The sequence below is a fragment of the Maribacter chungangensis genome (assembly GCF_042676845.1).
In the GTDB taxonomy this organism is placed as follows: Bacteria; Bacteroidota; Bacteroidia; order Flavobacteriales; family Flavobacteriaceae; genus Maribacter; species Maribacter chungangensis.
This window is the reverse complement of the sequence record NZ_JBHTHY010000004.1, coordinates 173,015-230,685: the sequence shown is the minus strand read 5'-3', so window position 1 is coordinate 230,685 and position 57,671 is coordinate 173,015. Positions and strand designations below refer to the sequence as shown.

At 37.5% G+C, this 57,671-nt stretch carries 49 protein-coding genes (2 of these 49 running past the window's edge); 22 read left to right on the top strand and 27 right to left on the bottom strand.

The features are described from left to right. From ACFQZJ_RS07195 to ACFQZJ_RS07185, 3 genes are all read right to left on the bottom strand, one after another. Positions 1–1,660, bottom strand: partial view of a fumarate reductase/succinate dehydrogenase flavoprotein subunit gene (locus ACFQZJ_RS07195; RefSeq protein ID WP_379933427.1) — the 5' portion only. It extends 344 nt beyond the left edge of the window; only the first 1,660 of its 2,004 coding nucleotides appear in the window; it begins with the start codon at positions 1,658–1,660; its stop codon lies beyond the left edge, outside the window. A gap of 12 nt (positions 1,661–1,672) precedes the next feature. Continuing rightward, positions 1,673–3,307 carry a phosphoenolpyruvate carboxykinase (ATP) gene (pckA, locus tag ACFQZJ_RS07190; protein ID WP_379933425.1) on the bottom strand — a complete coding sequence of 545 codons (1,635 nt, stop codon included), beginning with the start codon at positions 3,305–3,307 and terminating at the stop codon, positions 1,673–1,675. Positions 3,308–3,481: 174 nt separating this feature from the next. Further along, positions 3,482–4,276 (bottom strand): universal stress protein, encoded by a 795-nt coding sequence (locus ACFQZJ_RS07185; protein ID WP_379933424.1) that lies wholly within the window; start codon positions 4,274–4,276, stop codon positions 3,482–3,484. 383 nt (positions 4,277–4,659) lie between these two features. On the opposite strand from ACFQZJ_RS07185, the gene ACFQZJ_RS07180 reads away from it, so the two are divergent. From ACFQZJ_RS07180 to ACFQZJ_RS07130, 11 genes are all read left to right on the top strand, one after another. Beyond that, positions 4,660–6,174 (top strand): sensor histidine kinase, encoded by a 1,515-nt coding sequence (locus ACFQZJ_RS07180; RefSeq protein ID WP_379933422.1) that lies wholly within the window; start codon positions 4,660–4,662, stop codon positions 6,172–6,174. 4 nt (positions 6,175–6,178) lie between these two features. Then, entirely contained in the window at positions 6,179–7,231 is a 1,053-nt protein-coding gene (locus ACFQZJ_RS07175; RefSeq protein ID WP_379933420.1) for a response regulator, read from the top strand. A 97-nt stretch (positions 7,232–7,328) separates the two neighbouring features. Beyond that, positions 7,329–8,165: a universal stress protein gene (locus tag ACFQZJ_RS07170; protein WP_379933418.1), complete on the top strand. Its 837-nt coding sequence runs from the start codon at positions 7,329–7,331 to the stop codon at positions 8,163–8,165. 245 nt (positions 8,166–8,410) lie between these two features. After that, positions 8,411–9,262, top strand: coding sequence for a universal stress protein (locus ACFQZJ_RS07165; protein ID WP_379933416.1), 852 nt, complete (start codon positions 8,411–8,413; stop codon positions 9,260–9,262). A 102-nt stretch (positions 9,263–9,364) separates the two neighbouring features. Continuing rightward, positions 9,365–10,213, top strand: a complete 849-nt coding sequence (locus ACFQZJ_RS07160; RefSeq protein ID WP_379933414.1) for a universal stress protein — start codon at positions 9,365–9,367, stop codon at positions 10,211–10,213. Positions 10,214–10,227: 14 nt separating this feature from the next. Continuing rightward, entirely contained in the window at positions 10,228–11,070 is an 843-nt protein-coding gene (locus tag ACFQZJ_RS07155) for a universal stress protein (protein WP_379933412.1), read from the top strand. A 236-nt stretch (positions 11,071–11,306) separates the two neighbouring features. Continuing rightward, the gene (locus ACFQZJ_RS07150; protein WP_379933410.1) at positions 11,307–12,278 is read left to right on the top strand and encodes an ROK family protein; all 972 of its coding nucleotides are present in this window, start codon (positions 11,307–11,309) and stop codon (positions 12,276–12,278) included. Positions 12,279–12,337: 59 nt separating this feature from the next. Continuing rightward, positions 12,338–13,177, top strand: coding sequence for a universal stress protein (locus ACFQZJ_RS07145; RefSeq protein ID WP_379933408.1), 840 nt, complete (start codon positions 12,338–12,340; stop codon positions 13,175–13,177). A 397-nt stretch (positions 13,178–13,574) separates the two neighbouring features. Further along, positions 13,575–14,414: a universal stress protein gene (locus ACFQZJ_RS07140; protein ID WP_379933406.1), complete on the top strand. Its 840-nt coding sequence runs from the start codon at positions 13,575–13,577 to the stop codon at positions 14,412–14,414. Positions 14,415–14,974: 560 nt separating this feature from the next. Further along, on the top strand, positions 14,975–15,817 hold the full coding sequence (locus ACFQZJ_RS07135) for an ATP cone domain-containing protein (RefSeq protein ID WP_379933404.1): 843 nt from the start codon (positions 14,975–14,977) through the stop codon (positions 15,815–15,817). Between the two features lie 3 nt (positions 15,818–15,820). Beyond that, positions 15,821–17,191, top strand: coding sequence for an MBL fold metallo-hydrolase RNA specificity domain-containing protein (locus tag ACFQZJ_RS07130; protein ID WP_379933402.1), 1,371 nt, complete (start codon positions 15,821–15,823; stop codon positions 17,189–17,191). Positions 17,192–17,657: 466 nt separating this feature from the next. Here ACFQZJ_RS07130 and ACFQZJ_RS07125 read toward each other — a convergent pair whose 3' ends face one another. Then, the gene (locus tag ACFQZJ_RS07125; RefSeq protein ID WP_379933400.1) at positions 17,658–18,743 is read right to left on the bottom strand and encodes an adenylate/guanylate cyclase domain-containing protein; all 1,086 of its coding nucleotides are present in this window, start codon (positions 18,741–18,743) and stop codon (positions 17,658–17,660) included. 260 nt (positions 18,744–19,003) lie between these two features. Between ACFQZJ_RS07125 and ACFQZJ_RS07120 the strand changes: the two genes are divergently transcribed. Genes ACFQZJ_RS07120 through ACFQZJ_RS07110 form a run of 3 tightly spaced genes read left to right on the top strand, consistent with a single transcriptional unit; the run spans position 19,004 to position 20,356 of the window. Continuing rightward, positions 19,004–19,228 carry an RNA polymerase sigma factor gene (locus ACFQZJ_RS07120; protein WP_379933398.1) on the top strand — a complete coding sequence of 75 codons (225 nt, stop codon included), beginning with the start codon at positions 19,004–19,006 and terminating at the stop codon, positions 19,226–19,228. 5 nt (positions 19,229–19,233) lie between these two features. After that, positions 19,234–19,893 (top strand): hypothetical protein, encoded by a 660-nt coding sequence (locus tag ACFQZJ_RS07115; RefSeq protein WP_379933396.1) that lies wholly within the window; start codon positions 19,234–19,236, stop codon positions 19,891–19,893. A gap of 25 nt (positions 19,894–19,918) precedes the next feature. After that, complete coding sequence (locus ACFQZJ_RS07110) at positions 19,919–20,356, top strand: hypothetical protein (RefSeq protein ID WP_379933394.1); 438 nt, start codon at positions 19,919–19,921, stop codon at positions 20,354–20,356. On the opposite strand, the gene ACFQZJ_RS07105 is transcribed toward ACFQZJ_RS07110, so the two are convergent. The 10 genes from ACFQZJ_RS07105 to ACFQZJ_RS07060 all read right to left on the bottom strand — a co-directional run bounded on the left by ACFQZJ_RS07105 (position 20,353) and on the right by ACFQZJ_RS07060 (position 29,147). Then, positions 20,353–21,138, bottom strand: coding sequence for an NAD(P)-dependent oxidoreductase (locus ACFQZJ_RS07105; protein ID WP_379933392.1), 786 nt, complete (start codon positions 21,136–21,138; stop codon positions 20,353–20,355). The genes ACFQZJ_RS07110 and ACFQZJ_RS07105 overlap by 4 nt on opposite strands. A gap of 49 nt (positions 21,139–21,187) precedes the next feature. Further along, positions 21,188–21,868: a DUF6624 domain-containing protein gene (locus tag ACFQZJ_RS07100; protein WP_379933390.1), complete on the bottom strand. Its 681-nt coding sequence runs from the start codon at positions 21,866–21,868 to the stop codon at positions 21,188–21,190. A gap of 31 nt (positions 21,869–21,899) precedes the next feature. After that, complete coding sequence (locus ACFQZJ_RS07095; protein ID WP_379933388.1) at positions 21,900–22,805, bottom strand: hypothetical protein; 906 nt, start codon at positions 22,803–22,805, stop codon at positions 21,900–21,902. Positions 22,806–22,903: 98 nt separating this feature from the next. After that, positions 22,904–24,217, bottom strand: coding sequence for an amidohydrolase family protein (locus ACFQZJ_RS07090; RefSeq protein WP_379933386.1), 1,314 nt, complete (start codon positions 24,215–24,217; stop codon positions 22,904–22,906). Between the two features lie 84 nt (positions 24,218–24,301). After that, entirely contained in the window at positions 24,302–25,336 is a 1,035-nt protein-coding gene (locus ACFQZJ_RS07085) for a serine hydrolase domain-containing protein (RefSeq protein ID WP_379933384.1), read from the bottom strand. Between the two features lie 10 nt (positions 25,337–25,346). Continuing rightward, positions 25,347–26,279, bottom strand: coding sequence for an NAD(P)-dependent alcohol dehydrogenase (locus tag ACFQZJ_RS07080; RefSeq protein ID WP_379933383.1), 933 nt, complete (start codon positions 26,277–26,279; stop codon positions 25,347–25,349). Positions 26,280–26,348: 69 nt separating this feature from the next. Further along, on the bottom strand, positions 26,349–27,446 hold the full coding sequence (locus ACFQZJ_RS07075; RefSeq protein ID WP_379933381.1) for an acyltransferase family protein: 1,098 nt from the start codon (positions 27,444–27,446) through the stop codon (positions 26,349–26,351). A 22-nt stretch (positions 27,447–27,468) separates the two neighbouring features. Next, the gene (locus tag ACFQZJ_RS07070) at positions 27,469–28,071 is read right to left on the bottom strand and encodes an ankyrin repeat domain-containing protein (RefSeq protein ID WP_379933379.1); all 603 of its coding nucleotides are present in this window, start codon (positions 28,069–28,071) and stop codon (positions 27,469–27,471) included. 184 nt (positions 28,072–28,255) lie between these two features. Then, entirely contained in the window at positions 28,256–28,912 is a 657-nt protein-coding gene (locus ACFQZJ_RS07065) for a hypothetical protein (RefSeq protein ID WP_379933377.1), read from the bottom strand. A 97-nt stretch (positions 28,913–29,009) separates the two neighbouring features. Continuing rightward, positions 29,010–29,147: a hypothetical protein gene (locus ACFQZJ_RS07060; RefSeq protein WP_379933375.1), complete on the bottom strand. Its 138-nt coding sequence runs from the start codon at positions 29,145–29,147 to the stop codon at positions 29,010–29,012. A 545-nt stretch (positions 29,148–29,692) separates the two neighbouring features. Here ACFQZJ_RS07060 and ACFQZJ_RS07055 point away from each other — a divergent pair. Further along, on the top strand, positions 29,693–31,756 hold the full coding sequence (locus ACFQZJ_RS07055) for a helix-turn-helix domain-containing protein (protein ID WP_379933373.1): 2,064 nt from the start codon (positions 29,693–29,695) through the stop codon (positions 31,754–31,756). A gap of 846 nt (positions 31,757–32,602) precedes the next feature. On the opposite strand, the gene ACFQZJ_RS07050 is transcribed toward ACFQZJ_RS07055, so the two are convergent. The 13 genes from ACFQZJ_RS07050 to ACFQZJ_RS06990 form a co-directional block, all read right to left on the bottom strand. Continuing rightward, positions 32,603–34,360 (bottom strand): hypothetical protein, encoded by a 1,758-nt coding sequence (locus ACFQZJ_RS07050; RefSeq protein WP_379933372.1) that lies wholly within the window; start codon positions 34,358–34,360, stop codon positions 32,603–32,605. 132 nt (positions 34,361–34,492) lie between these two features. Then, positions 34,493–36,928, bottom strand: a complete 2,436-nt coding sequence (locus tag ACFQZJ_RS07045; protein ID WP_379933370.1) for a hypothetical protein — start codon at positions 36,926–36,928, stop codon at positions 34,493–34,495. Between the two features lie 90 nt (positions 36,929–37,018). Further along, entirely contained in the window at positions 37,019–40,471 is a 3,453-nt protein-coding gene (locus ACFQZJ_RS07040; RefSeq protein WP_379933368.1) for a DEAD/DEAH box helicase family protein, read from the bottom strand. Between the two features lie 61 nt (positions 40,472–40,532). Beyond that, positions 40,533–41,051, bottom strand: coding sequence for a hypothetical protein (locus ACFQZJ_RS07035; protein ID WP_379933366.1), 519 nt, complete (start codon positions 41,049–41,051; stop codon positions 40,533–40,535). Positions 41,052–41,067: 16 nt separating this feature from the next. After that, the gene (locus ACFQZJ_RS07030; RefSeq protein ID WP_379933364.1) at positions 41,068–41,694 is read right to left on the bottom strand and encodes a hypothetical protein; all 627 of its coding nucleotides are present in this window, start codon (positions 41,692–41,694) and stop codon (positions 41,068–41,070) included. Between the two features lie 86 nt (positions 41,695–41,780). Then, positions 41,781–42,428: an 8-oxoguanine DNA glycosylase OGG fold protein gene (locus tag ACFQZJ_RS07025; RefSeq protein WP_379933363.1), complete on the bottom strand. Its 648-nt coding sequence runs from the start codon at positions 42,426–42,428 to the stop codon at positions 41,781–41,783. Next, on the bottom strand, positions 42,425–43,597 hold the full coding sequence (locus ACFQZJ_RS07020) for a restriction endonuclease subunit S (protein ID WP_379933361.1): 1,173 nt from the start codon (positions 43,595–43,597) through the stop codon (positions 42,425–42,427). The genes ACFQZJ_RS07025 and ACFQZJ_RS07020 overlap by 4 nt, the downstream gene beginning before the upstream one ends. Continuing rightward, the gene (locus ACFQZJ_RS07015) at positions 43,587–45,074 is read right to left on the bottom strand and encodes a type I restriction-modification system subunit M (RefSeq protein ID WP_379933359.1); all 1,488 of its coding nucleotides are present in this window, start codon (positions 45,072–45,074) and stop codon (positions 43,587–43,589) included. The genes ACFQZJ_RS07020 and ACFQZJ_RS07015 overlap by 11 nt, the downstream gene beginning before the upstream one ends. Positions 45,075–45,081: 7 nt before the next feature. Beyond that, positions 45,082–46,143: a hypothetical protein gene (locus ACFQZJ_RS07010; RefSeq protein ID WP_379933358.1), complete on the bottom strand. Its 1,062-nt coding sequence runs from the start codon at positions 46,141–46,143 to the stop codon at positions 45,082–45,084. Positions 46,144–46,187: 44 nt separating this feature from the next. After that, entirely contained in the window at positions 46,188–47,102 is a 915-nt protein-coding gene (locus ACFQZJ_RS07005; RefSeq protein WP_379933356.1) for a hypothetical protein, read from the bottom strand. Further along, positions 47,099–49,741: an N-6 DNA methylase gene (locus ACFQZJ_RS07000; RefSeq protein ID WP_379933354.1), complete on the bottom strand. Its 2,643-nt coding sequence runs from the start codon at positions 49,739–49,741 to the stop codon at positions 47,099–47,101. Before ACFQZJ_RS07000 ends, ACFQZJ_RS07005 begins: the two co-directional genes overlap by 4 nt. 4 nt (positions 49,742–49,745) lie before the next feature. Beyond that, a complete protein-coding gene (locus tag ACFQZJ_RS06995) occupies positions 49,746–50,978 on the bottom strand; it encodes a DUF2130 domain-containing protein (RefSeq protein WP_379933353.1) in 1,233 nt (410 codons plus the stop codon). A 63-nt stretch (positions 50,979–51,041) separates the two neighbouring features. After that, the gene (locus ACFQZJ_RS06990; RefSeq protein ID WP_379933352.1) at positions 51,042–52,037 is read right to left on the bottom strand and encodes a helix-turn-helix transcriptional regulator; all 996 of its coding nucleotides are present in this window, start codon (positions 52,035–52,037) and stop codon (positions 51,042–51,044) included. A gap of 751 nt (positions 52,038–52,788) precedes the next feature. Here ACFQZJ_RS06990 and ACFQZJ_RS06985 point away from each other — a divergent pair. The 7 genes from ACFQZJ_RS06985 to ACFQZJ_RS06955 form a co-directional block, all read left to right on the top strand. After that, positions 52,789–53,148: a single-stranded DNA-binding protein gene (locus ACFQZJ_RS06985; protein ID WP_379933350.1), complete on the top strand. Its 360-nt coding sequence runs from the start codon at positions 52,789–52,791 to the stop codon at positions 53,146–53,148. 62 nt (positions 53,149–53,210) lie between these two features. Further along, positions 53,211–53,597 carry a DUF6876 family protein gene (locus ACFQZJ_RS06980; RefSeq protein ID WP_379933348.1) on the top strand — a complete coding sequence of 129 codons (387 nt, stop codon included), beginning with the start codon at positions 53,211–53,213 and terminating at the stop codon, positions 53,595–53,597. Positions 53,598–53,666: 69 nt separating this feature from the next. After that, on the top strand, positions 53,667–54,122 hold the full coding sequence (locus ACFQZJ_RS06975; protein ID WP_379933347.1) for a JAB domain-containing protein: 456 nt from the start codon (positions 53,667–53,669) through the stop codon (positions 54,120–54,122). Positions 54,123–54,128: 6 nt separating this feature from the next. Next, positions 54,129–54,347, top strand: a complete 219-nt coding sequence (locus tag ACFQZJ_RS06970) for a hypothetical protein (protein WP_379933346.1) — start codon at positions 54,129–54,131, stop codon at positions 54,345–54,347. 377 nt (positions 54,348–54,724) lie between these two features. Further along, positions 54,725–55,291, top strand: coding sequence for a BfmA/BtgA family mobilization protein (locus ACFQZJ_RS06965; RefSeq protein WP_379933344.1), 567 nt, complete (start codon positions 54,725–54,727; stop codon positions 55,289–55,291). 3 nt (positions 55,292–55,294) lie between these two features. Beyond that, complete coding sequence (mobB, locus tag ACFQZJ_RS06960; protein ID WP_379933342.1) at positions 55,295–56,320, top strand: MobB family relaxase; 1,026 nt, start codon at positions 55,295–55,297, stop codon at positions 56,318–56,320. Between the two features lie 191 nt (positions 56,321–56,511). Then, positions 56,512–57,671, top strand: partial view of a type IV secretory system conjugative DNA transfer family protein gene (locus tag ACFQZJ_RS06955; protein WP_449288671.1) — the 5' portion only. 235 nt of this gene lie beyond the right edge of the window; the window shows 1,160 of its 1,395 coding nt (coding positions 1–1,160); the start codon lies at positions 56,512–56,514; its stop codon lies beyond the right edge, outside the window.

Sequence of the window (57,671 nt, the reverse complement as noted above, 5' to 3'; positions counted from 1 at the left end):
TTTCCAGACCCTCCTTGTAGCGGTTAATACCACAATAGCGCCACATGATGGCACCCAACTTTTTATGGAAATAATCTACCGGGTGTTTGCCCTTATTATCAATTAATTTAAGGATACCCTTTTTTACTTGGGATTCGGCCTTCTCAAATTCAATGGATTCCGTGGACACTTTTCCGGCACCAATTTCGGCCGAAAGATAATCTGCGATCGTATAGGGAAGAATAAAATAACCATCTGCCAAGCCTTGCATTAATGCCGATGCCCCCAACCTATTGGCCCCATGGTCGGAAAAATTGGCCTCCCCTATAGCAAACAGTCCGGGAACGGTGGTCATCAGATTATAATCCACCCAAAGTCCGCCCATGGTATAATGCGTGGTGGGGTATATTTTCATAGGGGTTTCATACGGATTTTGATCTGTTATTTTTTGGTACATCTGAAACAGGTTACCGTATTTCCGTTTCATTATTTCCTTGCCCAAACCCTGTATGGTTGCCGCTTGGGGATGCTGCCATCCTCTAATGTGTGCCTGTTCCCTTCCAAACCGCTCAATGGCCGAGGTAAAATCCAAAAAGACGGCCTGCCCGGTTATGTTTACCCCATATCCTGCTTCACAACGTTCTTTTGCAGCACGCGAGGCTACATCCCTAGGTACGAGATTACCGAATGCAGGATACTGTCTTTCCAAATAGTAATCCCTATCCTCTTCTAAAAGATCTTCGGGTTTTTTACTTCCTTCCCTAATTTCTTTCGCATCTTCCAAACTTTTGGGTACCCAAATTCGACCATCGTTACGTAATGATTCTGACATTAGGGTAAGTTTGGATTGGTTGGGGCCTCCCACAGGAATTGCCGTAGGGTGTATTTGATTGAAACAGGGATTAGCCAAAAAAGCTCCTTTACGATGTGCCTTCCATGCTGCGGACGCATTACTGCCCATGGCATAAGTAGAGAGGTAAAAAAGATTTCCGTAACCTCCCGAGGCAATAATAACGGCATGGGCCGCATGGCGGTCTATTGCCCCGGTAACCAAATTTCTGGAAATAATACCTTGTGCCTTGCCGTTCACCAAAACAACATCCATCATTTCATGCCTATTGAACATTTGAATTTTACCGCGGGCAATTTGTCGATTCATGGCCGAATATACCCCTAACAGTAGCTGTTGCCCCGTTTGTCCCTTGGCATACAATGTACGTGAAACCTTAACGCCGCCAAAAGAACGATTGTCCAAAAGTCCGGCGTATTCCCTGGCAAAAGGAACACCTTGTGCAACACACTGATCTATAATATTGGAAGAAACCTCGGCCAAGCGATAAACGTTCGCCTCCCGCGACCGGTAATCCCCACCTTTGATCGTATCGTAAAACAAACGATAAACAGAATCCCCATCGCCTTGGTAATTTTTTGCGGCATTAATACCACCTTGCGCGGCAACCGAGTGTGCCCTGCGCGGCGAATCCTGGAAGCAGAACGCTTTTACGTTATACCCCAACTCTGCCAAAGTGGCCGCGGCCGATCCACCGGCAAGCCCGGTACCGACCACAATAACGTCCAATTTTCGCTTGTTGGCCGGACTTATCAAATTCAGACGGTTTTTATGGTCTCTCCACTTTTGGGGCAATGGTCCTTCCGGTATTTTAGCATCCAATCGGCTCATTCCACTTTTAGTTTACAGGTTATGGTCCATAATCTGATGCGCATCGATCAACGGACCACCGTGCATCATTTCTTCCGAAGCCTGATTAATGAATTTATCGAAATTAAGGTGAAACGAATGCGCCAATTGTATCGCCTTGCTCACATAGGCTCCCTTTTGCAGCCAAGTGTTCATCGGGTCCAACATTTCGGTAGGTACATTATGACAATACCTAGGCATGTGCAAGCCAAAAATAGGATGCTGCTCGTAATCCACTTTTTCCAACTCCCCTTCCAAGATATAAGAAATCATGGCACGGGTATATTTGAGCTTAATTCGAGAACCAACCCCGTACGGACCTCCACTCCACCCTGTATTGATGAGCCAAACATTAACGCCTGCCTCCGTCATTTTCTTACTTAACATCTCCGCATATACGGTTGGATGCAAGGGCATAAAAGGATCACCAAAACACGCGGAGAAGGAAGGTACCGGCTCGTTGATCCCGGCCTCGGTACCGGCAACCTTTGCCGTATAACCAGATATAAAATGGTACGCGGCCTGGCCAGGGGTTAGTTTGGATACCGGGGGCAGTACGCCGAAAGCATCACAAGTAAGAAAGAACACGTTCTTTGGATTTTTCGCAAAAGAGGGTAGGACAATATTGTCTATATGCTTTATAGGATAACTTACCCTCGTATTCTGTGTTATGGAACTATCGAAAAAATCCACTTCTTTGGTGCCTTCTTTAAAAACGATATTCTCCAAAAGTGCACCTGGCCGAATAGCGCGATAAATATCAGGTTCCTTTTCTTCGGTGAGATCAATGACCTTGGCATAGCAACCGCCCTCAAAGTTGAAGATGACGTTATCAGCGGTCCAACCATGTTCGTCGTCGCCGATCAATTTTCGTTCCGGATCGGCAGAAAGTGTCGTTTTTCCAGTGCCTGAAAGCCCAAAAAATATAGCTGTATCTCCATCTGCTCCCACATTGGCGGAACAGTGCATGGGCAGTACATTTTTTTCCACGGGAAGTATCAGGTTCAAGGCCGAAAAGATGCCTTTCTTCATTTCTCCGGTGTAGGCAGAACCGGCGACCAATGCCACCTTTCGTGTAAAATCGAGAATGGAAAAATTACCACTTCTTAACCCGAATTCTTCTGGGTTTTTAGCTTCGTAACCCGGGGCACATAAGACCAGCCACTCTTCTTCAAAATCCTCGATTTCATGATCTTCCAAGCCAATGAACATATTTTTGATAAAAAAATTGGACCAAGGATATTCGGTAATCGTACGTACGTTCATTCGATATTCCGGATACGCGCACACGTAAGCGTCTCGCACGTACACCTCTTTACCGGAAAGGTAGGTTGTAACCTCATCATAAAGTCTAGCAAAGTTATCGGGTTCCAGTGGCTTATTGATACGCCCCCACCAAATTTTGTCCGTTGTGTATTCGTCCTTTACCAAGAATCGGTCCTTTGGTGATCTTCCGGTAAATTTACCGGTGTTGACGCAAAGAGTACCGTTGTAGGTCTCGGTACCCATCCCCTTTTCTACTGTAATTTCTTGTAAGGTTTCTCCGTCCAAATTCCAAAGGGCGGTAACATTTTCTAATCCATACCTAGTTAGATTATTGTTTTTAGGTGTTTTCGATTCAATTTCCATACGATAAAAATTTAGCGTTGCTGTTATCAAAAAAAGGCGATAAAAACGGTATTAAATACCTGTCAAATTTACAAGTGGCAACTGGTAATATGGGGTAGACCAGATGTAGTAAAAACTGGATGCGTATACTTAAATCCACCACAATAGGCACAATGATCAAAAACCTGTTATAAATCAAATTCTCTTGTCAATTGCCAAAACAGGTATCTTGGAATGTAAGGTCAACTTTTGGGTGAGCTGACCTTCGGAGGGTTGCCCGTTTGAAATATGGTTTCTTGGAAGAATCGCAATCATATCAATATTCTTTTCCTTGGTATAGGTCAAGATTCCTTCCAAAATATCAGGGTTTTTGATAAAAATATGCTGGGCATAAAAATTTTCAAGATAGTACTGCAGGGCATTCTCGTTCTTTTCATCGATTTGGGAATAGCCGTAGGTTTCCGGTTTATTTTCTACGGTTATAACATGTACCTTGGCATTGAATTTGCGCGCTACGTTCAGCAGGGTATCCAGAACTTTGGTGTTCTCTATTTCCTCTTTGCCCAATACCAGGGCGATATTCTTTAACCTGAATTTCTCTAAATCATAAGGAACGACCAATACGGGACATGCTGCTTCTAAAACTACTTTTGCAGTATTGCTTAGTTCATCGTCCCAAACTCCCAAAGTACTGAAAGTACCCATTACGATCAGGTCTATTTCTTTAGTTTTTTGAATGCTTATAAGTGTCTCTGTCAATGGTCCACTTTTAGATACCCATTCTACAGGATGCTTAAGCAATGCCCGGTATTGCTCCTCAACGAACTTAAAATCTTCCCTTAGCTTTTCTAAATTTTGATCATCGGAGATATAAGCCAGAACAATTTGTAGGTTTTCGTCCTTGCCCACATAATCAACGGCATAATCCAGTGCACGTTTTGCGGCTCTAGAAAAGTTAAATGGAATTAATATTTTACGGATTTCCTTCATAACTGCTCATTAGTTTTATGGATACAGATGTAAAAGTAACCGCAAGGCGGCAAGTAAAAAATGACCGTCGTCATATCCAAATAAATACGTACCAACTTCATCTATATCAATAGGTATTACTATTGCGACCACCGTTCATCAATTACATAATACTTAAAGAACAAGGTTCGGTAGCCTAAGGCGCAAAGTAAGCGCACAAGCGTATTTAGGGTGCGATTACATTTTCGTTGATTTCAACAATCGCTATTACTTCTACAGGATAGTAGTCTAAATTTTACGTGTTTCCTTGACCAACAATGTGTCGTTTTGCGTAGTTCAGGAATTAGGATATACAAGCCTTGTTTAGATGGTAGAAATCATTATGAAAAGTTTATATTTGAGTTATGCGAGTATTTGAGAAAAACAGCAATATTTTCAATCTCCTTTCGGAAGGGGTTTCCGAAGGTATTATAGTGGTAAATACCTCGCAGACCATTGTAGCCTCCAATAGTGTTGCCGAGGGGATGTTCGGGTTTAAAAAACATGAACTTATCGGGGAATCCTTGGATATCCTCATCCCAAAAAAGCACCACAGTACCCACAGATCGCACGTAAAAGGATTTATACAAAAGAACAAAAAACGTCAAATAAAACACGACAGCCATCTTTTTGGTGTACGTAAAGACGGACAACAGTTTCCGGTAGAAATAGGTCTAAATCCTTTTCACATTTACGGTGCTACTTATGTAATGGCTTTGATCATAGATATTACGGAACGTAAACGTAAAGAAGGTGAACTTGGCCTTTGGACCCGTATTTTTGATGAATCGCTGAATGAAATGTATATTTTCGATGCAGAAACGTTCAAGTTTAAAAATGCAAATAAAGAAGCGCTGCGCAACATTGGTTATACGCTTAACGAGTTGCGAACTATGACGCCCGTAGCTATTAAACCGGAACTAAATAAGCTTGCATTCCGCAAATTAATACAACCCTTGGTAAAGGACGAAATGGGCAAGGTTGATTTTGAAACCACCCATAAGAGAAAAGATGGTTCTTCCTACCCGGTAGAAGTACATCTACAACTTTCCAAAATAGGAGAGCAGAAATCCTTTATAGCCATTATTTTAGATATTACAGAGCGAAAGAATTATACAGAAACACTAGAAAAAAAAGTAGAGGAGCGAACCTTACAACTCACGGAGGCACTGGCCGTAGAAAAGGAACTAAACGAACTTAAGACCCGTTTCCTATCCTTGGTTTCCCATGAGTTCAAAACACCCTTGAGCAGTATTTTGACCTCTATAACCTTGTTGGGAAAATACACCCGTACAGAGCAACAGGAAAAACGTGACAAGCATGTCGCCACGATTAAAAACAAAGTAAAATACCTAGACACGATCCTAACCGATTTTCTTTCCGTAGAGCGTCTAGAATCCGGCAAGGTTACGTATGCTATTGAAAGCTTTCCTTTAAGCAAGGTTATAAACGAAGTTGTTTACGACTCCAATATGTTGCTAAAAAACGGACAACGGATACAGTATCCGGATAACATAGACGAACTTATGATACAGTTCGACGAAAAGACCCTTGAATTAGTTTTGTCCAATTTGATCCATAATGCTATTAAGTACTCCTTGGAGGATTCTATCATCGATCTACAGGTAACCGTTGAAAAAGAACAGATAGTCCTAAAAATTATAGATGAAGGAATAGGAATACCCCAAGCCGACCAAAAACATATTTTTGATCGCTATTTTAGGGCTAAAAACGCACTTTTGACCCAAGGTACCGGCATAGGTTTGAATATTGCAAAGCAGCACCTAGAAAACTTAGGGGCCAGCCTTGACTTCTTAAGCGAGGAAAACAAAGGTTCTACCTTTTTTGTGCGTATTCCCATAGAACGTAATACCAACTAAAAAAATGAAAAGAATACTATTGATCGAGGATGATAATGCCTTACGGGAAAACACCGCAGAACTTTTGGAGCTTTCCGGTTATTCCGTGATAACCGCCCCCAATGGTAAAATAGGTATAACGGCCGCCAAAGAGCATCTGCCCGATATTATCATCTGTGACATCATGATGCCGGTAATCGACGGGTATGGTGTTCTAGAAAACTTATCGGCAGATGAAAAAACCAAACAGATTCCCTTTATCTTCTTTTCCGCTAAAACGGAGCACAAAGAAATCCGAAAAGGCATGGACCTAGGGGCAGACGATTACCTAACCAAACCTTTTAACGAGGAAGACCTTATCAGCGCCATAGAGAGCAGGTTGGCCAGAGCGGCACTTCTTAGTGGAATTATTGGCGAGGAACCAAAAGCTACCGAGGTTTCAGATGATGAAATGCGTACCTTACATGAGCTAAAGAATTTTTTTGACGACAACGGGGAGGTAACAGATTTTAATGAAGGTGAAATTATTTATGAAGAGGGTTCCCGCTCCAATAAAATCTATCTGATCCTAAGAGGGCTTGTCAAAGGCCATAGTATGGATACGGACGGTAAAGAGCTGATAACAGAGCTGTACCGGGCAGATGATTTCTTAGGCTTTACCTCCTTTCTGAACAACACGCCCTATCTAGAAACAGCAACTGCTATGGAATCCGTTAAACTAGCAGGGATTTCCAAAAAAAACCTAAAGGATATCTTAGAAAAAAACAACAATGTTTCTTTAGAACTTATGGAGCTTTTAACAAAGAACATTACCCTTATCAAAGGACAATTATTGCAGATGGCCTATAGCTCCGTACGCAAGAAAACGGCACAAACACTCTTGCAGTTTGCCCAGATCATGAATACCGAAACCGAGGAACCCATAAAAATATCGCGCAGCGATTTGGCAAGTGTTGCCGGTATTGCACCAGAAAGCCTTATCCGTACGCTTTCCATTTTTAAAAAAGAAGGGCTTATAGACATCGAGGGTCGTACTATTAGAATAAAGGAACTAAAAGCGCTGCAGTATGTAAATTAAAGAGGTTCGGACGACTTAAATTACAAAGGCATCTACCTGATAAATATCATATTGTTCGATCGTACATAAAGCTATTTTTGTCTATCAAGCCACGTACATGAAGGATGTATTAATACCCACAGATTTTTCAGCTAACTCCTGGAATGCCTTAAAATACGCCATTAGGTTATTTGAGCACGAGGTCTGTAATTTTTATATTCTCCATATTGGCGACTTAAGGGAATCGGTCATTAACAGCAATTCGTTTACATTCCCTACCGAAAAAATTGGCCCCTCTATAAAAGAAAAACTGAAGCTACTGTTCAAAAAAATAGACGCCTTACAAACTACCGAAAAACATCATTTTATTGCCCTTCAAGAATATGGGAACTTCATTGATGTGATGCGCAAAACAATAGAAGTTAAAAAAGTAGACCTTATTGTAATGGGTACCACGGGTGCCTCTGGTATTAAAGCGACCGTGGTAGGGAGCAATACGGGCGATGTCATAACAAAAGTACTCTGCAATGTATTGGTTATACCAGAAAATGCAGCTGCCAAAATACCCGAGCGAATTGCCTTTCCAACAGATTACAACCTATTTTACACCTACCCTATCCTAGAAGCACTTACCGAAATACTTCGGATTTCAAAAGCCAAATTACATGTATTGAACGTGTCCAAAAGCCAATCCCCGCTTACAGTGCCCCAAGAGGTAAACAAGGCGTACTTGCAGGATTATCTAGGAGAAACATTCCCTAAAACCCATAGTTTTCATAGCATATCCAATAAAAACATAAGTGCTGCAATTCTAGATTTCGCTGCCAACAAACAAATAGAAATGTTAACGATGGTAGCTAAAAACTTGAACTTTTTTCAAAAACTTTTGTTCGATACCTCCATTGAAAAGTTGAGCTTTCACACTACGGTGCCGCTATTGGTACTACATGAATAATACCAATTTAACTTCTAGATGTCGCATAAAATCAGTTTCTTTTTTCCTCATTTGTCGTCATAAAATAGAACCATAGCTAATGCTATGCTTAGATTTCATTCCTAAACTGAGAAAAAAATAATTCAAATTTTCAATACGACATTCAAAACTTAAATTGGTAGAAGTATTATTTTCCTAACTGACCAAAATCATATTTTTTAGTCCGTAACGCCCTTATTTTTATAGTAATATAAAATATGAGACCGATGAAAAAAATCTTGATCCCTACCGATTTTTCCCAGAACTCAAAAAACGCGATTCGATATTCACTGGACATGTTCAAGGAAACTTCCTGCCATTTTTTTCTACTTTATGTAAACATAGAAGGTTCGGACCTTACCGAAAAGCCTATCTATAATTTTGGTACAAACATAATTGTTGAAAAAGAACCTAAGGCCGTTAGTCAAAAAGTACAGGACCTAGAAAAATTTGTAGTATCGATTTCGTCTAAAAAAAAGCATCATCAATTTACGACCATACGTGAGAACGGTTTCTTTTTAAAAACCATTCGCGAACATATCAAGGAAAAGGAAATAGACCTGATCGTTATGGGTACCCGTGGTGCATCTGAACTCAAGGAATTCTTTATGGGAACAAGGTCCGGCGATGTTATTGCCAAGGTGGAATGCGACGTATTGGTGATTCCGGACAAAGTGGGGTTCAAAGGCCTAGGTCAAGTAATATTCCCAGTTGATTTTGAAATTAACTATAGCGATGACACCTTAAAAAGAATGGTAAACCTAATAAGTTCTGAACGGGCACATATTCATTTGCTCTATGTAACGAAGTCGCAAATTCCAATTTTCGAGGAAGTAACGGTACGGCAAAAACAACTGCAGCAACAACTATCGAAAATAGTACACAATCCAATAAGTTTTCAAAGGATAATCTCAAAAAATGTAGCGAAAGGAATAACGGATTTTGCAAAAAACCTAAGTGCAGATCTTATTGTTATGATCTCAAAAGAATATGGTCTTTTGCAACGATTATTTAAGGATACCACGGTAGAGGAACTAAGTTTTGACACTAAAATCCCTCTTTTGTCCCTTAAAAATTAACCAAGGCCAAAAGCTCTGCCGTAACATTTTCTCCTAATGACATATATCATAGTTAATTTGTTGTAATCGAAATATTTTTGGAAGTATTAAAACAGAAAGACGATGAGAACTATATTGATTCCTACCGATTTTTCCAGGAACGCCCTGCATGCAATTACCTATGCAATACAACTCTACAAAAACGAACCGGCACATTTCTATTTATTACATGCCTATGCAGACGAGGTGTACGGTCCTTTTAAGAACAAGGGTGACCAATCTGTAGCAAAACGGCAAAAAGCGATCCAATTAAACACGGATGAATCCCTCCAAAACATCGTAACCGAACTTAGCAAAAAACAACATAATCCCAAGCATATTTTTGAAGGTATATCCGTTTTCGAGTCTTTGGTAGATGCGGTCAACAATTTTGCCAACCAAATAAATGTTGATTTGGTGATTATGGGTACCCAAGGCCAAACGGCAAACAAAAAAATAACGTTTGGAAGTCATACCGTACAGGTATTCAAATATGTACAATGTCCCGTTTTGGCAATTCCCGAAAATTTTGAATATCAACAACCAAAAAAAATAGTATTTCCTACAGATTACATGCTACCCTATAAACCTAGGGAGCTAAAACTTCTTAACACGTTAGCAGCCCAGTATAAGTCGGAGGTTCATTGCCTTTATATCTCAGATTTTAAGGAGCTAAGCCATAGACAAACAGACAATAAACGCTTCTTGCAGGAATCCCTGCCCGATGCCTATTTATTTTTTGAGCTTACCCCTGTAAAGAATAAAGGTGAGGCCATAATGGAATATATTACGGAAAATGATATGGATTTATTGGTCATGATCAATTCTCGGCACTCCTTTTTAGAAGATATGTTATACCGCTCAACAGTAGATCAAATTGGGTTGCACCCAAAGATTCCCTTTTTGGTTATGCAGAACCTTCCCAGATACTAGTTAACTATTTAAATATGAAAAAAATACTCTTACCCACAGATTTCTCGGACAACGCCTGGAACGCCATATTCACGGCACTAAAACTCTACGCCGAGGTAACATGTACGTTTTACCTACTACATGCTTATGAACCGCAAGCCTTGAACATGTTGGGCAGAAAAGGGCAGCAACGGTTGGGAATTATTTACGATTCCTTGTCGGAATATTCAAAACAGGAGTTGGATAAGATACTGCTATACCTGAACAAAAATCACGCTAATCCCCAACATAGTTTTGAAATCATATCCAAATCGGAGACCCTAGAAGAAGCTATCTCCGAAGTAATTCTCAAAAAGGATATTGACTTAATATGTATGGGAACCAAAGGAGCTACCGGAGCCAAACAAGTGTTCATGGGTAGTAATACCGTTAAGGTGTTAAAGAAAATTAGCACCTGTGCCGTTCTTGCAGTACCGGACGAATACAATTTTCAATCCTTGAAAGCAGTGGCTTTTCCTACGGATTTTTCAAAAAAATACGAAAAGCACCAACTGGCTCTTATGACAGAACTTGCATCGCTTTGGAAAACAAAAATACAAGTAGTACATGTAGCCGTAGAATTTGAGCTTAACGATCGGCAGCTCATAAACAAAGAGCTGTTAAAAAAGCGCTTAGCTCATTTGAACGTTATGTTTAATAATATCGAATTTGAAACAGATGTGGAACATACCCTCGCTAAATTCATGGACAACACCCAAATAGAAATGATGGCACTTATAAAATACCAGCATAGTTTTTGGGAAAAAATTATAGGCGAGCCGGTGGTAAAGAAAATGACCTACCATACCAAGGTTCCCCTTTTGGTACTTCCGGAATAAAAGAGATTGAATAAACTCCGTAAACCCACTACTTTGCGGCAATGGAAAAAAAGTACATAAGGTAGCATTTAGCCATCTTTTAAATGGCTATAAATAAATGCTTCAAAAAAATATAGACCCTCTGTGAAAGCATTAGCGATATGCGTTCTAGACTAAGCTTATATGTTAAGACAAGCCTCCTTTAGAACCCGATAGTGGTATTTAAAATTTTATTCTTTTATCAAAATAAACACCCAATGGCAGAAACAGTAGTACTAGGAATTGATATTGGCGGTAGTCTCACCAAAATTGGCCTAGTAACAAAAGAAGGAAGTATTTTGGATAAAACCGTTTTTAAAACCGAGTCACAAAAACCTTTTCCATTTTTTTTTGAGAAACTAAAATCCGAGGTAGAAAAGCTCATTTCCAACCTACCTCCCAATGTTCAAGTGCTTTCCATAGGGGTGGGCGCACCCAATGCCAATCCTTACACAGGAATGGTGGAGAATCCTCCGAACCTGAAATGGGGCGAGAGGACGCCTGTTGCTACGGTCATCGAAAAAGCCTTTAAACTTCCCGTTTCCTTAGCTAATGATGCAAACGCCGCAGCGCTGGGAGAGATGCTTTTTGGCGCTGCCAAAGGGATGAAAAATTTTGTCACCTTAACCCTGGGTACCGGTCTGGGAAGTGGAATCGTTGTACATGGAAAATTAGTGATAGGCGAACATGGTGCCGCTGGTGAACTTGGACACGTAAATGTAAATCCCAATGGGCGTAGCTGCAATTGCGGTTTGCAAGGCTGTTTAGAAACATACGCGTCGGTTACGGGAATAAGAAGAACTGTTTTTGAATTGCTGGCCAATATGAGGGAAGATTCTATCCTGCGCAGCTTTAGTTTTGAGGAGTTGTCCGGAACGGCGATTTCAGCCGCTGCCTTAGAAGGAGACCCCATCGCCTTAAAAGCTTTTGAAGAAACAGGTATTATCCTAGGTAGTAAAATGGCCGATACCGTTGCCCACGTAGATCCAGAGGCATTTATTCTTTCCGGTGGATTGAGCAAAGCGGGCGATATACTTTTGAACCCCATAAAAACTAGTATGGAGCGCAAGCTCTTCAAAGCCTATAAAGGCAAAGTAGCCGTGGTGTTGGCTACCGCTACAGGTGCTGATGCCATTTTAGGGCCTGCGGCTCTAGCGTGGTTAGAAGCAGAAAATATAGGGTTAACATGACCATTGTCATTTGTAATCTATGCTACCCTATTTATTTTTAGGTATTAATCATGTAAAAGATGAAGCATATACTGATACCCACAGATTTTTCCGATAATGCGTGGAATGCCATTACTTACGGTATGGCTTGGTTCAAAAAAACAAAATGTACTTTTTATATTGTTCATGTACATCCAACCACAACATATTCGGGTGGAGAAGCAACGGTGTTCGTAGCACCGAAAATACTAGAGGAACAGATTTTAAGCGAAAGCAGGGAAAAAATAGCAGGTGTACTAAAAACAATTGAACGTTTGCCCGTTAACACCAAACATATCTTTAAAACCGAAGTTTTGTACGGATTTTTCACAGACCATCTGAAACAGGTGGTCAAAGACAAGAATATTGACCTGATCATTATGGGTACAAAAGGCGCATCCGGTTTAAAGGCCGTTTCCATGGGGAGCAATACAGGGAACGTAATTACAAAAGTACCTTGCGCGGTTTTAGCAGTTCCGGAGGATGCCACATATCGTAGGCCAAAGGAAGTTGGCTTTCCTACAGACTTTCAATTGGGCTATGATACCAAAGTATTGGAAAATATAAAAGAACTGGTACTCATACATAACTCCGCACTGAGGTTTTTATATCTCTCCAATAAAGAAAATACCCTTAGTGCACTTCAAACAAAAAATCGGGAATTTTTAAAGGATTATTTCTCCAATACCGAATGCTCTTTTCATACCCTAACCGGAAAAAAACTAGACGAAGCAGTTCAACATTTTGTTCAAAGTAGAGATTTGGATATGATCGTAATGGTTGCCAAAAACCTTAATTTTCTGGAACGTATTCTGTTTAGGCCCACAGTTGAAAAAATAAGCTATCATACCAAAGTACCGTTTTTAGTACTGCATGAATAGATTGTGCGCCGTTAACTGAACAAGAAAGCATTTTGTTAGATTTATTATCCTAATTCAATGAGGCTTTTTTTAACCTTTAACCCAGATTATGCATTAGTCTTTCGTTATAAGGGTGCAAAGCCCAATAGAATCTAGTGAGGCTTTCGGTGCAAAGTCCATAATACGCTGTTCATGAACAAGCACTAAAACGGGTCATTGCGGGAACCTGCCCGAACGTGCCGTTAGGTAAAGGCGGAAAACGCTGTAATGGAATGGTCTAGAATACGCTAGTATCTAACAGGAACACCGATACCAAAAAATTCCCTTCCAATGACCTCCCTCTTACGACTGACAATTGTCATAGGCAAACAACTAAAAGTAAAATATATTTATAGGACAAATAGGAATAAAATACATCATGGACAAAAGAATACTAATCCCTACCGATTTTTCAAAAAATGCCCTTAAAGCAGTACGCTACGCTCTAGATCTATATAGAAAATTAAACTGTGAGTTTTATTTTTTGAACGTATTTAGGGTAGAGAACTATAGCACAACTACATTAACAATTCCGGAACCAGGTAGTGCGGAGTACGAAAATGCAAAACTCAAATCCGAAGAAGAATTTGCTAAATTACTGGAAATGGTGGCGCTTCATCATGATAACCCTAAGCACACTTACCACACAATTTCAACATTCAATTATTTATCGGAGGCCTTGAAACAAACCATAGCCGAAAAAGATATTGACCTAGTTGTTATGGGTACGCGTGGCGCAACCGCCAATCGTGAAATTATATTCGGGGGAAACACCGTTAATGCGATGGAGAAAATAAGGGATTGTCCTGTACTTGCCATCCCGCCGGACATTAGTTTTAAACCGCCAGCAGAAATTGTTTTTCCAACGGACTATAAAACTCCGTTCAAACGTAAGGAGTTAAAATACCTTATTGAAATTGCGCTAATGCACGGATCTGCAATTAGGGTGCTATACGTTAGCAAAAAGGCAAATCTATCCCAGTTACAACAAAACAATAAAAATTTATTGGGTGAAATACTGATGAACGTAACCCATAGTTTTCATAGCTTATCGGAAAAGGATGTATCGGATGGAATTACTTTGTTCGTAGCAAGTAGGGATAGTGATATGATCGCATTTATCAACCATAAACACTTTTTCTTTGGCAGTGTCTTCTCCAGACCTTTGGTAAAGGAACTTGGCTATGATGCCACAGTACCCATTTTGGCTTTACATTAAGGGTAAAGTAAACGACCAAGGGGCATTTCATTTACAAGAAAATATCCAAAAAAACGAGGCAAGCCTTATTTGCCAAGTTTAAAGACAGAAGTTTAAATTGTATATGTTGGCCTTTAATGCCGGAGCAATACAAATACATTGCAAAAAAAGCATAGTAGTTAAAGTACATTTACACATTTAAAAATAGCCAAGATCAATTAGGACTTAGACCCTATAGAACCAAAACCTTAAATTAGAATGCAATAGATATATACATTGATTGCGTACTAAGGCACACCCGTATTGTCCGTATTGGGATACTTAAATAATCTCAGTACATGACAAAAAAGTCGGTCTGAGCGGAGTCATAAAACCTTAAAAACCAAAGTTTTATTCATTCTTCCCCCTAACCGCCGGGGGCTCTTAATATGACATTTCGCTCTAAATTAATTTTTGTCATGTATTAAATTAAAACATATAAAGAATCGTCAATTATAACTCGGCAATAAGGGCTCTTGGAAGCATTTTAAGAATGCGATTACTCAACATACCAGAAACGGACATTCATCTAAAAAAGTAACATGAACCAAGACATTGAAATTATAAAATCATCAGGGGAAAAAGCCAAATTCTCTTTGGACAAACTACGAAATTCTTTAAAGCATAGTGGGGCGAGCCATAATTTGGTAGAAGAAATTGTTGCTCGCGTCCGAGACGAGCTCTACCAAGGTATCAGTACCCGTGAAATTTACAATAGAGCCTACGCATTGCTTAAAAAAGAGAAAAATTCGGTATTTGCATCCAAATACAAATTAAAAAAAGCAATTTATGAACTGGGACCAACCGGGTTTCCCTTTGAACGTTTTGTGAGCGCCCTCTTGGAATATTCCGGGTTCTCTACCAAAGTAGGAGTTGTCATGGATGGTATTTGTGTAACACACGAAATAGATGTTGTAGCTGAAAAAAAGGGTCGAACCACAATTATCGAGTGTAAATTCCATGGTGAAGAAGGCCGTAACTGTAATGTTAAGGTACCGCTCTACATAAATTCCAGATATACTGATGTTAAGACCCATTGGGACACTAAAAAACATGAGACAAATAGCTTAGAATTAGGTTGGGTCGTAACAAATACAAGGTTTACCAAAGATGCGATCCGTTATGGGAAATGTGTTGGTTTATATCTGTTGAGTTGGGACTATCCTAAGAACAATGGACTAAAAGACCGTATTGATAGATTAGGACTTTATCCCATAACCGTATCTACCCTATTGAGCAACCGCGAAAAAAACTTTTTGTTGAGTAGGGATGTCGTCCTGTGCAGGCAACTTTTAAAGGACAAGTTCTATCTAGATCACCTTGGCGTATCAACCTTAAGGAAAGCAAAAATCCTTGATGAAATCAAACAACTATGTAATCAATAAACTATGAAGACTGTAAAAGTTCATTTTTTAGGTGCTGCGAGCACGGTAACCGGTTCTAAGTTTTATCTGGAAACACCTGAACTAAACCTTATGATAGACTGTGGGATGTTTCAAGGATTGAAAGAACTTCGATTATTGAATTGGGAACCTTTACCAATCGATACTTCGAAAATCGATTTTGTATTGTTAACACATGGCCATTTAGATCACACGGGGTATCTCCCTAGACTTGCGAAAGGAGGCTTTAAAGGAAGCATAATAGGAACGGCGCCAACTCTTGCCATTTCAGAAATTATTCTTTTGGACAGTGCTAAGATTCATGAAGAGGAAGCCGAACGAGCTACTAAAGAAAAGTATGGCAAACACGATCCGGCCTTGCCTTTCTATACTGTAAAAGAAGCAGAAAAGGCCATAGATCTATTTCGTTTCGAGAAAAAAGAAGTGTGGATTCAATTGTCGGAAAACATACGTTTCAAATTCAGGTTCAATGGCCATATTATAGGGGCAACTTTTATCGAACTTGAAATTTTTGGGAAAGTTTTTGTTTTTTCGGGTGATATAGGAAGAACCAAAGATGTGTTGTTAGCCCCACCAAAACGACCAAAATGGGCAGATTATCTGTTTATGGAAAGTACCTACGGCAACAAATTACACCCAAAGGAAGATATGGAAGAAATTCTTACGACCCTGATCCATAAAACAATAAATGAAAGAGGAAACCTTATAATTCCTTCTTTCGCGGTAGAACGGTTACAATCGCTTATGTACCGGTTATGGAAACTCTACAAACAGAATAAGATTCCTAATATTCCGATCTTCATCGATAGCCCAATGGGCACTAATGTACTTTCTGTTTTTGAGCAGTTTCCAGACTGGCACAAGCTTTCCGGAAAAGAATATTATGCTATGCGCAATCATTTCAAGATCATAAGTTCCTATGCCGATACCTGGAAAACTATTGACGACCCCAGGCCAAAAATTGTAATTGCAGGAAGTGGTATGGTTACTGGAGGAAGGGTATTAACGTATTTAAAACAGCTCATCGATATCCCCACCACTACAGTTTTAATGGTAGGTTACCAAGCCGAAGGAACTCGGGGAAGACAACTTTTAGAAGGCGCACACGAGCTTAAACTCTTTGGCAAGTACTATCCTGTAAAGGCAAAGATCAGGCATGTAGAGAGTCTATCCGCTCACGCCGATCAACAAGAATTATTACTTTGGACAAAAGACATCGAAAATATTCCCGAAGAGGTATTTCTTATCCATGGCGAACCGTTGGCATTGGACACTTTTAGGGTTAAACTCAGAGATGTCCATGGTTGGCAGGTCACTATTCCAAAATTGAATAATGTACGCGAATTTGTGATATGATGCTTATGTTGCTGAACCCCCATGTAAGCAAAAAATGGGGCCACCTTTTAATTTCAAAGTAATTATCGATGCTAATGCCGGGCACCACATAATACCAATTTAAGTTTTGAATGTCGTATTGAAAATTTGAATTATTTTTTTCTCAGATTAGGAATGAAATCTAAGCATAGCATTAGCTATGGTTCTATTATATGACGACAAATGAGTAAAAAAGAAACTTGTTTTATGCGACATCTGGAATTTAAATTGGTATAAGTCCACCATTATTTATTCCGAGACTTACGCATATTGAAATACCTTATTTGTGGCTATAACTATGGCCAGGACAATGACGATTGTATTCTACCTTTAATTGTATTCCGCTAAATTTTATGGCATTCCGATTTTAGATTGATTTAAAAATTAGACGATAGGGTCAATACCTTGTTACTTTATGAATTTACGCCTATCCCATTTCTGATAATTATTATCGTATGGTAAATAACGCTTTCTGCTCTTTTTTTCCTTTCAATGTAACAACACCCACAGAATTGATATTAAATTCGGGTTCAAGTTCCAAAGATTTAATCAAATCTTCAGAAACTAGAATATCCACATTATATGTATTGCAAAGCCCTTGAATTCGAGCGGTCGTATTGAGCACATCTCCGGTAAAAATAATTTCTTTTTTTAGTGCTCCTATTTCACCAGTGGTAACCTCGCCCAAATGAAGGCCTGCTTTAAAAGTAGGAGTTATCCCAAATCTCGCTTTATACCAGTCCGCTCTATTTTTGAGGACTTCTTTCATGGCAAAAAAGCAGTTGATACAATTATTGTTTTTAATGCCATCTTCATACTTCCAAGAGATAACGATTTCATCCCCTATATATTGATACACCTCTCCCGAGTAGCGAATAATGGCATCTGAAAAATTAGCGTAGTACTCTTTTAGCAATTCAAAGTACATGATATGGCCTAAATTTTCTGCAATGGCCGTTGAAGACTTCATATCCGAAAACAGGAAAATCCGTTTTTCCTCGATAGGTCTATGATACTTTCCGGTAAAGAAATTCATCAATACCCCATGACCTATGTTTTCACTGATTTCCGAATAAAAAAGACTCACAAACAAACTGAAGGAAATAGAAACCATTGTGCTTGCGAACTCAATACTTGTAAGAAAGTTCAAAAATCTGTTCCGAACGATGGTGTCAAAAGGAGATACATTCAATTCTAGTCCCGCGGCAAAGGGATAGGCGATAAAGATTACGAATAACAAGAAAATGGTATAAAAAACTACTTTGTAGCCTATTTTCTGCGAGAAACTCTTTTTGTTGAAAAGATTGCCCAACCATAACACTTCGATAGCACCTACGAGCAATCCTACGATTATGACCGCTACACTGGCAAAAACAAAAACCTCAGGAGTCACGTTAATCGCCCCGGATGGATTCAAATCCTGATTTTGTTTTGCTGCCTCCTGTGAAAATAGATTAACCCACCCCAAGACAAGCCAAATCACTCCGAAAGGGATTATCCGTGAGATGTTTCGCTTTGTTTTTGGGGATAACATCACTAACCTATTTATATCAAATTTGTATTTATTGTTCAATTTCTACTTCCAATTATTGCAAAATAGAAATTAAATTATCCACAAGTGGAATGTAATGACTTTTTTCAGTCAAGTAGCTTTTAGTTAAAACATGAACATATTGTTCTCAAATGCTACGGAACGCAATAAATTCAAATTACTAACAGCTATGTCCGTTTAAAGAAAAGAGAAAAAAATGGTATACCAAAACTGACTTTTATAGCGATGATTCCATTTTTATCTTGGCGGATGAAGACAATGAAGATGGGGTAGAATTGAATCAGAATATCAAATTATTGCAGGATTTCATCCATAATTTGAAAGAACTGGATAAAGCCTTGATTTTATTATATCTAGAGGACAAAAGCTATGAGGAAATCGGCGAGATCTTGGGAATCACAAAAACGAATGTGGGTACCAAAATCGGCCGAATCAAATTAAAACTGAAAAAGGAATTTAAAAAATAGGAATCATGGAAACAAACGAATTAAAAGAACTTTTTGTGGCATACGATGCCAAACTAGATCGAGCATTACAATTGAACGAAAGGTCGCTGAAAAAGATAAAGTTGGACAAAATTCAAAAACAGACCCGCTGGATAGCTGTACTTAGAAGTATCGAGCTAGTCTCGTTCTCGATATTGGCCGTTATTCTCGGCAGCCATATAGCCGACAACTGGGCCGTTACGCATTTGGCCGTTAGCGGGATCATTATTCACGTTTTTACGTTGATTGCCCTTGTTGGAAGTATCGGTCAGTTGGTCTTGTTACAACAAATCGATTACGCGAAGCCGATCGTGGAAATCAGAAAAAAAATCGAAAAGGTCAATTCTCATGCCCTATTATTCTTGAAATTGGTATTTCTTTCGGCACCGGTATGGTGGGCATATCCTTTGGTAGCCCTTGACTATTTTTTCAATATCGACCTGTATCCCCATTTGGATCCCGATTTCGTGCTAAATTATGTTGTGGTCAATGCTTTGTTGGTTTTCCCTCTTCTTTGGTTTTTAAGTAAATTGGCCTATAAAAACCTGCATATCAAATGGGTGCGAAAGACCATTGGCTTTTTTACCGGTACAAAAACAAAGAAGGCCTTGGAATTTTTAAATGAAATAGAGGAGTTTGAAAAATAATGTCACATTGCTAAATCCGAATAAAATGAAAACTAGAAAGACTATCGCCGTTGCCTTTATTGTATTATCAGTGATACTTGGCGTTGTCTTCTATTTGAAAATCGACTATCCGGAAAACTTTGTAGGGTATTTCAAGAAATCATATTACGGCCAATTTGGACCTTTGGCAATCTGTGTTGAGTTACTTATTGGCGCTTACTATCTCTTTATTGGACATAAAAAATCTAATTTTGCCTTGGCGTTGTTTGCTTTTACGGCCTTGCTGGATATTATCTTTAATCTAACAGGCGTGTTTATAAGTGGAGTGCCCCATTATGCGATGGTTATATTTTTCATTTGTGCCACAATCTCTTTATGGATAGCCTTTTCAAATGCATTTAATCTGGGAAGAATAACCCTTTTATGGGCAATTACAAGTTTTATTCTTGGGAATGCCATAGAGTTTCACTTTAATTATTTTTAGTATTTCCACATAAAGCTGCCTTTTCTCAAAATGGTTAAGTGCTTAAAATCATCCTTACACCTCTTCTGCACTATAAAAACAGGCATGTGCCCTTTCCATTTTTGCCAAAGGTCATCGTTACCAACCAAATCTGCCATGAAATGGGCAACGTTGATACGGCTGACTTTCCCCGCATTAAAAATGGCACTACGGGTGGGGGAAGGATGTATTTCGTAATCCGATACTTCGTCCTCATTGATTAAATCGTCTGGGCGAACGGCCGTCCATTCTATAAATTGATTATTTTGCCCAATTTGTGTTCGTAGGAAATCGGCAGCTTTTTCATTATCTACATGGGGAGGCAGTAACAATCGGAGTAATCCGATTACGCATTTTTCCGCAAATGAAGTGGGTTCGTTCAAGTCATGATTGCGATTGCCGGTCGTGTTCATTAGAACATATTTTATTTTTTGTTCTGGCTTGTTCGCTTTAATCGCATCACACAATCTACTTGTGACATCCGTAACCAATCTTCTTGGTTTTCCGTAAATGCCCTTGAACGTAATGTTATGACCAAGACAGGATGCAATGGCGTCACAACCTTGAACATAACCTATCATTTCATGGTCGCCCAGTGCTAAAATACTTGCTGAAATTATTTCCAGCATTTCATTATCCCTCCATGATTCGGGTAGTTTTTCTGGGGACCTTACTACTACCTTAACATTATGTCCTTGACTTAGTAGTTGTTCCACTAAGTGTCTTCCTGTTGCACCGCTTGCGCCTACTACTAAAATTGTCATTTGGTTCTAATTAAATTAATTTAAAAATGACTTTTTGCTTTGCATTTCTTTATTTTTTATTTTCAGCCTTTTCCATTTCAAATTCCGCTGTCCTTTTTATTTGTTCTTCAAGATTCCATTCAAAATTGAACCTGTTTTTTAGGAATATACGTATGGAATCCAATCCAATTTCAGTTCTTCGTTTATCTATATTTTCTGGGTCATAAACTGGCCATAAATTAAAACTCTTGGTTTCTGGGTAGTATTTCATTTGTCCACCATAAATTTGTAAATCACCTCTTTCTGTAGCAATTCTATCTTCTGCTCTGACTAGAAAACGTGGCTCTAATTTATTGTCCTTAACTGCTTGCCTCATCATTGGAAGATATTTTATCCGGATTTCATTGTCCGAATGTTGTATGACATTACAAATTGTCCAATTTCCTTGTTCTCCCATCATTTCTTTTGACGGCCATCCATATTTATCTAGAATCCCTCTTACTTTTTCTTCGTTAATTGCGTGATTCTTATCAATAATTAAATTTTGTTCTTTCACTAAATCATGATCAACTCCATAAATAGAAATTAAGGAATCTCTCGATCTAATTGGTTCTTGTTCTGTTTGCCAGATAGTATCTAAAACGGCAATCATATTTTTATCATTTTCTGGAAGCTTTGAAAATTCTTTTGAGTTGTTTTTATTAGAACAACTAAGCGTAAGCGTTAAACTGAATAATAATATGTGTTTCATTTATTTACCTTAATAATTGACTGTTAATAATTTAATTCTTAGGTCTTAACATTTCTATAATTTTAGCATCCACCCAAAATATATCTACATTTCCATCTTCTTCTGGACCAACCATTCTATTAAAGAAAAGATATTTACCATCTTGTGTAACGCTAGCTGATGCTTCCCATGCTTCTGTATTTATCTTGTTACCCAAATTAATAGGCTCTCCCCATGTGCTATCTTCCTGTCGATAACTTATGTAAATGTCTGAATCTCCATAGCCATCTTCTCTATAACTATCGAATATAAGATAAGACTCATCTGGTGCAATGAAAGGATGAAAACTTTTTCCAGTGTTAATTTGTTCATTCAGTAATTGAGGTGCTTCATATTGACCTTCTATTATTCTTGAATATCGAATATCACCGGTATAATCTTGCTTGAACTCATCAAAAAAATAAGTCCCTTTCGAAGAGGCTGTAAGTCGCATTATTGGTAAACTATCGAAAGGTGCTTGAAGTTTTTTAATTTCAGACCAGTCACCATTTTTATTGCGTTCTTTAAATCTTCTACCCAAATGCATTGTCTTTCCATCTGGAGAAATAAAAGGTTGTCCTTGACGAGTAGATATAACTGTTTCATTCCATTTACCGCCTTCGCTTTTATAAACAACGAATTCCTGTCGATTAGTACTATCGACTTCAACTTCTCTGAGGAAATAAAATTCTTTCATATCTGGGCTAAAGACACCACTATATTCCCAACTGCTTGTAGAACCTATACCTGGAGCGAAAGGTTTAGCTGTTAAACCTGGTGGTATTTGCCCTAAATACGGTTTCTCAATAGTTTGTACTTCTTCGTTTGAATCCTGTGTTTTAGTTTTGCATGCACTGAATACTATTAGCATTATTAGGGTCGATATAACTAGCGTTTTTTTCATTATAATTGATTTCATTAGTGTTCGTTTTTTGATTGATAAATTATTGTTGATTGATGATAACGATGATACAGGAAATTCCGGAGCTATTAATAATATACGTGGTTGTTACAAGTTTACTTATTAGAATTTTCGACTTCTAATAATAGGTTATCCAGTTTTTCCCGGTCTATCCATTGTCCTTTAATCATTACTCCAGATATCGTTCTAGTATTGCTGATATTTTCTAATGGGTTTTTATCTAATAATACTAAATCGGCTAATTTTCCTTCAGAAACAGTTCCGCTCAGGGAAATTGTATTTAAATAGCGAGCAGGAACTACTGTTGCTGTTTTAAGTGTTTCATAGTTTGAAAGCCCTGAGTCGCGTATTAACTCCAATTCATGATGCAGTGAAAAACCAGGAAGAAATAAACCATAGGTATCGCTTCCGGCCATTAATGGTACTCCTTGTTTATGAAGTAGTAATGTGATTTTTTTTTGCCACTCTAATTCCTTTTCAAGTCGAGCTAATGATTCTTTATCAGTAAACCATGAATTTTTCCTGTAGTTTATTTTATCTGACTTCCAATAATCCGAATACTGTTTTGGTAGATATCTGATGTTTTTATCCGCATTCAATTTGGCCGACTTTTCTTTGTCGGCATAGCGTATTATCATTTCGAATATTCCGAGGGTTGGCGATACATAGATTCCACTCGTTTTAATTTCTTTTGCTGCTTTTTGCATACAGTCAATGGAGTTTCTTTCTTCTTTTGAAAAAATATTCATGAACTCTTCCATATGAGCGATAGATTTAATTCTGAGAGAATAATCCAAAGGCAATTCTCTTTGTGCATGACCAACAATTTCTATACTCTCGTTCTGTGCTTTTTCTAAAAGTGCCAAATAGATGTTTTTTGGAAGATTATCAGCAATTTTTAAATAATCATAGCCTCTTTTTTTATGATATTGCACAATTACATCAACAGAATCTATATGCTTAAAATCATTTCTTTTTAAATAAGGACCTGTGGTGTAATAATGTGAAGATAAAATAGAGTTACTTCGAGCAAGTTCCCTTATTTTTATTTGATCCTGACCATCATATTCTGCCATATTTCTTGCAGAAGTTATTCCGTTCGCAATTAAAAGTTTGAACTCATTTTCAATATTGTTTTGTAGATGATAATGTGTTTCTACTAAACCGGGAATTAAATATTTACCAGTAGCATTAATTGTAACATCAATATGATTGGTTGTCGATTTAGTAGCTGGTTCAATTTTCGATATTTTACCATTTGCTATAATTACTCTTTGATTTGGAATTATAGTATCGATATTCATGGGCACTACATTCACATTTTCAAACGAAATTATTTTGATTTGAGCCACACCAACAGAACATAGCATTAGAATAAATAGTAATAGACTATTTTTAAGTGTTTTCATTTTATTTGATTATGGATTTTATGGGATAGTTCTCAAAAAAAGGGAAGCCTTCAACTGCAACTACTGCAGGTCTACCCTTTTTCACTAGGTTTCTTTACGTCTCAATATTTTTACAATACGATTGATTACGATTTCCGATAAATTCCATTCGTATCCCTCAAAATCGGTTGTATTTATAAATTGAACGACCACGGTATCGATATCTTCATGGTATTCTGCGAGACTCTGATAACCTACTACTAGTCCGCCATGTTCGTACTCATAAATGGCGGAATAGATTTCCTGTTCGCCTTCTTTGAATACAGAACCATCGTTCAATGCCCGAAGAAAGATGCCTACATCTTCTGCTGTAGCCAACATCCCGTATTCCCTAGCTTTAAAATCTTCCTCATACCCAACGTAATAGCCGCTCATCACATCATCCAAATTCACTTCCTCAAGTGAAAAGAAGGTGTTTTTTAGCCCAAGGGGAATCAAAATTTCTTCTTTGATATATTGTTCATGACTATACCCTGTCACTTTCTCGATTATCTGGCGAAGTAATAAATAATTGGTGTTTGAATATTCATATCCGTCATCAGGTTCAAAACTAGCGGGCAGATCAAGAGCGAATTCCAGCGCTTTTTTACCATTTTCCTGTTCATTTTCCCAGTACTTGGGATTATCCGTAAAATTTGGAATACCACTTCGATGTTGCACCATTAATCTAAGGGTTATCTTTTCCGCGTTTTCAATTCTCCCCATAAGTTCTGGAAAGTAATCAGCAAGCGTTTCATCTAAAGACAAACGGTCGTCCTTGGCTAGTTTGGCAATGGCAACAGCGGCATACAGCTTGCTGATACTGGCAATCTTGAATAAAGAGTTCGGGTCGGCAGGTATTTTGTTTTCTCGGTCTTTCCAGCCACCTGCATAAGATGCGGGTGGTTTGACTCCTTCGTCCACATAAACGATCATGCCATCAAATCCGTGGCCGATGGCTTCGTCTACTTGTTCTTGAACCGTATCGGGTAAAGGTAATATCCATGCCTTTACCAAAATCCATGGTACAAAGTATAACGAGCCTATGCTTGCCATAATGAATAGGATTCTAAGTATTTGTTTTGTTTGTTTTTTTGCCATGAGACCCTATTTATATTACGATTTCAATGACCACATTGCCACGTTTGCGTCCTGAATCAACATATTCATGGGCAGTTACCATTTCATCAAGCGCAAAGGTTTTGTCGATAAAGGGTTTCAATTTTCCTTGTTCCGCAAGTTCTTTTATGCGTTCTAGATGTTCGGTTTTCTCCTTGGTCAGCATTTTGATAGTGACGAATTTGCCCTCGGCATTCAAAACTTTTTTCGCCTTTGCCTTGGTGGTCTTGCCCACGGCATCAAAAACGATATCGTACTTCTCGCTGCCCTCCGAAAAGTCTTCTTTCGTATAATCAATTACCTTTTCCGCGCCAAGGGATTTTACCATCTCAATATTAGAACCACTGCAAACGCCCGTGACTGCGGCTCCATTTAGCTTTGCAAATTGAACGGCATAACTGCCCACACTTCCGGAAGCTCCATAGACCAAAACCTTTTGTCCATTTTTAATCCCGAGGCTTCGGGAAGCCTTTTCAAGAAGGAACATGGCAGTCATTGCTCCTACAGGTAAAGCGGCGGCTTCTTTAAAACTTAGATTTTCCGGTTTTAGGGCAACAACACCGTTATTCCATTCCTGTGGCAAGCAGATATATTGCGCATAGGAGCCTGTTTTGAGCATGGTGGTCGTTCCGAATACGGAATCTCCCACCTTAAATTTCGTGATGTTTTTTCCGATGGCTTCAATGGTACCCGCCAGCTCGTGTCCCAAAATTTTCTTGTTTGGATGAAACAAGCCAAATATCAGTCTTGCCGGAAGCCAGAACAATGGTGGGAAATCCGAAGCTCGCAATCGCACATCGCCCGAAGTGACCGTTGCGGCATGGATCTTGACAAGCATCTCATTATCTTTTGGCTTTGGTTTTTCGATTTCCGTTATTTTCAGGACATTCGGCGGGCCGTATTTTTTATAGACTACTGCTTTCATATTCATTGTTTTTTATATTGTGGATAGCTCTAGTTTCAATCAAATTGAATTCTTCAATCTGTTGGATGCTCAGTTTAGGTTCGAAGTCGAAGGTTGTACCTTTTCCATTCTTTTTCGGGCCCATTTCAATCCGAAGAAAGGCCTCAAAAAACGAATCCTTCTAAGAACAAACTCATAAATGAGAAAGCAACCTGCACCTGTAAAAGCTACGATACCTATGAACTTCAATGAGATAGGAATTTCCAAGGGTAATATAAAAAAAGCCCCTGCGTACAAGACAAACATGTGGATGATATAAACAGGATACGCCGCTTGGCTCAGATAACTTAAGGTTTTACTAGGTTTGTTCAGGTAGTTATACCCAAGGCCGAAAACTCCAAAAATCCAGCAATTTGATTCAATGGCCGTAAGATAACCTGGCGCTTCCGTAGCGTAAATAAAATAGCGGATACCGAACAAAACAGCGGCCAAACCAATATACAACCAGCGCCATTTTAAAACGGTCTGCCAAAATGTTTTGCCACTGTACACAAAAAGGAAACCAAAAAAGAAGGCGAGCAATCCAAGGAAAAAACCATGCCAGGTCTCAGCATACAATGCAAACAATTGGGGCTTCACCACTACAGCTTCTAAGACAAAAAACAACGAAATCATCAATGGCCCAGCAGGATTGCCCATCAATGTGGACAACCCTTTCTTGAACCTTCCGTTCTCGTTCTTTTTAAGATAGAAAAACAACGGCATTAGCAATAGAACATACATAAAGATATTCCCCAAGAACCATAAATGGCCTTGATGGGGAAAATATCCCAAGGGCATAGTATAGTATAGCTGAAAAATGAACATGTGTAAGGTAGTGATGGCAACAATACCAAATAGGAAAGGCAGGAGAATCCGCTTTGTACGTTCCAAAAGCAACTGTTTCCAATTTCGTTTGCGCATGGCAAAGTAAAGCCCCATTCCCGACACGTAAAATAACAATGGAATTCGCCAGACGTTTAGCATGGTCATCGGTTTCCATAAACCTTCCAAGAATAATTCATCGCTCTTTATAAAGCCGATGAACATGGCCCACGGTTGAAATATGATGGCTATATGATAGATGACTAGCAAGCATATAGCGATAACCCGTAGCCAATCGATATCGTATCTTCTTTCAGTTGTCATTGGAATATCTATTTTAGATTGATTACTGCAACATCATAGCAATGACCGGACGGGTTTTTTCGATTTCCTTCAAGTCAATTTGTAAACCCATTGGCCCTAGTTGTTGCTGCAGCATTTCATAAATGGGTTTTATTTCGGCAAAAGGTCCCATAATACTTTCCCTTGGGGTCATCCCAAAGTTGTTCTTTGCGGTCTTATCGGCTTTTGCATCAATAAGTAACTGTACGACTTCGACCCTACAAAAGAACGCGGCCGTGTGCAAAGCTGTCGCCCCATCGTTATTTTGGAGGCTTAAATCTGCGCCGCCATCAATGAGCACTTGGGCAATTTTATTTTTTCCAAAGCTCGATGCAGTAATTAAAGGAGTAGAACCGCTCATAGGGTCTTTTTTGTTCAAATCCGTTCCTGCTTTAATATGCTGTTTAACGGCTTCTACATTCTCGGATAGAATTGCGGCCTGAATATCCATTTCCGGTGCGGCGACTACCGACTTCGTTTCAGTAGGGTTGTTCGCCTCGGCTTTTGATCTGTTGCTGGACTGACCGCAGGCCGTTGTAAGTAGAAGTAACAGAAGAGACATATTTGTCAATATTTTCAAGGAATTCATTTTAATATTTTTACTCATGACTATGTTTTTTAATTTTAATAGGTATTCGTGAATATTTGATTTCATGATTATATTTTTATGACTATTGATATTATTTTTTTTTACTCGATAATCGAGATTTAAAATGCTCCGAAGCTTGCGTCGAAATCAATGTTAATTTTTTTCTAATGCCTCGGGGGCTTGCCCCAAGGTTATTTACTAATTAGAACCAGCTAAAGCCAATTCCTACACTAAATTGCACCACCTCTCTGTCAATGTTATTATCTAGCTTTACACCGCCCACGAGCAATTTGGATTGAACGTTCAAGGCAAATTTGTTTTTTCTGTACACCTCATAACCTGTACTCGCCATAACCGCTATTCCTGTATTCCAATCGTCATTTACATTATCTTTAATATCATATAATGCAGGCGAATCTATGGCCAGACCAACACCACCATGTATCCACCACCGGTCTTTTACCCAGTACTGAACAGAAGGTATGATGCCTCCAAAGTGTCGGTCGTTATCATTAACCGTGTAAATCATTCCAGGTGCAGACACGGTAATGCCGAAACGGTTATTTAACATATAACCGAGTTTTAATTCAGGGAAAGTTCCACCGCCTTGCACGTCATCAAAACTTTGGGGTCCAGCACTATCCTCTATACTGATAATACCCCCACCTAGACCAAATTCGAACATAAAACCATCTCGGTTAAAATTGTTTTGGGTATCGGTATTGTTTTGGGCAAATGTCATTGCCGATATCAGCGTAAAGGCAAAACATGCCATTTTAAACATCACTTGTTTTTTAATGGTTTTACGGATGGCCTTGTTGTTTGATCTTAATAAGTATTCTTGAATCTTTGATTTCATGATTTTGATTTTAATTGTTCATTATAAATTTTGTTTAGGTAAGGGATAGACGTTGATGAAGGCCTATCCCTTTTTCTAATCCTATGATGTAGGATTTTTAATGAAGGTATTCTTTGGGTGTTGCCCAACGGATTCTCTTCCTGTCCTTAAAGTTGATAAGGAAAGTGAACCTTCTAGATTCCGTTGGCGGTTGACCTGCCTGCCGGTCAGGCAGGTTAATGATTGTTTTACTCATGACTGTTTTGTTTTTTGATGTTTTCTTGTGGACCGTGCTCAGCGGTTAAAGTTTCTGTACTGCGCCCATTGAGTCCTCTTGCTGTTGCTGAAAGTTGAGAAGTACTGTCCTGTTCTTGATTCCGTTGCTGTTCTTGTGATTGATGCTTTCATGATTTTTATTTTTATATACTATTAATACTTGTTTTGAATCGTGATTAGCGATTAAAGTTCCTGTACTGTGCCCATTGTGCCCTTCTGCTAGTGCTGAAAGATGAGAAGTACTGTCCAGTTCTTGATTCCGTTACTGTTCTTGTGATCGATGCTTTCATAATTATTGTTTTAAATTGTTCGTTATGATTTTTGTTGGTACAAAGATGCCATGGAACTTGAAGCAAGCCCTATGAGCTATGAAGCGAACGATATGAAGTTTCGGGAGGGCATGAAAAATATGGCGCAGGCATATAAATTATGACGCAAAAGATGTCTTTTCCGTTAGGTTGACGATATTCGGGACAGCAGGTAATTCCCTAGATTTTCACTAATTTAGAGCCAGTAAAGAACAAAATGTCGAATCCATCGTCCAACACATCCACCTTTATTGATCAAGCGGAAGCCATAATTCTAAAGAATTTGGCCAATGAGCAATTTGGGGTTTCCGAGCTGGCAGATGCCACGAACATGAGCCGATCTAACCTGCTCCGGAAAATCAAGAAGCAAACAAAACTTTCCGCAAGCCAGTTCATTCGTCAAGTTCGCCTTAAAGAAGCGATGGATTTATTGAAGGAAGGCTCCTGGACGGTTTCAGAAATTTCGTATCAAGTTGGATTTGGAAGTACCTCCTATTTTATTAAATGCTTTCGGGAGCACTATGGATATCCTCCTGGGGAGGTTGGAAAAGATACGGTAGCTATAGAAGAAAAAAAGGCTGAAACTAGTTTTTTAAAACAGTACAGATGGCCTGTCATAGCTGCTGCATGTGCAGGAGTGCTACTGGTTTCCTTCCTGCTTTTAAATAAAGAGGATGCTGTAGAAAACACCGTAGGCAAACCAGAAATTGAAAAATCCATTGCCGTATTGCCCTTTAAAAATGAGAGTGCGGATTCCACCAACCTTTATTTCGTAAACGGACTAATGGAATCTGCTTTGAACAACCTGCAGAAAATCGAGGATTTGCGGGTCGTTAGCAGAACCTCGGTAGAGAAATACAGAAAAACGGACAAGGGTGTTCCAGCCATTGCAAAAGAACTTAATGTCAATTATTTGGTAGAAGGCAGTGGTCAACGCGTCGGCAATCAGGTTTTACTCAATGTTCAATTGATAGATGCTTCAACGGATACTCCTATTTGGGTGGAACAGTACAATCGGGAAGTTGAAGATGTTTTTAGCTTGCAAAACGATGTGGCCAAGAAAATAGCCGATGCCATTGAAGCGGTCGTGACACCGGCCGAATTGGAACAAATTGAAAAAAAGCCTACCGAAAATCTGGTAGCCTATGATTACTATTTACGGGCATTGGACCCTTATTATTCTCGGACTCCGGAAGGCTTGGAAAAAGCCATCCTTCTATTTGAAAAGGCGATTGAACAAGATCCGGAATTTGCCCTGGCCTATGCCAATATCGCCATTTCATACTATCTTCTCGAGATGTCTCAAGCCGAGAAACAGTATACCGAGAAGATTAACAACTATGCGGATAAAGCTTTGCTTTACGATTCAAAATCTGCCGAAAGCTTGGTCGCCAAGGCTTTTTACTACATACAAACAAAGGAGTACGAACTGGCATTGCCCCATCTTAATAAGGCACTCGAGTATAATCCAAATTCGTCCTTGGCGGTGCAAATACTTGCAGATTTCTATTTTCGCATGATGCCCAATACCAATAAATACCTTGAATACGCCTTGAAAGGAGTTCAACTCAACGTTGCCAGTGATTCAGTTACCCAGAGCTATACGTATTTGCAACTAAGCAATGCACTTATGTTTTCAGGATTTGTAGACGAGGCGTTAAAATACATCAACTTGTCATTGGATTACAATGCTGAAAATTATTTTTCGCCGTATGTAAGGGCATCTATCCTGTTCGCTAAGGATGGTAATGTTGAGCGAACTAGAAATTTGATGTTAGAGGAATGGAAAAAGGATACCACCAGGCTTGATATTTTACAGAACGTAGGACAGTTTTATTACATTGAAGAAGACTATGATTCGGCCTATTTTTATTTTGAAAAATTTGTCAAAGCAAGAGAAGCTAACGATCTAAACATTAATTTACAGGAAAACGTCAAAATTGCAACGGTCTATAAAAAGATCGGGTTAGATACAAAGGCTGAGAAAATTTTTAACGATTTTACGGAATATTGTGCGGCGGATAAATCTCCTTATAGAAGTGTTAATCTGGTTTGGAAATATGCCTATGAAGGGAATATCGATGAAGCTATCGAACAGCTCAGAATATTTTCCGAAGCAGAAAATTATATCTATTGGTTTTTGTTAATTGAGAATGACCCGCTGATTCAACCGCTGAAAAATCATCCTGAATTTGATGGCATTATGCAAAAAATCAAAGACAGCTTCTGGGAAAATCATGCTCAACTTAAAACCTCTCTTGAGGAAAAGGGGCTTATTTAATGGATTAAATCGTTCTTTTTAAACCGTGTTTTATTGACATAACTGTAAAATAAAATCAGTACTGTTTCAAAATTATAGCACTATATAGCCGCCATTATACAAAACAGTTATTCTGAAGCGCTTAACTTATAGGATGGACTCCTATTCGTGTTCTTTTTTTAGAAGTCTCATAAATTACCCTTTTATAGGACATCTTCGCATAAGTTTTAAGAAAGAACACTTTTACCCCACCCAGGTGTGGAAAAGTTCCCAATTTAGTTCTAATCGGAGTTCCCCGAGGATACAAATATTAAGACTATTTATCCGTAGACCTTCCTACAGTATAGCATAAAAATAAGACACGTTCCAGGTATAACTTTTACCGTTTCGGTATGTTTTGAAAGTGTACTAGAAAACAAAAAACCCTGATAATTAATTACCAGGGTTTTAAAAACATTTTGTCGGGGTGGCAGAGTTAGAACCTCCAACCTATCCCATTAATAACCAATGTGTTATAATCATTTTTTCAAAATAGGTAACCGAATAGGTCTACCTGAATGGCTTTTTGAAGCTTTCGTAACGTAAAAATAGTAAATGAATTCGAAACGATTCATATGGAATACAGTAAGTGTGATTTTTTACAAAACTGTCAAGATTATGTTATTTTATAGGAAAGCGACATCATATTGAAGTAGTTAAACCAAAGATTCCTGAAACCTGTTACAATATGTCCTCATAGTTCATTATCCCATTTCACAATGACGGTTTGAAAGTCGACCAAGACATTATCCATGTCTACATAAAGTATCTTTATAGTCGTATTTGTATCTATTTCAGTTTACTATCAATATTTAAATAATATTTAGTCTAATTCGGATTCCCGTACATGGAACCATTTATGACGTCTGTCTGTTGCAAGCGGAATTCTTTTGCTCCTGAACGAATTATCTTAACTCCACAAAATCCTAAGGTATTTCTTGTATCATTAATGGGATAGTTACTTATCAATAGCCCATATTCGTATTGATTCTTCTTAAAGAAGATATTACCGAAATCGTCATTTAAACTACAGTTCCAATTCTTATAGACACGATTACTATTCTCATTATAGCTAGAAGCTAATCGTATGGTAATTCCTTTTTGATTGAATCGTGTGCCTTTTGTGGACACGTTATAAAATGATTCTTCAAAGAAATCCAAGAGCCTGTGATATGCATCGTCATCGATAAATCCGAATAGATCCCGGGCTTCCTCTGTAAAAAGCTCCTCATAACCAAGTGTCTCTATTTCAACAATTGGAGTAAAAATACCTTCACTCTGAACATTAACGAAACGCGTATGGGTACTAAGACCTCTCACATTCTGATTGAATAAACCATTTCGCCAGTCTTCATCTGCAAATATTTCCCAATCTTGTTCAAATTGGGCATAATGATATAACAAACTGTGACTAGCTAAAAGTTTGAAATCACGATTATTATGATACCCACAAAACCTGCCGGTTATTCCTTGTGCACCATTTGCCAACTGTCGGTCTCTTGGCTCAATCCCAAATCTCACTTTTTCCTTTAAAATTCCTAAATCTTTTCCTGCTGTTAGGGCCTGTACAACTATTAAAACTACGCGTTGTCCTCTTTTAAGTATCAGGGAAGAAACCTCTTTAATACCTTCATTAATACTGAAATCGCAGGCATTATCAGATCCAATGGCAATAACTTTGCATTGTCCCTTGAATTGTAATTGCAGCTGCATTCTCAGTTCTAGTGCTCTAGTTGTATTGGATTCCCTAATTATGCCTAAACCATCCTGGAAGGTGATTAAATAATTGATGTACTCTTCCACTTTAGGATGTACAGAATAGATAATATCTTCTCCTGACCCTTGAGTTTGTAGTGCCCTAAAAGATGCAGGCAAATCCTCAATGATGTTATCACGAAGCATTTCAGAAATCCCATAATATTGAGGTGGACGTGCTCCCACAATGACGTCTACATCAGCGGCTCCGGTATATTGTGCATCTAATATATCATATGGTGTTGCACTTACTGCCAAGAGCTTAATGTCTGGTATTCTCCTTCTTAATTCAATAAAAAATGCGACTTGGAAACACGATTCCTCACCACAACCATATTGATCTTCGTCCCTTACTATCAATTGAACATCATATTCATTGACCACCTTATGCGGATTTGGATGATTGAAGAAATCACTCATTTTCATCACCTTTACATTTGAAGGTTGCATTTGGCCCAGGTTGCAATCATAATATTCGGATTGGAGGTTTCTGCAATTTTGATCATACAAATCTGTATCTCGCATACTAGTAACAAAAAGAACAGATTCATACTTCTTAATTAATCCTATCGCCGGTAATACATAATTACACAAAAAATAGACAGTTCCGGATTTACCACTTTGCATAGAAGCCACAAAGGCCATATTCTGATGTCCTTCTTTTAAAGAAAGTCCAATTCGTAAAGCATTTGTTATTTGATTGGGGAAAATTCCCGTACGCTTCGAATTATGAAGCGTATCAATGATGTTATCTTCTAAAGATTGGGGAGCATCAAGTTCGTTTAAAAGAGCCTCAATTTCGGAATTCCATTGTTTCTGATATGCTGTCATAATTGCGGTGTTTATGTTTAACACTACAAATATGTATTGGATGTGTGCATTGTATGTGCACACTAAGAGATATAACTGCGGCGAAAGGTTTTTAATTTGTTCACACTAATTGAAAAGATTAGAATTCCATTATTAGTTTAAGCCTACAACATAATGTGGATACTTTTCTTTAAAGCTCAAAATCGCTTTTCCGAAGGAACCTTCAGGGTTCTGAAGTTGAATGTAGCAATTTTCCATACTACGGGTTATAGCCATTAATACCCAAGTAGCCGCATACATTGCACGTCTTTTATCTGGTGTTAGTTGGTCGAATAAAGATTCTAATAAATAATTATCAGCATCTTTTTCGAGTGTTTTCTGTTCAAAAAACTCATCCAAATTAAAACACATTACTGACCAAGCTTCGATACCTCTACAAGATTCATAATAAATTGAACGAACAGATAAAGCACCTGGTGGACTTAAACTACGTTTATCTACATTACCTGTTGTATTCCAGAAAAATATATCTCCTATTTTAGATTGTGCTTCGCTAATAAGCGACCATTCATTTTTATATTTACCTGCATCTTTAACAATATTATCATATTCATTAACTGCTACAGAAGTTTCTTCTTCAATTGCAAATTCATTTTTACTGTTACTTTCGGCAGAAGTTAACAGCAATAACGATTCATAATTAGTACATCCTTGTCTTTCTCCAATGGTTTTTAGTTTCTTAACGAATTCTATATGTTTCTCGTTAGATTTTGAGAAATCAATGAATACACTTCCGTGATCTTCTGTATCTATTGGTTCAATATCAAGGTCAATTTCATACCAAGTAGCAATATGATTCGCAAGTGCTGCAATAGCGGGTTTCATCCTATACGATTTACGACGCTTTTGGTATTTATGATGTTCTATTTTTTGACTTCGGGATATATGCCAATCACACAATTGAGAATAACGAATTAACTGTTCCTTGCCACCATTAGCAATTACAATATTATTACTTCCAAAAATACTATAAAGAATATCCCGTTCTAATGGGTGACAATCTTGTGCTTCATCTATGTATGCTATTCTTCCCGCTCTAAAACCGCCTAATCCTTTTTTATAACGGGTTTTTAGCTTTTCAAAATTTATCTTACCACTACCATCTTTTTCAAGAATATTAGGTTGTAAAGCCATTACATTTTCTAATAAATCATATTTACTGACTACATCTAAATCGCTTAAAAATGCATCTAAATTAGAAGCTGCTTGAAGAATACGTTCCAAAACTTTATGGTAGTCTTTTAAGAATACATTTGAGCTTTCAAGGTTGCCAAGTTTATTTACTTTGTCATTTCGATATATTCGAAATTGTTTTGCAGTTTCTGCTTGGTTTGGTAATTTCTTTAAAGATTCCAAATGTTGAATAAATAAAATAGCTTCACGTTTTGTACCTTCAGCTGCATTCCATTTGCTTTGAACATACATTAATAGTTTAGCAAGACTGATACCATTTTCTGTATTTCTAACAGAATTAAAATATGTTTCAATTTCTATCCATCTGGAATCTAATGTTGCTGTTAATTCATTTATCCGTTTTTCCGTAAGTAATAATAGTACTCCTAATTTTTTAGCAACTCTATAAAAATAACCGTGAATTGTGTAGGTGGTAGTAGGTTGTTTTGCTTGTCTGTCGTCTGGTGATAAACGATTTGTAAAACTTTGTATTTGTGAGGAAATATCATAGACTAATACGTGATTGTAGGTTAAAAACACGCCTTTACGACCTTCAACACTTAATCGTAACATCCATTTTAATATGTCTGATGATTTACCTGTTCCTGCTTTTCCATTAACTTCAACTAATTTTTCTCCTATACTTTCATAAGCTTTAATAGAAGCACCATCTAATTTACTTTGGATTCTGTCAATTTTTTTTTTGGTTATATAACCATCAATACTGTCTTTAGAAGCTCGCTCAAATATTTGTTTAATTTGAATCTCGAATAGTATATCACTATCATACCATTGTTTATAACCAGGCCATTTAAAATAATGATTTAACTTAATTACTTCTTCTACTTTATCATAGGTAAATTGCTTATCAATTAGGATGTTATTAGTGGTATAACAACTTGAAGCGTTTTTAATCCAAGTTATAGGATGAACGGTTATATACCTTCTTTCTAACTTGCAATTGCTACTTAAATAGTTAGTTAAACCCCATTTAATTTTATTGGCGTTGTCCTCAAAATCCACATAAGCACCATCTATTTCTACTAAACCTCCATCTATTTTAATATTAGAGTTATTGTATTCATTTACAATTGATACTGCTATGATTTGATTCTTCACATAATGCCTATCATCTACAGTTTCTACTCTATACCAACTTTTCTCTTTTTTATGGATATTTAATAGAAAAATAAAATCAACACTTGCTTGTGACGATACTGAAACTGGGAAATTATTTAAGATAATCACTTCAGCTTCCTTACAGGTTTCACTTAATTTTTGAATTACAGATTCTTTTAAAGCATCATAATTTAAATCTGCATTTGTACCGTTTATTTTAGAAAAGTGAAGCTGCATACATTTTTGTTCTTATTTACCGACAATCTAGGAATTCACTATAACTTTAATAATGAGGTCATACCCTACTTACACTAATAGAACTTCGTATCAGCCGGAATTATTATTAATAACATCAATCAAGGACACAATATTTCGCACATCTTTTTCCTCAAACAAGCCAATTATGCCATCATCACTTGCTTCATTGAATGGCGGCTGTGTTAATAGCTTTTTTTCTAATGTGCCGTTCGTATTGAGATAATTAATCAGTGTTTGAATAAAAGTAATTTGCACCGGTTTAAGATTCTTATCAGCTATGAAATCAGCAAATAAACTATTGACCACTTCGATGTCCAAACCAACTACACTTCTAATAAATTTACCTAAAGGCTGATCCCCATATTCATTTTCATATTCCTCTTTGGTACCAAGTTCATCATTGAACAAAAAGGATTCTAAAAGTTCCAATTCTTTTGGTGTAATTGGAACGTTTTTGTGAAGTTTATCAATGACCAGATGTGATTTATTTTTTCTGATAAACGACTCTACCCTGTCCTTATAACTTCTAAGACGGGCATATGTTGGCAGAATATCAACTTCTCTAAGTTTATGATACTGTAGTTCATCATCAAAATCTGTGTAGACTGTCTTAACCTCTTGTTTTTCAATAAACTTCAATAAGTCCCTTAATTCTACTCGAATGTGTTCGGTCACATTTACGTTTATGTTTCTCCAAAACTCCTCTTCTTGAACTTGTCTTATTAGGGTAAGTTTCTCATTAACTTTTGGAATATTCCTTTTCTTATACAGGTTATTAGCTATATTATAAATTTGTTTAACATAGATTTCTTCCCCTTTTCTATTCCCTGAAAGAATTACAAGTTGAAAATTGAGAACCAATAGATCAAAACGTTTTGCCAGCTCATCATCTCCTTCATTGTAGGGAGCTAAACCAGAAAGATTAGCGCCTAAATCATGAACATCTCCCACACTCAAATTATCCCAGCGTTCTCGGTTCTTAAATTCGGTTACGAGGGCCCAATGCTTCCTAACTTCAAATCGATCTTCAGAAAGGTCATTAATAATTTTATGTAGCTGATCGGTATAATTCTGTGCTAATTCATCCTCTTCGAATGTAGATTCTGAATTATCCCTAATAGACATAACTACATTTAATTTAGCTTCAAATATCTTTTCCGATAATGTCTTTGAAGTAGTTCCTTTTACACCATCTGGAAATTCATTAAAAAAACTGAAATTATCACAGATATCAAATATCATAAAATATTCCTTATCCAATCCTGGACCAAACAAGTCTGGTCTTAATCGCGTTCCCCTACCAATCATCTGCCAAAATTTAGCATATGATTTTACCTGTTTAAAGAATACCAGATTAGTCACTCTTGGAGCATCTACACCTGTATCCATCATATCTACTGATACTGCAATTTGGGGCTCTAATTGAACTTTGTCCTCACAGAATTTTTCAAGTAAATCTTGTGCTTTGGTTTCGTAATTATCAATGACACGTAAAAATTTACCAGAATATTCAGGATAATTTTTATTGAACCTATCTTCAATAAACACAGCATGTTTGTGGTTTTTTGCGAAAATAATAGTCTTCCCTAGTTTATCTCCCCCTTCAACTTTTAGGCCATTGTTCATCAGATGGTCCAGTACCAAATCCACTGTTTGGTTATTGAATAAAAACTTATTTATGGCTGATTTTCCAATTTCTATATCATCGTCATCTCCAGATGCCCCATCTAAAAAAGTCTCCTCAAACTTCAGTTTATCCGCTTCGGACAACTCGCTATATTTTATTCCTTCATGAACAAACTTCACCGGTACATCAATCGCCTTAGGAGGTACTAAGAACTTATCTTGTACGGCCTGGTTCAGCTCGTATGCATACGTTGGGTTATCATCTTCAATTTTAAATAAGGAATAGGTATTGTGGTCTATGTCCTTTTTAGGTGTAGCGGTCAAGCCAATTAAAATAGCATCGAAATATTCAAAAATCGCTCTATATTTTTGATATACAGACCGGTGTGCCTCGTCGATTATAATCACATCGAAATGACCTGAACTATAAAACCTGCCATCATCATTTTTGATGCTATCAATCCGGTTCATTATCGTCGGATAAGTAGAAAATACAAGTCTTGTGCCATTATCCTCCTTTTCTTTAGTTAGGTCAATAGCACTTAAATGAGGTACATACTCCTTAAAAGCATTTTTAGCTTGAGTAACTAAAGCGTTCCTGTCCGCTAAAAATAAAATACGCTTTGCCCAATTGCTTTTGGTCAGCATATCTACAATGGCTGCAGAGACTCTCGTTTTTCCGCTCCCTGTAGCCATTACTAATAAAGCCTCTCTATTTTTCCCTTTTAATTCACCATCATGTGTGATTACTAAAGCTTCTGCAACCCGTTTTATCGCTTCTAATTGATAAGGTCTCCCTGCAATATCCCTATTGACTTGAAATTGTCTTAAATCCTTTCTGGTAGTTCTTCGCTCAATAACATATTGAAGTTCATCTTTTGTATAAAAGCCACTTACTTGTCGTTCTGGATAGAACAAATCATCCCATATATGTGTTTCGAATCCATTGGTATAAAATATTATTGGGCGTTGGCCCGTCATTTGCTCTAGACAATTCGCATATAAAAAAGCCTGATGCTTACCTTTTTTAGGACTATGAAGTGTTTTTTTAGCTTCAACAACTGCTAGGGGCATGCCATTGTCATCCCAAAGTACATAGTCTGCATATCCTATGCCAGAAGGATTAACCGATAAGGGCATTCCAGAAACTTTATATTCTAAGTCTCGGCCTAGTTTTAGATTATCCCAACCGGCCTCTTTGAGTAATACGTCTATAAATAGTTTACGCGTCTCAATTTCCGAAGTTAAAACAGGTACTACCTCTTCAAAATCAACCTCTATTTGACGTTCTACCTTTCGCTCTTTTAATTGTTTTTGTTGTTGTTCAACTTGAAGCTTTAGTAAATTATTTTCCTTTTGAAGTTCATTAGCTTTTTCTAACTGTATCTTTTTTTCCGATAAAAGTTTTTCTATAGCATCTGATTTCTCTTGAAGTTCTTTTCCTGTTTTATCATGTACTTCTCCGGTAGGTATTAGTGCCTCATTGAATAGTGGAATAACAGGACTTATTTCATTGTAGTTAATTCCAATGAAGGATAGGAGTCTAAATACGCTTCGAAGGCAAATTAAGGCTTCCTTGTTGTTTACTCTTTTACCGTGGGCCGCAGCATTTCCAATCTTTCTTACTAATGTTAATTCATTAAGTAATGTTGATTTTATATCATTTTTGAAATCCTCATGATACATAAGGGCTGCCAAAGTCGTATCATAAGGTCGCTCATAATCTGGATCGTTATCATATAGCCAATTCACCGTAAGTTCCAATGCAACCCTGCATTGTAATGCCGCATATTTTGGTGCTTTAAACACATACTTTTCCGCCTCAGAAGCTTCTCTAAAGAGATCTGGAAAATCGTTTTGTATAAAGCTAAAATTGCTTTGCATATAATTTTTCATGAATAATTACGCAACAAACTACGTATTGCAAGATACGCGATTGACATTTTCTAAAAATGTTTTACAATTTAATTACGATTTTCCTTTCACTATTATTTATCAAAAAATCCAGCTGTGAAAAAATCACTTGTTTCTGTTCTTCCGAAATTGGCAATTTTCTTATTTCCACTTGTTCTTCAATTAATTCTTTTCGTTTCAGTCCATCAAAATTGAACCCTAATTCTTGTACAATACCAGTATAGTCCTTTAAATAGTATTTATTTTCAAAATAATTTACTAATGTGAATTCTAATCCATTGGCCTCTGCAAATGATTTAAAACGATCAATATTTTCTAAGAATAAACGCTGTTTAATATCATTTAAATCATTAACGAATTTCTTTCGACAAGCTTGTAGTAAAGAATTCCTTCCAGATAAACCAAAGGAAGTAGCCACCTGATCAAATTGATCAAGTAAATAAGAAGTCTTGCTTTGCTCCTTCATCTTTTTTAGCCTTTTGGGTAAATCATTTCTTGTATGACCGACTTCCCAACTTTTACCACCAATAAATTTTGCGCTTAGGGTACCTCTTTTACTCATCACTATAATTTTAACTCTACTTAGACCTAATATAGATTAATTTACCTAATCCGTATTTCGCCACTTCATCATAGCTTCCTGCCTTTCTTCGCCGGTTAGAACGCTTGATTGAAGTTATTTTTTTGTTTAATTTAAGTGGCCCGCCGCCTAATTTAGCTGCGAATTTTATTAGAATTCTTTTTTGTAATAAGGGCTTCAAAGCTTCAAATTGTTCATTACTCAAAGAATTACCCATATAAGAATCCAAACGTGCCGCTGATAATTCTCTCTTAATAAGAGGTTTTGAAATCTTCAAATACGTACAAATAAAAACAAGCGGAACCCCCTTATAGCAATTAATATCCAGCGCCCTTTCATCTGACCAACCGGGTGGTAGATCCAGTTGTTTTACATTTACACTAGTTATCTTTTTATTTGCCTTTAAATGGCTGTTAACGATGTCTTCTTCCTTAAAATTCTTTAATTCCTCTGGTGAGGATAGTTTGAACTTGAGCAAGAACAATTCCATCAAGCTATGAGCTTTTTCAAGTAGATTCTTCTCAGGATAGTTAGAAGCCAACTTTTCTTTAAGTTGTAACAAGTCTTCTTCAGAGAAGTAATCCTTTCTAAAAAACTGTTCTATTTCTGGAAACTTTTTTAACAATACTTCTTATTAAATTCTACAACTCCCTTTTAAATTTCTCTATCAGCAGCATATTATACACTCACAACGTGTTCTTCAGCTTAAGATTAGAAATCGCCATTAAATAAAAATACTTCTATATTTTCCGCCTCAACTTTTAATTCATCAGCCCAATGGTGTATTAACGTATTATAACGTTCAAAATCTTCATATTTGTTTGATGGGCCAATACTTAGCAAACTCATTATACCCTCTGTATCCAATAGTTTTGCCAACGCCCTAGCTACTCTTATATCAAAAATTAAAGTATAGTCTTTTTGATTTCTAGCTCTTGTTCCAAAATATAGAAGCTTTGATATATAACTGATATTCAATCCATTTATTTTAATTAGGTATTGGTGAGCCTCTTTAATTTTACCTTCTGCAATACATTCAAAAGCATCATTAATAATTATTCGATTTTCATTTAAGCTTAAATATTTATTTGTTCTATAGGTACCGTAACCGGTATCTGCAAACCCCCAAATCATAGTCATGGTAAACGGATATAAATAATCACTTTTACCTTTAAAATATTGTGAAAATGAATTGATAACGTCTATTCTGGAAATTTCTTGATTACTATGTGCGTTCACCGAATTTTTCGCATCATTAGTAAGCTTGTCCCACCTACTCGCATCATAGAAAAATTTAGAATCTAAGAGAGGGGTTAGTTCTTGTATTTGTGTACTATATTTTGACAAAGCACTACTCATACCAACTCCCCTTTAAACGCCTTTTGCAATAAGCTGTTAAACAATTCTTCCGATTTTTTAAGGCTTTGTTGATCTTGGACTTTTTGAGCTTCTATAGCATGAACTCTTTCTGCAAATTGTTGTTGGAGTTCAGTAGAAGGGGCTATCACATCTCTAGTTGCTAATCTACCCATACTTATTCTACCACGAGTTTGCCCTAGTATCAAATCAGATAGGGAACTTACGAAAGACTTATTGTTCAAAAGATACGTTAGGTAGGTTGTATTAAACACTTCTTTTTCAGGTCTACATATAAGGCAATCTGCCTTATTTATTGCTAGTGGAATATGGTCAGGAAGAATACATGCTCTTAGGTTTGGTACGCCCATGGTTCCAATCAAAATATCTCCGGGAATACAATGATTATTCTTAAGTGTATCCGCATGAACTTTTTTGATATAGATTTTATCCTCATCATTAAAAACTCCAACACCAATGTTTTGCAGACGGACAATCCTTACTCCTGACATTACATAATGTTCTGATTTCAGATTTGATCCAAATGGACCGTCGCAAAATTTTTCACAGTTTGCCCGAATATTTTTTAATTTCCATCTCTTAGGATTTCTAACAGGATCCCCAAACATATCCACAAAAAGACTTTGGGTAAGCAAGTCATATTGTTCAATTAATTTTTTGTCAAGTTGGCGTAGTTTGTCTGCTTCATCTAAAATGGCTGCTATTTTTTTTTGTGTTTCTAGGGATGGAAGGAATACTTTAAGCTTTTTAAAGTTCCCATTATTGATTGCTTTTTGAGTTGCACCAGTACATAATTCATCCTTATCTCTTTGGAATGAATCTGATAAAAATATATGTTTCAAAAAATTTAAATATGAAGAATTTTCTTTTGGTCTGAGCACTAGAAAACCTGTTGAAACCATAAAGTCTGACTCCTTATCCGAAATAACTTTAACCTTTACAGTTCCTTTCATTCTAGCTAGGATAATATCTCCAACCTGAACATTTTGATTTGCCCTTGAAGGTTTGCTTTCAAAGTCAAACTCTCTTACTTCTTCAATTTTATCAATATTTAGGCCACCTGTATCTAAATATTTCCTTTTCCCTTCAAATGGTTTTACTCTACTATTAATTATATCAACACATTGAAGTATTTTAGTTTCATTTATCATTTAACAACCCCTCTAAAGTTAATAACGCATTGATTCTGTCTTTGTCCAATTCTTTTATAGTTTCAATTATGTCAGAAGGGGCATCATATTCAATTTCTTCATACACAATCTCCTTATAACGGTTAATGGATAAGTCCCACTCGTTTTCCTTAATGTCATTAAAAGTCACTAAAAAACTTTGGTCTATGCGTTTTCTATCTGCTTCAGCTTCTAAATTGTGGTAGCGTTTTAAGATATCTGGGATATCATTATCACTAATGGCATTGCGTTTATCATCTAAACTGTAACCATCAGCTTTCATATCGTAAAACCATACCTTATCAGTCCCTCCAGAATTGGTCTTGGTAAAAAATAAGACGGCAGTACTTACGCCTGCATAGGGTTTAAACACGCCGCCTGGCATAGAAATAACTGCTTCCAGTTTTTGGTTATCCACCAACTCCTTACGAATGCTTTTATGGGCATTACTACTTCCAAACAACACACCATCTGGGACAATAACAGCTGCACGACCACCTACTTTTAAAGTGCGCAGCATTAAGGACAAGAACAATAATTCCGTCTTTTTGGTTTTGGTGGTTTGCAATAGACTACTTTCTACTTCATCATAATCCAAACTGCCTTTAAAAGGCGGATTTGCCAGAATTAAGGTATAGGCATTCTCTACGTTTCCATTGGCTTCGCTTAAAGCATCTGTCCCAGTAAGCACAGGGGTTTCTATACCGTGTAATTGCAAGTTCATCGCTGCAATACGGAGCATAGAAGGATCAAACTCGGTACCGTGAAACATGTTAGAGTTAAAATGTTCCCTAAAGGTTTTGTCTTCAAACCAATCATTATGATTATCGTACACATACTCGCCGGCACTTACCAGGAATCCTGCTGTTCCACAAGCTGGATCACAAATAATATCATCCTTTTTTGGTTGCACCATAGCTACCATCATATTGATAATATGGCGAGGTGTACGGAATTGTCCGTTAGTTCCTGCTTCTGCAATTTTTGAGAGCATGTACTCGTACAAATCACCTTTGGTGTCTCTATTATCTAAAGGCAATTGGTCAATTTGCTGCACCACCTTATCCAATAGTTTTGGGGATTGAATCATGAAGATGGCACCTTTCATAAACTTAGTAAACTCTCCACCTTCAGCACCGATGGTTTTCATGAAATCAAAAGCTGTAATATCATCCAGTTCACGTCGTTGTTTTGTAAACAGATCAAACATTGCTTCCGGGTCTTTATTCTTGAAGTTGCTCCAGCGCAATGCACTTTGCGCTTTGGTATAAATAGGCTTTTCAATAGGCACACCCAATAGGTTCGCCTTTTTCTCCATTAGTATTTGCTTATCATCTAACTGCTTGATGAAAATAAGGTAAGTAAACTGCTCTATAACGGTTAATGGGTTAGAGATGCCTCCTGTCCAGAAATCGTCCCAGATTTTATCTATTTTACTTTTTATTTCTCCTGTAATCATAGGTAATCTATTTTTTTAAATTCTTTAATTCCTTTTCTTTTTGTTCAATTTTTAATTCACTTTCACTTGATAGAGAACTAAAATCAAGACGTTTTGCATGAACTTTGGAAACTTGTGCTCTATTGTTAGACTGCTGGTCTTTTAATTTTCTTTTCGAAGTTTCAATAGTATCAATCTCCTCTCGTAAACGATTGATTTTAGATTTTAAATCTTCAATATCACGGTCTTTACCATCTATCATTGAATCCAATTCACTAATGTCCGCTTCAATAGTATGGATTGAACTATTCAAATCATTTTGTTTTATGTCAACAACATTGATTTCATTTTTTAACTCCTTAATTTGGTTTTCAATTTCCGTAACCTTCATAATTCTTAAACCGGCCAAGTAATTGAAAGCCATTTCAGCTTTGGTGAAGTTTCCAATTAAGACATTCTTAAATGTACTTTCCAAACCTTTGTAAATATCGATGCTCTTATCTCTTATATCAGGCCAATTCCTTACACCCTTATACGCCCTGATGAGCGGAATAGCAGCAATAGCAAACCCGATTGGCCCTATAACCGTAGAAATAACTGAGGACATTGTTGTATAAACTGAAAAGGCCAGTGTAATATTTAAAGCTGCAGAAATAGCACCTACTGATGAAGAGGCTAGCAAGTAAATTCCCATTCCTGATATTTGTGCTGCCCCCAGTGTAGACAGAGCTGCAAGTGAAGCTACTTGGTCTTTTGATAGGCCCTTATTTTCTAAATGAACTAAAAACTCCTTTTGCTCATCTACCGATAATTGCTGAAAATTAGTTTGATAAAGAGACACAAATAGTTCAGACTCTTTTTCATAGGCCGAATCGGTAGCTGACAAATAAATATTGTTTTGTTCAGCTATCTTGTCCATGAATTTCAAATAGTCCATGGGGTCATTAAAAAACCCTTTTACCGGAGATAATACTTTAGATAATTTTCTTTCTAGGCTCGCTACAGGCTCTTTTTCACTTGGTTTGATTTCAAATAATTTAAACAAGACCTTTAATTCTTCTCTCGAAAGCATTTCTAAGGGGTAATTCATGTCAGATGTTGTTAGTTATAAAAAATTAGATTTTGTTGCCAACATTAAAGGTTCTCTTCATACGTTTTTTTGAACCAAAGTAAGATTTCAAAGAGCCCATTCCTTAAAGATTCTACCGCATAATTGGATATCATATAGACATCATTGTGTTGATTTTCCAAATAGTGAATATAGCTACCACAGGTATAATAAATCCATTCATGTAAATTTTGGATTTCACGTGTTTGATATACTAGCGATGTAGGATTCCATCGATTCTCCCTGTCCTTGGTTACATTACCTGATAGGTGTCTTATTATAGTGTTGAACGAATCACTGGCATTCGGAATAACATTAATAGCTTGTAATTTCACAAGACAACTTTCATGTATACTTCGAATATTTGTAAGCATCCCTTTTAGATCAGAATTGTTCGAGGGTAAAGGCTTAATTAAGAGGTTCATAACATTTTCTTGAACTGAATAAGGTAAATAGCCAAGTTCAAATATTTTGAATAATTCAGGATTGTTAATTCGTGCTTGGGTTTCCGGAAGTTTATCGGCTTCATCAACTAACTTGTTCCACAAATCTTCATATTCTTTTGCCCCTCCTAGTTTGTCAAAGACTTTCCCATCTTTAAATGCCGCAGCAAATTTGTTCTCTTTTTTTGTAAACGAATCCTGCCCGGACAAAATAAACCAAGGCAACTTTTTACGAGTCTCTAACCGGAGTAGTGCTTTAGCGACTTTACCCATGGCAACGTCTTGGGTAGGCGTTCCTTTTTCAGAGGAGGTTTCATAGAAAATGCCATCTAGCAAAGCCGCGTCGTAGGCCCCTATATTTTGCTCTAGTTCGGTAATACCATCTTCAGCATTACCATAACCAACTAAATGGATTCCCTTTAAATGGGCACTTTCACGAATTCTTTTTCGATCTTGATGTTCGTCATCAAACCAAATAACCTTATAAAACTTACTCATTCTTCAAGTATTGGAAAGCTAAAACTAAACTTTGTTACACAATCATCTTTTGGTCTTTGAATATTCCTGCCTAATATGTTGGAATATCTTATTTCTGGGGCATTATCTGTCCCTAAGTCATCGACCAGGAACCAATCTGCTTTATGTTTTCTGACAATTTCATTAACTAACCAAAGGCCAAAACCATCTCCTTGTTTACTGCTATTACTAAATCCCCTTTTTTTAAGAACATCTAAAGTTATGTTCTTAGGCATGCGTTTTCCGGTATTGGCCATCGTGAAGAAAATTCTTTCGTTGGCCGTATCTTCATTATATCCCCAAACATAAATTTCAATCAAATTTTTTTCACCCTCTATAAAAGCATGTTTAACGGCATTGTCAATCATATTATCCAATAGTGTATTGATCAACTCCTTATTACCTAATACGTACTCAAAATGTGTATTTGGACTGCTGTTAAAAAAATCTCTATCAAAGTCAAATTCAATCGAATATCCCAAAGACGTTCTGTTTTCATTTTTGCGCTTTATATAATTGTCAATATGCTTCAGCAAGTTTAGTTTTTCAAGCTTCTTTTGCTCAATGCTTTGTGATGAACTCAATTTGGTAGCAATTGTATCTAAAATAATAGCGACATGTTTTTTTGAATCTTCAATGTGTTCACCCAGCGTATATAAGTGATTATCTGAAACCTTGGCATCCAAAATTTGTGGCATCTCATTTTTAGAAATGTTCTTGATGATGGTTTCGATGTTATTTAATGCATGTTCCAGATCAGAGAGGGGCCCTGCAACCGTATGTCTTAAATAAGAATTCTGTTCAATAATATTCGATTCAAGGTCGTCCACCTGTTTTTCCAAACCTTGTATTTTACCGATTTCTTCCCGTTGCTCCTTTAGGGAAGGAAGATGGATTTTTAAATTCAGAAAATCTTGTTTTCGCAGCCTGGGAATAACTCCCGTTACTAAAACTTCGAGTTGGTCTTTAACTTTGGTTGAGTTCAGCTCTCTAACCAACCAATTGGGGTCAACAAGTTTTTCATTTATAGTAAAGGGGATAACATCATTTGAAATATGTATAATTTCATTGCCTGGGCTTAAGAATGAAGGTTTTAAATTGCTTCCTATTAATGACACCAAATAAGTGTCTTCATTAATGAATTTTCCATTCCTAACCCTTTTATTTTCAATGAATTCAATATTTATATCAAAATCTTTTGGGTCAACTTTTAAATCCTTTGTAGAAATATGTTTGAATTCCATAAAGGGTGACCTCTCCGTATAATTAATTTCATCTGTATTTTCAAAGTGTTTTAATGCTTCTCTAAAAGAAATAGTTTTTTCAATCTTTATAACATCTCTTAAAGCAGTTCCCTTTATTCTGTCTACCCAATACCTTTTAAGATTTAAATAATAATCGTTTTCTGCTATAAGGTCTTGACTGACAAATTCCGGTAATAAGGTACCTTCCGGAATATAGGCTGTCTCGGGTTCATTGACATGGCTATCTTGTACACCTAAGGTCTTCCTTATCTCGTCGAGCAAGCCCTCTGCATTAAACCATTTGTCATACCGGTTTACTTTAGTAACATATTCAGAACCATGAAAAAATACTATTTCGTTTTTATGTGTTTTATTTTTGTTGATTAACAAAATCTCAAAAGGGATGCTAGTATGCATTAATAGGCCACCCGGGAACGAAATTACAGCCTCTAACAAATCCTTATCAACTAAAAACTGTCTTACTTTTTTGTCACCATGGCCAGTTAAGAATACTTGGGGTACAATCGTTATTAATTTACCCTTGGCCTCTAACAATTTTATTCCCTCTTTTAAGAAAAACCCCTCAACAAATTTTTCTCCTGAAAATTCTGCTTGTTGTTTTTTTGAAAGGCGAAGTCTAAAAGGAGGATTGGCAATGACTAAATCAAATTTTCTGGAAGATGGCCAGTTTCTAAAAGAATCAGCATTTAAGAAATCACTATGAGAAATCCTGTTATGCGCATTGAGCCGGAGTACGGCAACTGCCCAGGTTAATGCATTTATTTCATGTCCAAGATATTGCTGATGTTCTGTTAATTCAATTCCAAAAGTTCCTAAACCTGCAAAGGGATTAAAAACACTAGCGTTACCTTCTAAATTCGCCAGCATTATCAAGAACCTACCAATCTCTATTGGTAGCACGAACTCACCCCCTCTTTTACCTTGTACCCCTACAATGATTTCCAGAAAAGCATCGAAAACCTCTTCAAAATTGTCACTATTGGCATATTGTTCCAATTGTTCAATCATGTCAGATTGGAAATATTCAATGATGACCTTTGAAGTACGTTTGTCTTTAATAGTTTTATTAAAGACATCGTTTACCTGTAAGAAGATTTTTTTTTCTTCCGGTATATTTTTAATAGCAAACCTGGTCTTTTCGTAATATAGATCAAGTCTGTTCTCCTCTTTTCCAAAAAGCGTGTTATCATCATTTATAGAACTTTTTTCGGTAATTACTTCTAATTCTAAGCCCTCTTTGAAACAGGTAAGTATATATAAAACCAGATAAACGTTTTCATTCGACATACCAAAACTGTAAAGCTTATCTATAAGCTTAATATATTCCTCTTTTTGTATGTTAGCGTCGTTGTTCAAGCTATTATTCATTTAATAAATTATCGTCTGTATTTACCAATTCTAAGGCCCTGACATTCTGTATTGCATTGCCGGCTATCCCCTTAATAGAACCATACATATGAATCGTATTCGATACCACCTTTTCAATTTGCTTTTCCCTCTTCTTCCATATTCGTTGCATTGCATTCTTTTCTTTTAACAAATCTTCCTGCATTTGAGTAAAGCCTTCTACAATTCCTTCCACTTGTAATTTGAATTCATTACTGGTAAGGAAGTCATACAGCATCACCATTTTTTCTCCTTTATTCTCTTGAGAAACTATGGCAGTACTTATTTGAACAATGGATTCGCGTAATACGGCACTTAATCCTTTAAATTCTTCATAGGTACAAATCCAAATGCCCTCCTTCATCCCCATTCTTTCCATGTCTGAAGGTAGGACTTCGGTCACCAACACGCCAATATTGGCGTTGGTATCCCGGATATCATTTTTAAACTTTTCAATCCATGCAGGTTGAAAGGCCTTAGTACGCTTACTTTCGTAATAAATGGTGCCACAATTCTGCTGCTGCCGGGTATTTACAGTTTGAAGGCAGTCGGCACCATTTGCACCTTTCTTTACCTCATCGATAGTATCTAGAGGAAATTGCAAGGCCAACCATTCTTCCATGGCCAATTCTTGTACTTCCCCTTGCAATTGCATAGAACCTTGCTCATGCTTTCTTTTCATTTCTTCCATGAGTTTCTTTTGATCGGCCAATTGCTTTTCGTATTCCTTTATTTTAAGTTCGTTACGTTCATCTGAAGCCTTTTTAGCCTTTTCCTGTGCTTCTTTTAGGGCTTCTGATAGTAACAATTGAGATTCAGCTTCAATTTCTGTACGCATCTCATCCTTTTCCCGTTTTAATTTGGAAATCTCCGCTTGGGCCTTATTAAATTCCTTTACTTTTTCAGATTTTTCCTTAAGTTCTTCCTGAAGGGCCTTTAATTGTTCGGCACTTTCCTCCGAAAGTTCCTTTTGAAGCTTCGCTCTTAAATTAGCCTCCGCTTTATTGGCAGCTTCCTTTAATCGTTCTTCAAAGGCTTCTTGAGCCGCTTGTAAAGTTTCTACTTGTTTCCTCCAAGTGTTCTTTTCATTGGCATATTTTAACTGATATTCTTTTCGTAACCCCTCTTCTAGCTGATGTTTCAAAATATCATTGACATCAATTTGCGTTCTACATTCTGGACATTGTATTTGCGTGGTATTTTCCATAACAATAAAGATTTTAAGATTAGAGTACAAACTTAAAATCAATCCATGCAGTGTATCTGCATGCTAATATATTTCATTCATTTTTTTTACTTTCTCAGCCAAAACTTCTCGTACTATTACCGGCGATACTACTTCAACATCTTCTCCAAAAGACAATATAGTCTGATATAATTCTTGATTGGGTATTACCTCAATTTCTACTGTTAAACCAGAAGTATCCTCCCGATCTAACTTTTGACTTTCATGAATGGCCTTGGTCGTAACATATTTAATCCTTCCTTCAGAAAATTTCAATTTGATTTTTTGTAGCTCCTCGTTATTCGGCCTCGTTACTCCAATAATATCTTCAAAATATTCCTCCCAATTAATATCCGGTATTTGAAATGACCTTCCTTTATCCTCTATCCGATTAATTCTATCCAACGGATAATTTGAAATGGCCTGAAAATTTTCATTGTAGCAAAATAAGAACCATCTGTTATTGTATTGTTTTAAATGATAAGGATGTACCAATACTGTAATTGATTCCTTTTTATAGGGTTGGTAGTCCAATTCAGTTACTTTATTCTTAATAATCAAATTAAAAATAGTTCCCAGATGCTCTCTTCCTTTTAGATACTTATTTTCCTGGTAACTTATTGCAGAATCATGGGCATTTGCCACTAATTCGAATGCTGCCTCCATTCGCGGAATTATTTCCTCTATCCAATCAAATCCTTCTCTTCTCCGATATCGACTCAAAATAGCTATGGTAGTTTGTAATTGCTCACTATCATTCTGATTTAAAGGATGGTCTGCGATTGAAAATTCTTTACTGGCATATCTCAATACCTTCTTTTTTCCATCTTTTAAATTTTCATTCAATTCGACTCCAAAAAATTCCTGCATAAAACTTATGTCATACTTTAGTTGTCTATTTTGAATACCCTCGGTTCCCATTTCGAGTAAAACTTTATTTACCTCTTCCAGCAAATCTTCATAAGTATACCTACGCTGAAAATTACTTAGACAATTGTCCAAGACGTTATAACGTATTTGAGCATGTTTGTTAGTTGCCATAACTCAAGTAATTTTAAATAAATGGTTTTACAAATCAAATTTAGTGAAAACATATGCAGGGATTCTGCATAGCTATAATTAAAAAGGAAAAACATGCTTGTAATTCTAAAATTAATAAAAAGGTCTAAACATTTATTAAGTTAAATTGATATCAGTTTTCCTCAGCCCATTCCCACTCCATTCCGTTACTCTCCATTCCGGGCAATACGCTTCTTACCCTATTATCTTGGACACAATCCCCGTTTTTGACTTTCCATTCCGTTAACCCTTCCCGATGCTCTGGGAAGGAACACCTCATTACACGCCAAAACCGTGAATTAAGTCCGCTTCAACTGAAATTGATATGTAGTGTTTTGTTCCGCTTCAAGAGGCCTTTGAAACTTCACGTTTAAGGGTTTCAATCTACTGCCCTACCCGCCGCCATTCTCCTTTTTTTGACGGCGAAAAAACAACATTCACTCTTGCACGACGGCATAAACCAGGGGGCCCCTGCCCCACTTATTTATACGTCTTAACCAAGCCTGAATATTGTAGTGGTGTAAGCAACAAAAAAAGGGAATAGCGACGGCTCTGTGGGAAGTAAATCAAAACCGGAAACCATGAAATCATATCAAATCCTCAAAAATGAAGCGGAACAAAAGTTAAAGAACAACAAAAAGGAAAACGCTCGAGGTGTAATAAGTAAATCATTTTTAAAAGCTGTTCGAAGGGTTCGGACAGGCATATTAATCAATTCTAAATTTTTTAAATCATGAGTAGTATCAAAAATTATGTGCATCTGTTAGGGAACATCGGGGATGATCCCAAAGTAACGGAACTGGATGGAGGTAAAAAGGTAGCCCGTTTTGCGTTGGCCACAAATGAAACCTACAAAGACGGTAAAGGGGAAAAGCAACAAGTAACCGACTGGCATACCATTGTTGCTTGGGGCAAGACCGCTGAGATCGTGGAAAAGTTTGCACACAAGGGCAAGCAGGTCGCTATTGTAGGGAAGCTAAAAACAAGGAGCTATACCGAGCCTAACCAAGGGAACCAACGATATGTGACCGAAGTGGTCGCCGATGAAATTTTGCTCCTAGGAGGCAAGAACGAAACAGCTGCCACCAATTAAATCAATTAAAAGGGTGCTGCGGTTTTGACGGCACCCTTTTCATAAACCTAAAAAACACGAATATGGAAACACAAATGAACCCACTGGAACTTAAAGAACGATTGGCCGCATTTTCGGGAACGGAATCGTTTTACAAGATTCCCCTTTTGAATACGGTCATCACAGATGGTATTCAATACCTCGCTAATAAAGCAAATTGTTTTTGGTTGGTAACGGATGCATCGGTAGTCGCTAAAAGTCTGATAAACCGAAGTTCCTTTATTACGGTCGATTTTAAAAAACTGCCAACAGCACAACAAAAGGTTTTAGGCTATGCCGCTGTTATAGAGTATAGCGACGGAAACGATACCATTCTGGAAACGCAAAAATATCACTTAACGGATTTTCCTTTGGAAACCATCCGGCTATTTTTCACCAATAATACGCTGATGCTACCAAGCGAGTATTAAAAAGAAAGAGGGCGACACCGTGGAAAGTTACGCCCTCTTTTTCATCGTCTAATCTTAAATATTAAACCAATGAGAAACGAAGTTAATGAAATTCAAATAAGCTATTGCGAAAAATTAGGGGTACTCAATTCAGAACCTGCGAACTCCTCCGATAGAGTTGCCGAACTATTATACCAAACATGGGATAAAAACACCATCGGACTGCATGAAACCTTTAAAGTGTTATTGCTCAATAATGCCAATAAGGTAAAAGGTACATTTCAGGCATCTACGGGCGGACTTACGGGCACCTTGGTAGATGTTCGAATACTCTTTGCCGTAGTACTAAAAACCCTTTCTACATCCATTATAATAGCGCACAATCATCCATCGGGAACTAATAAAGCCAGTGGTGCCGACATCGCCTTGACAAAAAAGATAGAAAAGGCAGCGGAACTTTTCGACATCCGAGTATTGGACCATCTGATCATACTGCCCGATGGTAACTATTTTAGTTTTCGAGATAACGGATTAATGCAAAATTAGAAGGTCATGGATATCCACATCTCTATTCCCTTTCGTTTAAATTTCAATAATCTGGACAGGGAGACCCAAGAACACCTGATGCAACAATCCAAACAGGAAGTCGAGCAAAAATTTGGGGAGGACTTAAAGGCCTATGCAGCCCAAAACCATCTGGACTATGACCAACTTTTGGAAGAGGAAGCCATTAAGAACCTCTATAACCATCAATTCAAGTTTACTATCTAAACCATGTATTTAGAGAAACGAAAGAAGGCAGCCCAAACGGTTGCCTTTTTGTTTACGGATTCCCAGTCTTTTTAGCCAATCCTGAATATTCCTTAAAAATCAAAGTCCCAAACTCTTAAAATTTTGACCTCGAAATCCAAAAGACAATCGAGCAACTAACTTGAATGTACCCCAATTTTCTCCTGCGGAGAAAAAAGGAAGAGCAAGAGGGTAACACGCTGGCGCGACGTTACAAGCCAATCAAGTATTCTAATATATTGAATGCCAGTATTTTAAATGATTTTGAAAATAGAATATCGCCATTACAAAGCCTATTTTTTGCGTCAAATGCCCTGAAAAGGCCTGTAAATAGGCGAGAATTTGAGTCAAAGTAAATTATGTCAAGTACAAAAGAAACCTTTAGTACCCTTCGGGTAAAAATTCCGACCGCAAAGAAGTTCAGGAAATTCTCCAAGGACCTCTTCCAGACCCATACCGAAGCCTTGCAGACAATGCTTGATTTTTTCTTTTACAATGAAATCTCACCCAAGGAACGTTTTGGTCCTACCGCCAGAACCTTGGAGAATCTCATCAAAAAACGCTTCAATGCCATGGCAGCCATTATGAAGGAAATGGACAAGCATGGGGTATCGCCCACCAGGGCCATGATGGAACTACTTTTTGAACATGCCCCACAAAAAAATGCCCCACAAAAAACATCAGGAACCGGTAACAAGGAACTCCCGGCAAACAATGATGCCTTCTTTAAAACGGCCTTTGAAACCATAGAACTGCAAAAGGAGAATACCGTTTTAAAGCAAAATTTGGAACAAATACAATTACAATTTATGGATACCCTGGATAAAGTGGAAATCAGCAAATCAAGCTTTCGGAAATCAAAATTACAATTGAATATGAAGCTCGAAGAATACCACCAATTGAAATCATCCCTTAAAATAAACTAAACAATGTATATCAGTATTTCAAAACAACACCTCGGCAACAACTTTTCCCAAAGTTCGTCCGACTTCGTGAACTATCTGGAAAAAGAGAATGAAGGCCTTCTCCCCGATAATCAAGAACAGTTCTTCGATCAGCACAACGATAAAATCCCTCCGGAACAGGTGGTCCAAGAAATCGATGGGAACACGGCCAAACTTAAAAAGGTGGAACCAAAATTCTACTCCCTGACCATCAACCCCAGTCAATCGGAATTAAAAGCAATCAACAACGACCCTGAACAACTTAAAAAATATGTTAGGGAAGTAATGAAGGACTATGCTGCTTCCTTCCATAGGGACCAACCTGTCACCGTAGATGACATCAAATACTTCGCGAAAATTGAACACGAACGAACCTTTAAAGGTTTTGACCGCGAAATCCGGGAAAACCAACCTTACCGTGCGCAAATCGTAAGACTTGAAAATGACATTCGTAAAGTGGAGCGGGGTGAAATCACCGGCAATACGACGGCGATGCATAACAAAATAGAAAAACTGAAATCTGAAATTCCCCATAAAATAGCGGGAGTACCCGTTGAGCAAGGGATGAAAAAACCGGGCTACCAGACCCATGTACATATTATTGTAAGCCGGAAGGATATAAGCAATCGGTATAGCCTGTCCCCTGGAAGCAAATACATGGAATCATCCTCTAAGCTAAACGGTAAGATGATCAAACGGGGATTTAACAGAAACCTGTTCTACGTAAGGGCGGAAAATACCTTTGATACCCTATTTAACTACAAACGTAATTTTGTGGAAACCTACGAGGCCAGAAAATCCTATATCAAAGATCCACAGCAGTATTTTGCCCATCTTTTGGGACTACCTACCAACGAACGGAGCGCAGCTTTCAAAATATTGGGAAAAGCGGGGGTGCAGGTTCCACAAGTGAACATACCTACGAATAAAGTTCAATTGGCCCTTAAGACCATTAAACAGTTCAAAAAGGCCATGGATGTGGCGCGATCATCGAGTTCTATCGGAATCTAATGACCATGAATATCCTATCCGTAATACTAATCTATTATACGTCCGCAACAGGCTTGATACTCTTGATACACCGATACTATCGTCATGCCTTTGTCGGGCTAGCCTTTGTATTCCTTTATATAGGCATCATAGGGTGCTATGGTAATACCATACATTATAGCCTGTACTTTTCCTTTTATTGGATTCTTCCCTTGTATGCCATCAATTTGGTGTGTCATGGTTATCTCAATGAACAGGATAACCAGGAAATGCCAAAAAAATATCAGGTGAAATTTCACCTACGTAATGGAACCCTGAACATGAAAAACGTACGTAGGGGTGTTTCAATCATTGGCTCAGCAGGAAGCGGTAAAACGGAATCCGTTGTTTTTAATTTCCTCAAACATTTTAATACCCACGGATTTTGTGGAATCATCCACGATTATAAAAATTTTGAGATCACCAAGATGGCCTATCCCCTATTTCAGAACTCCAAAATCCCTTTCCATATCATTTCGTTTGACGATATATATAGTCGGGTAAATCCAATAGCACCCCGTTACATGGTAGATGAAGAGAGTGTCAATGAAATATCGCGTGTACTTCTAGAAAACCTATTGGAACAAAAGGAATCCGGCTCCTCAGGATCCTCCAAGTTTTTCAATGATGCCGTTGAAGGACTTTTAGGCGGATTGATCTGGAAGTTGAAGACGGAGCACCCAAAATACTGTACCCTTCCCCATTTGATTGCAACCTATCAATACTTGGATACCGAGCAACTGGTGTCCTTTCTAAGTTCCGACTTTACCTCAAAAGCGATGGCCAATGCCTTCATTTCGGGGATAGCGTCGGAAAGACAGACCGCGGGAGTCATGAGTACTTTGGCCAATGCATTAAAGAAAGTTAGTACCCAACGTATTTTTATGACGCTCTCCGCAGATGAAATTCCTTTGGATATAAATAATCCGAAGCATCCCTCGGTAATTTCCCTTGTAAACAACCCAAAGTTCGATACCGCCTACTCCCCTGTTATTGCTACAATTATTCACACCATTACCAAACAAATGAGTGTCCGAAACCGCCTGTCCTCCTTCTTTCTTGCGGAGGAGGCTTCTACGTTTCGACTGTTGAACATGCAGCGGATCCCGGCTACCTTACGGAGCTATGATATCATGACGGTTTATGTTCTCCAAGATAAGATTCAAAACGATTTGATGTATGGGGACAAGGCCAGTAAAGCCATATTGAGCAATCTCTCCTACCAGTTTTTCGGGAAGGCCAATGACCCCGACACGGCAAAATACTATGAACGTTTTTTTGAAATCATCAAACAACCCACCCGTAGTATCAGTAAGAGCAGTAATTGGAATTT

Coding starts and splice junctions, on each gene's coding strand:
- pckA (WP_379933425.1), bottom strand. CDS start 3,307: ATGGAAATTGAATCGAAAACACCTAAAAACAATAATCTAACTAGGTAT.
- ACFQZJ_RS07185 (WP_379933424.1), bottom strand. CDS start 4,276: ATGAAGGAAATCCGTAAAATATTAATTCCATTTAACTTTTCTAGAGCC.
- ACFQZJ_RS07180 (WP_379933422.1), top strand. CDS start 4,660: ATGCGAGTATTTGAGAAAAACAGCAATATTTTCAATCTCCTTTCGGAA.
- ACFQZJ_RS07175 (WP_379933420.1), top strand. CDS start 6,179: ATGAAAAGAATACTATTGATCGAGGATGATAATGCCTTACGGGAAAAC.
- ACFQZJ_RS07170 (WP_379933418.1), top strand. CDS start 7,329: ATGAAGGATGTATTAATACCCACAGATTTTTCAGCTAACTCCTGGAAT.
- ACFQZJ_RS07165 (WP_379933416.1), top strand. CDS start 8,411: ATGAAAAAAATCTTGATCCCTACCGATTTTTCCCAGAACTCAAAAAAC.
- ACFQZJ_RS07160 (WP_379933414.1), top strand. CDS start 9,365: ATGAGAACTATATTGATTCCTACCGATTTTTCCAGGAACGCCCTGCAT.
- ACFQZJ_RS07155 (WP_379933412.1), top strand. CDS start 10,228: ATGAAAAAAATACTCTTACCCACAGATTTCTCGGACAACGCCTGGAAC.
- ACFQZJ_RS07150 (WP_379933410.1), top strand. CDS start 11,307: ATGGCAGAAACAGTAGTACTAGGAATTGATATTGGCGGTAGTCTCACC.
- ACFQZJ_RS07145 (WP_379933408.1), top strand. CDS start 12,338: ATGAAGCATATACTGATACCCACAGATTTTTCCGATAATGCGTGGAAT.
- ACFQZJ_RS07140 (WP_379933406.1), top strand. CDS start 13,575: ATGGACAAAAGAATACTAATCCCTACCGATTTTTCAAAAAATGCCCTT.
- ACFQZJ_RS07135 (WP_379933404.1), top strand. CDS start 14,975: ATGAACCAAGACATTGAAATTATAAAATCATCAGGGGAAAAAGCCAAA.
- ACFQZJ_RS07130 (WP_379933402.1), top strand. CDS start 15,821: ATGAAGACTGTAAAAGTTCATTTTTTAGGTGCTGCGAGCACGGTAACC.
- ACFQZJ_RS07125 (WP_379933400.1), bottom strand. CDS start 18,743: ATGTTATCCCCAAAAACAAAGCGAAACATCTCACGGATAATCCCTTTC.
- ACFQZJ_RS07115 (WP_379933396.1), top strand. CDS start 19,234: ATGGAAACAAACGAATTAAAAGAACTTTTTGTGGCATACGATGCCAAA.
- ACFQZJ_RS07110 (WP_379933394.1), top strand. CDS start 19,919: ATGAAAACTAGAAAGACTATCGCCGTTGCCTTTATTGTATTATCAGTG.
- ACFQZJ_RS07105 (WP_379933392.1), bottom strand. CDS start 21,138: ATGACAATTTTAGTAGTAGGCGCAAGCGGTGCAACAGGAAGACACTTA.
- ACFQZJ_RS07100 (WP_379933390.1), bottom strand. CDS start 21,868: ATGAAACACATATTATTATTCAGTTTAACGCTTACGCTTAGTTGTTCT.
- ACFQZJ_RS07095 (WP_379933388.1), bottom strand. CDS start 22,805: ATGAAATCAATTATAATGAAAAAAACGCTAGTTATATCGACCCTAATA.
- ACFQZJ_RS07090 (WP_379933386.1), bottom strand. CDS start 24,217: ATGAAAACACTTAAAAATAGTCTATTACTATTTATTCTAATGCTATGT.
- ACFQZJ_RS07085 (WP_379933384.1), bottom strand. CDS start 25,336: ATGGCAAAAAAACAAACAAAACAAATACTTAGAATCCTATTCATTATG.
- ACFQZJ_RS07080 (WP_379933383.1), bottom strand. CDS start 26,279: ATGAAAGCAGTAGTCTATAAAAAATACGGCCCGCCGAATGTCCTGAAA.
- ACFQZJ_RS07075 (WP_379933381.1), bottom strand. CDS start 27,446: ATGACAACTGAAAGAAGATACGATATCGATTGGCTACGGGTTATCGCT.
- ACFQZJ_RS07070 (WP_379933379.1), bottom strand. CDS start 28,071: ATGAGTAAAAATATTAAAATGAATTCCTTGAAAATATTGACAAATATG.
- ACFQZJ_RS07065 (WP_379933377.1), bottom strand. CDS start 28,912: ATGAAATCAAAGATTCAAGAATACTTATTAAGATCAAACAACAAGGCC.
- ACFQZJ_RS07060 (WP_379933375.1), bottom strand. CDS start 29,147: ATGAGTAAAACAATCATTAACCTGCCTGACCGGCAGGCAGGTCAACCG.
- ACFQZJ_RS07055 (WP_379933373.1), top strand. CDS start 29,693: ATGTCGAATCCATCGTCCAACACATCCACCTTTATTGATCAAGCGGAA.
- ACFQZJ_RS07050 (WP_379933372.1), bottom strand. CDS start 34,360: ATGACAGCATATCAGAAACAATGGAATTCCGAAATTGAGGCTCTTTTA.
- ACFQZJ_RS07045 (WP_379933370.1), bottom strand. CDS start 36,928: ATGCAGCTTCACTTTTCTAAAATAAACGGTACAAATGCAGATTTAAAT.
- ACFQZJ_RS07040 (WP_379933368.1), bottom strand. CDS start 40,471: ATGAAAAATTATATGCAAAGCAATTTTAGCTTTATACAAAACGATTTT.
- ACFQZJ_RS07035 (WP_379933366.1), bottom strand. CDS start 41,051: ATGAGTAAAAGAGGTACCCTAAGCGCAAAATTTATTGGTGGTAAAAGT.
- ACFQZJ_RS07025 (WP_379933363.1), bottom strand. CDS start 42,428: ATGAGTAGTGCTTTGTCAAAATATAGTACACAAATACAAGAACTAACC.
- ACFQZJ_RS07020 (WP_379933361.1), bottom strand. CDS start 43,597: ATGATAAATGAAACTAAAATACTTCAATGTGTTGATATAATTAATAGT.
- ACFQZJ_RS07015 (WP_379933359.1), bottom strand. CDS start 45,074: ATGATTACAGGAGAAATAAAAAGTAAAATAGATAAAATCTGGGACGAT.
- ACFQZJ_RS07010 (WP_379933358.1), bottom strand. CDS start 46,143: ATGAATTACCCCTTAGAAATGCTTTCGAGAGAAGAATTAAAGGTCTTG.
- ACFQZJ_RS07005 (WP_379933356.1), bottom strand. CDS start 47,102: ATGAGTAAGTTTTATAAGGTTATTTGGTTTGATGACGAACATCAAGAT.
- ACFQZJ_RS06995 (WP_379933353.1), bottom strand. CDS start 50,978: ATGGAAAATACCACGCAAATACAATGTCCAGAATGTAGAACGCAAATT.
- ACFQZJ_RS06990 (WP_379933352.1), bottom strand. CDS start 52,037: ATGGCAACTAACAAACATGCTCAAATACGTTATAACGTCTTGGACAAT.
- ACFQZJ_RS06985 (WP_379933350.1), top strand. CDS start 52,789: ATGAGTAGTATCAAAAATTATGTGCATCTGTTAGGGAACATCGGGGAT.
- ACFQZJ_RS06980 (WP_379933348.1), top strand. CDS start 53,211: ATGGAAACACAAATGAACCCACTGGAACTTAAAGAACGATTGGCCGCA.
- ACFQZJ_RS06975 (WP_379933347.1), top strand. CDS start 53,667: ATGAGAAACGAAGTTAATGAAATTCAAATAAGCTATTGCGAAAAATTA.
- ACFQZJ_RS06970 (WP_379933346.1), top strand. CDS start 54,129: ATGGATATCCACATCTCTATTCCCTTTCGTTTAAATTTCAATAATCTG.
- ACFQZJ_RS06965 (WP_379933344.1), top strand. CDS start 54,725: ATGTCAAGTACAAAAGAAACCTTTAGTACCCTTCGGGTAAAAATTCCG.
- mobB (WP_379933342.1), top strand. CDS start 55,295: ATGTATATCAGTATTTCAAAACAACACCTCGGCAACAACTTTTCCCAA.